The 57,671-nt window shown below is 66.7% G+C and carries 56 protein-coding genes (1 of these 56 only partly in view); 35 read left to right on the top strand and 21 right to left on the bottom strand.

The annotated features are described in order from the left end of the window. The first annotated feature begins 36 nt into the window (after positions 1-36). From R2733_22850 to R2733_22825, 6 genes are all read left to right on the top strand, one after another. Complete coding sequence (locus R2733_22850; protein MEZ5379357.1) at positions 37-693, top strand: ABC transporter permease; 657 nt, start codon at positions 37-39, stop codon at positions 691-693. Next, the gene (locus tag R2733_22845; protein ID MEZ5379356.1) at positions 690-1,883 is read left to right on the top strand and encodes a betaine/proline/choline family ABC transporter ATP-binding protein; all 1,194 of its coding nucleotides are present in this window, start codon (positions 690-692) and stop codon (positions 1,881-1,883) included. The genes R2733_22850 and R2733_22845 overlap by 4 nt, the downstream gene beginning before the upstream one ends. A 2-nt stretch (positions 1,884-1,885) precedes the next feature. Then, positions 1,886-2,695 (top strand): ABC transporter permease, encoded by an 810-nt coding sequence (locus R2733_22840; protein ID MEZ5379355.1) that lies wholly within the window; start codon positions 1,886-1,888, stop codon positions 2,693-2,695. Between the two features lie 309 nt (positions 2,696-3,004). After that, positions 3,005-4,030, top strand: a complete 1,026-nt coding sequence (locus R2733_22835) for a glycine betaine ABC transporter substrate-binding protein (protein MEZ5379354.1) — start codon at positions 3,005-3,007, stop codon at positions 4,028-4,030. A 173-nt stretch (positions 4,031-4,203) separates the two neighbouring features. Beyond that, a complete protein-coding gene (locus tag R2733_22830; GenBank protein ID MEZ5379353.1) occupies positions 4,204-6,105 on the top strand; it encodes a two-component regulator propeller domain-containing protein in 1,902 nt (633 codons plus the stop codon). Positions 6,106-6,146: 41 nt separating this feature from the next. Beyond that, on the top strand, positions 6,147-6,632 hold the full coding sequence (locus R2733_22825) for an RNA polymerase sigma factor (GenBank protein ID MEZ5379352.1): 486 nt from the start codon (positions 6,147-6,149) through the stop codon (positions 6,630-6,632). On the opposite strand, the gene R2733_22820 is transcribed toward R2733_22825, so the two are convergent. The 5 genes from R2733_22820 to R2733_22800 form a co-directional block, all read right to left on the bottom strand. Further along, a complete protein-coding gene (locus R2733_22820) occupies positions 6,561-7,640 on the bottom strand; it encodes a hypothetical protein (protein MEZ5379351.1) in 1,080 nt (359 codons plus the stop codon). The genes R2733_22825 and R2733_22820 overlap by 72 nt on opposite strands. Before the next feature lie 10 nt (positions 7,641-7,650). After that, positions 7,651-7,989 carry a hypothetical protein gene (locus R2733_22815; GenBank protein MEZ5379350.1) on the bottom strand — a complete coding sequence of 113 codons (339 nt, stop codon included), beginning with the start codon at positions 7,987-7,989 and terminating at the stop codon, positions 7,651-7,653. 74 nt (positions 7,990-8,063) lie between these two features. Continuing rightward, the gene (locus tag R2733_22810) at positions 8,064-8,675 is read right to left on the bottom strand and encodes an SCO family protein (protein MEZ5379349.1); all 612 of its coding nucleotides are present in this window, start codon (positions 8,673-8,675) and stop codon (positions 8,064-8,066) included. Continuing rightward, positions 8,672-9,064, bottom strand: a complete 393-nt coding sequence (locus tag R2733_22805) for a c-type cytochrome (GenBank protein ID MEZ5379348.1) — start codon at positions 9,062-9,064, stop codon at positions 8,672-8,674. Before R2733_22805 ends, R2733_22810 begins: the two co-directional genes overlap by 4 nt. Further along, entirely contained in the window at positions 9,061-9,717 is a 657-nt protein-coding gene (locus R2733_22800) for a copper chaperone PCu(A)C (protein ID MEZ5379347.1), read from the bottom strand. Before R2733_22800 ends, R2733_22805 begins: the two co-directional genes overlap by 4 nt. 124 nt (positions 9,718-9,841) lie before the next feature. On the opposite strand from R2733_22800, the gene R2733_22795 reads away from it, so the two are divergent. Further along, positions 9,842-11,026, top strand: coding sequence for a CoA transferase (locus R2733_22795; GenBank protein ID MEZ5379346.1), 1,185 nt, complete (start codon positions 9,842-9,844; stop codon positions 11,024-11,026). 43 nt (positions 11,027-11,069) lie between these two features. Beyond that, the gene (gene hrpA, locus R2733_22790; protein MEZ5379345.1) at positions 11,070-14,780 is read left to right on the top strand and encodes an ATP-dependent RNA helicase HrpA; all 3,711 of its coding nucleotides are present in this window, start codon (positions 11,070-11,072) and stop codon (positions 14,778-14,780) included. Here hrpA and R2733_22785 read toward each other — a convergent pair whose 3' ends face one another. Next, positions 14,781-15,836, bottom strand: a complete 1,056-nt coding sequence (locus tag R2733_22785) for a pirin family protein (protein ID MEZ5379344.1) — start codon at positions 15,834-15,836, stop codon at positions 14,781-14,783. A gap of 42 nt (positions 15,837-15,878) precedes the next feature. On the opposite strand from R2733_22785, the gene R2733_22780 reads away from it, so the two are divergent. Genes R2733_22780 through R2733_22770 form a run of 3 tightly spaced genes read left to right on the top strand, consistent with a single transcriptional unit; the run spans position 15,879 to position 19,414 of the window. Continuing rightward, positions 15,879-17,150: a multidrug effflux MFS transporter gene (locus R2733_22780; protein ID MEZ5379343.1), complete on the top strand. Its 1,272-nt coding sequence runs from the start codon at positions 15,879-15,881 to the stop codon at positions 17,148-17,150. A gap of 4 nt (positions 17,151-17,154) precedes the next feature. Further along, positions 17,155-17,880, top strand: a complete 726-nt coding sequence (locus R2733_22775; protein MEZ5379342.1) for an LppX_LprAFG lipoprotein — start codon at positions 17,155-17,157, stop codon at positions 17,878-17,880. 22 nt (positions 17,881-17,902) lie between these two features. Then, the gene (locus tag R2733_22770) at positions 17,903-19,414 is read left to right on the top strand and encodes an MFS transporter (protein MEZ5379341.1); all 1,512 of its coding nucleotides are present in this window, start codon (positions 17,903-17,905) and stop codon (positions 19,412-19,414) included. On the opposite strand, the gene R2733_22765 is transcribed toward R2733_22770, so the two are convergent. After that, entirely contained in the window at positions 19,399-20,610 is a 1,212-nt protein-coding gene (locus R2733_22765; protein MEZ5379340.1) for a RimK family alpha-L-glutamate ligase, read from the bottom strand. The genes R2733_22770 and R2733_22765 overlap by 16 nt on opposite strands. Positions 20,611-20,619: 9 nt before the next feature. After that, positions 20,620-21,291 (bottom strand): M15 family metallopeptidase, encoded by a 672-nt coding sequence (locus tag R2733_22760; GenBank protein ID MEZ5379339.1) that lies wholly within the window; start codon positions 21,289-21,291, stop codon positions 20,620-20,622. Between the two features lie 60 nt (positions 21,292-21,351). Here R2733_22760 and R2733_22755 point away from each other — a divergent pair, with 60 nt between their 5' ends. From R2733_22755 to R2733_22735, 5 genes are all read left to right on the top strand, one after another. Continuing rightward, positions 21,352-21,933 (top strand): signal peptidase II, encoded by a 582-nt coding sequence (locus R2733_22755; GenBank protein ID MEZ5379338.1) that lies wholly within the window; start codon positions 21,352-21,354, stop codon positions 21,931-21,933. 102 nt (positions 21,934-22,035) lie between these two features. Beyond that, the gene (locus R2733_22750; protein MEZ5379337.1) at positions 22,036-22,392 is read left to right on the top strand and encodes a YciI family protein; all 357 of its coding nucleotides are present in this window, start codon (positions 22,036-22,038) and stop codon (positions 22,390-22,392) included. After that, positions 22,392-23,657 carry a sigma-70 family RNA polymerase sigma factor gene (locus tag R2733_22745; protein ID MEZ5379336.1) on the top strand — a complete coding sequence of 422 codons (1,266 nt, stop codon included), beginning with the start codon at positions 22,392-22,394 and terminating at the stop codon, positions 23,655-23,657. Before R2733_22750 ends, R2733_22745 begins: the two co-directional genes overlap by 1 nt. Then, positions 23,654-24,100, top strand: coding sequence for a hypothetical protein (locus R2733_22740; GenBank protein ID MEZ5379335.1), 447 nt, complete (start codon positions 23,654-23,656; stop codon positions 24,098-24,100). The genes R2733_22745 and R2733_22740 overlap by 4 nt, the downstream gene beginning before the upstream one ends. 61 nt (positions 24,101-24,161) lie before the next feature. Further along, positions 24,162-25,091 carry a methyl-accepting chemotaxis protein gene (locus R2733_22735; GenBank protein MEZ5379334.1) on the top strand — a complete coding sequence of 310 codons (930 nt, stop codon included), beginning with the start codon at positions 24,162-24,164 and terminating at the stop codon, positions 25,089-25,091. Here the strand turns inward: R2733_22735 and R2733_22730 are convergent. Next, positions 25,076-26,167: a cupin domain-containing protein gene (locus tag R2733_22730; GenBank protein ID MEZ5379333.1), complete on the bottom strand. Its 1,092-nt coding sequence runs from the start codon at positions 26,165-26,167 to the stop codon at positions 25,076-25,078. The genes R2733_22735 and R2733_22730 overlap by 16 nt on opposite strands. Before the next feature lie 163 nt (positions 26,168-26,330). On the opposite strand from R2733_22730, the gene R2733_22725 reads away from it, so the two are divergent. The 3 genes from R2733_22725 (at position 26,331) to R2733_22715 (ending at position 28,768) form a co-directional block, all read left to right on the top strand. Then, positions 26,331-26,624 carry an HU family DNA-binding protein gene (locus R2733_22725; protein MEZ5379332.1) on the top strand — a complete coding sequence of 98 codons (294 nt, stop codon included), beginning with the start codon at positions 26,331-26,333 and terminating at the stop codon, positions 26,622-26,624. Between the two features lie 175 nt (positions 26,625-26,799). Further along, positions 26,800-27,840 carry a TIGR03857 family LLM class F420-dependent oxidoreductase gene (locus tag R2733_22720; protein MEZ5379331.1) on the top strand — a complete coding sequence of 347 codons (1,041 nt, stop codon included), beginning with the start codon at positions 26,800-26,802 and terminating at the stop codon, positions 27,838-27,840. Between the two features lie 25 nt (positions 27,841-27,865). Next, a complete protein-coding gene (locus R2733_22715; GenBank protein ID MEZ5379330.1) occupies positions 27,866-28,768 on the top strand; it encodes an SMP-30/gluconolactonase/LRE family protein in 903 nt (300 codons plus the stop codon). On the opposite strand, the gene R2733_22710 is transcribed toward R2733_22715, so the two are convergent. The 4 genes from R2733_22710 to R2733_22695 are packed head-to-tail and all read right to left on the bottom strand — an operon-like array spanning position 28,769 to position 32,077. Continuing rightward, complete coding sequence (locus R2733_22710) at positions 28,769-29,182, bottom strand: pyridoxamine 5'-phosphate oxidase family protein (GenBank protein ID MEZ5379329.1); 414 nt, start codon at positions 29,180-29,182, stop codon at positions 28,769-28,771. It abuts the gene before it with no gap. Then, the gene (locus tag R2733_22705; GenBank protein MEZ5379328.1) at positions 29,179-30,849 is read right to left on the bottom strand and encodes an acyl-CoA synthetase; all 1,671 of its coding nucleotides are present in this window, start codon (positions 30,847-30,849) and stop codon (positions 29,179-29,181) included. The genes R2733_22710 and R2733_22705 overlap by 4 nt, the downstream gene beginning before the upstream one ends. Continuing rightward, on the bottom strand, positions 30,846-31,799 hold the full coding sequence (locus R2733_22700) for a 2OG-Fe(II) oxygenase family protein (protein ID MEZ5379327.1): 954 nt from the start codon (positions 31,797-31,799) through the stop codon (positions 30,846-30,848). The genes R2733_22705 and R2733_22700 overlap by 4 nt, the downstream gene beginning before the upstream one ends. Next, positions 31,796-32,077, bottom strand: a complete 282-nt coding sequence (locus R2733_22695) for a hypothetical protein (GenBank protein ID MEZ5379326.1) — start codon at positions 32,075-32,077, stop codon at positions 31,796-31,798. Before R2733_22695 ends, R2733_22700 begins: the two co-directional genes overlap by 4 nt. A gap of 57 nt (positions 32,078-32,134) precedes the next feature. Between R2733_22695 and R2733_22690 the strand changes: the two genes are divergently transcribed. The 4 genes from R2733_22690 (at position 32,135) to R2733_22675 (ending at position 36,076) form a co-directional block, all read left to right on the top strand. Next, positions 32,135-33,763 carry a hypothetical protein gene (locus R2733_22690; GenBank protein MEZ5379325.1) on the top strand — a complete coding sequence of 543 codons (1,629 nt, stop codon included), beginning with the start codon at positions 32,135-32,137 and terminating at the stop codon, positions 33,761-33,763. Continuing rightward, positions 33,760-34,509: an ATP-binding domain-containing protein gene (locus R2733_22685; GenBank protein MEZ5379324.1), complete on the top strand. Its 750-nt coding sequence runs from the start codon at positions 33,760-33,762 to the stop codon at positions 34,507-34,509. The genes R2733_22690 and R2733_22685 overlap by 4 nt, the downstream gene beginning before the upstream one ends. Before the next feature lie 67 nt (positions 34,510-34,576). After that, a complete protein-coding gene (locus tag R2733_22680) occupies positions 34,577-35,623 on the top strand; it encodes an LLM class F420-dependent oxidoreductase (GenBank protein MEZ5379323.1) in 1,047 nt (348 codons plus the stop codon). A 6-nt stretch (positions 35,624-35,629) separates the two neighbouring features. Continuing rightward, entirely contained in the window at positions 35,630-36,076 is a 447-nt protein-coding gene (locus tag R2733_22675; protein MEZ5379322.1) for a MarR family transcriptional regulator, read from the top strand. Between the two features lie 19 nt (positions 36,077-36,095). On the opposite strand, the gene R2733_22670 is transcribed toward R2733_22675, so the two are convergent. After that, positions 36,096-36,719, bottom strand: coding sequence for a TetR/AcrR family transcriptional regulator (locus R2733_22670; protein MEZ5379321.1), 624 nt, complete (start codon positions 36,717-36,719; stop codon positions 36,096-36,098). 76 nt (positions 36,720-36,795) lie between these two features. On the opposite strand from R2733_22670, the gene R2733_22665 reads away from it, so the two are divergent. The 5 genes from R2733_22665 to R2733_22645 all read left to right on the top strand — a co-directional run bounded on the left by R2733_22665 (position 36,796) and on the right by R2733_22645 (position 42,267). Next, on the top strand, positions 36,796-38,367 hold the full coding sequence (locus R2733_22665; GenBank protein MEZ5379320.1) for an AMP-binding protein: 1,572 nt from the start codon (positions 36,796-36,798) through the stop codon (positions 38,365-38,367). Positions 38,368-38,386: 19 nt separating this feature from the next. Continuing rightward, positions 38,387-39,292 (top strand): oxaloacetate decarboxylase, encoded by a 906-nt coding sequence (locus tag R2733_22660; GenBank protein ID MEZ5379319.1) that lies wholly within the window; start codon positions 38,387-38,389, stop codon positions 39,290-39,292. 114 nt (positions 39,293-39,406) lie between these two features. After that, the gene (locus R2733_22655; GenBank protein ID MEZ5379318.1) at positions 39,407-40,582 is read left to right on the top strand and encodes an SPFH domain-containing protein; all 1,176 of its coding nucleotides are present in this window, start codon (positions 39,407-39,409) and stop codon (positions 40,580-40,582) included. Positions 40,583-40,591: 9 nt separating this feature from the next. Then, positions 40,592-41,740 carry a hypothetical protein gene (locus R2733_22650; GenBank protein ID MEZ5379317.1) on the top strand — a complete coding sequence of 383 codons (1,149 nt, stop codon included), beginning with the start codon at positions 40,592-40,594 and terminating at the stop codon, positions 41,738-41,740. 11 nt (positions 41,741-41,751) lie between these two features. Further along, on the top strand, positions 41,752-42,267 hold the full coding sequence (locus R2733_22645; protein MEZ5379316.1) for a hypothetical protein: 516 nt from the start codon (positions 41,752-41,754) through the stop codon (positions 42,265-42,267). Here R2733_22645 and R2733_22640 read toward each other — a convergent pair whose 3' ends face one another. Beyond that, positions 42,268-43,467, bottom strand: a complete 1,200-nt coding sequence (locus R2733_22640; GenBank protein ID MEZ5379315.1) for an alpha/beta hydrolase — start codon at positions 43,465-43,467, stop codon at positions 42,268-42,270. Then, positions 43,464-44,159, bottom strand: a complete 696-nt coding sequence (locus R2733_22635) for a VOC family protein (protein MEZ5379314.1) — start codon at positions 44,157-44,159, stop codon at positions 43,464-43,466. Before R2733_22635 ends, R2733_22640 begins: the two co-directional genes overlap by 4 nt. A gap of 182 nt (positions 44,160-44,341) precedes the next feature. On the opposite strand from R2733_22635, the gene R2733_22630 reads away from it, so the two are divergent. Further along, complete coding sequence (locus R2733_22630; protein MEZ5379313.1) at positions 44,342-45,841, top strand: SulP family inorganic anion transporter; 1,500 nt, start codon at positions 44,342-44,344, stop codon at positions 45,839-45,841. Positions 45,842-45,903: 62 nt separating this feature from the next. Here R2733_22630 and pyrC read toward each other — a convergent pair whose 3' ends face one another. The 3 genes from pyrC to R2733_22615 are packed head-to-tail and all read right to left on the bottom strand — an operon-like array spanning position 45,904 to position 49,033. Continuing rightward, positions 45,904-47,007: a dihydroorotase gene (gene pyrC / locus R2733_22625; GenBank protein ID MEZ5379312.1), complete on the bottom strand. Its 1,104-nt coding sequence runs from the start codon at positions 47,005-47,007 to the stop codon at positions 45,904-45,906. 26 nt (positions 47,008-47,033) lie between these two features. After that, the gene (locus R2733_22620; protein ID MEZ5379311.1) at positions 47,034-47,957 is read right to left on the bottom strand and encodes a DMT family transporter; all 924 of its coding nucleotides are present in this window, start codon (positions 47,955-47,957) and stop codon (positions 47,034-47,036) included. After that, a complete protein-coding gene (locus R2733_22615) occupies positions 47,954-49,033 on the bottom strand; it encodes a proline racemase family protein (GenBank protein MEZ5379310.1) in 1,080 nt (359 codons plus the stop codon). The genes R2733_22620 and R2733_22615 overlap by 4 nt, the downstream gene beginning before the upstream one ends. 82 nt (positions 49,034-49,115) lie before the next feature. On the opposite strand from R2733_22615, the gene R2733_22610 reads away from it, so the two are divergent. From R2733_22610 to R2733_22590, 5 genes are all read left to right on the top strand, one after another. Beyond that, positions 49,116-50,681: an MDR family MFS transporter gene (locus tag R2733_22610; protein ID MEZ5379309.1), complete on the top strand. Its 1,566-nt coding sequence runs from the start codon at positions 49,116-49,118 to the stop codon at positions 50,679-50,681. Continuing rightward, positions 50,668-51,570, top strand: a complete 903-nt coding sequence (locus R2733_22605) for a phytanoyl-CoA dioxygenase family protein (GenBank protein MEZ5379308.1) — start codon at positions 50,668-50,670, stop codon at positions 51,568-51,570. Before R2733_22610 ends, R2733_22605 begins: the two co-directional genes overlap by 14 nt. A gap of 1 nt (position 51,571) precedes the next feature. Then, positions 51,572-51,835, top strand: coding sequence for a hypothetical protein (locus R2733_22600; protein MEZ5379307.1), 264 nt, complete (start codon positions 51,572-51,574; stop codon positions 51,833-51,835). A 74-nt stretch (positions 51,836-51,909) separates the two neighbouring features. Beyond that, positions 51,910-53,307: a methyl-accepting chemotaxis protein gene (locus tag R2733_22595; GenBank protein ID MEZ5379306.1), complete on the top strand. Its 1,398-nt coding sequence runs from the start codon at positions 51,910-51,912 to the stop codon at positions 53,305-53,307. A 254-nt stretch (positions 53,308-53,561) separates the two neighbouring features. Then, positions 53,562-54,332 (top strand): RIO1 family regulatory kinase/ATPase, encoded by a 771-nt coding sequence (locus R2733_22590; protein ID MEZ5379305.1) that lies wholly within the window; start codon positions 53,562-53,564, stop codon positions 54,330-54,332. Here the strand turns inward: R2733_22590 and R2733_22585 are convergent. Together R2733_22585 and R2733_22580 are read right to left on the bottom strand one after the other, a co-directional pair. Continuing rightward, positions 54,307-55,020 carry a hypothetical protein gene (locus R2733_22585; protein ID MEZ5379304.1) on the bottom strand — a complete coding sequence of 238 codons (714 nt, stop codon included), beginning with the start codon at positions 55,018-55,020 and terminating at the stop codon, positions 54,307-54,309. The genes R2733_22590 and R2733_22585 overlap by 26 nt on opposite strands. 107 nt (positions 55,021-55,127) lie before the next feature. Continuing rightward, a complete protein-coding gene (locus R2733_22580; GenBank protein ID MEZ5379303.1) occupies positions 55,128-56,075 on the bottom strand; it encodes an SDR family oxidoreductase in 948 nt (315 codons plus the stop codon). A 272-nt stretch (positions 56,076-56,347) separates the two neighbouring features. Between R2733_22580 and R2733_22575 the strand changes: the two genes are divergently transcribed. Then, on the top strand, positions 56,348-57,671 hold the 5' portion of the coding sequence (locus tag R2733_22575; protein ID MEZ5379302.1) for an alkyl sulfatase dimerization domain-containing protein. It continues 5 nt past the right edge of the window; the window shows 1,324 of its 1,329 coding nt (coding positions 1-1,324); the start codon lies at positions 56,348-56,350; its stop codon lies off the right edge, out of view.

Genomic DNA, 57,671 nt, shown 5'->3' with positions numbered 1-57,671 from the left:
GCATCTCGATCTCACCACACCGAGCGGAGCGAACTGATGGACGGCATCTCGAGCTGGTTCGACTTCGTACAGCAACGCCGTGACGACATCGTCACGCTGACGCTCGAACACTTCCAATTGGTGGCCTCGGTCATCGTGGTGGCGACCGTGCTCTCCGTGAGCCTCGGTGTCGCCGTTCGCAACCACCCGACGGCGAAGTCGATCGCCATCGGCACCGCAGGGATCTTCCTCACGATTCCTTCGCTGGCGTTGTTCACCATCTTCATCCCGATCGTCGGACTGGGATTCTGGCCGTCGTTCATCGCCCTGCTGATGTATGCGATCCTGCCGATCCTGCGGAACACCGTGACCGGCCTCGACGAGGTCGACCCGGCGGTGATCGAGTCGGCGCGTGGCATGGGACTCAACGCCCGCCAGCGGCTCTTCGACGTCCAGCTTCCGCTGGCGTGGCCGGTCATCATGACCGGGATCCGGGTCTCGGCTCTGCTCACCACCGGCATCGCCGCCATCGCAACACTCGTCGGCTACGGCGGCCTTGGCGAGTTCATCAAGAACGGCCTCCGTCGCCTCGGCCTTCCCAACTCGCTCGAAGAGGTGTGGACCGGCGTGGTCTTCACCATCGTGCTCGCCCTGCTGATCGATCTTGCGTTCTCGCTGATCCAGCGCTTCACCACCTCGAAAGGCCTCCGATGACCATCAGCGACCCCGCCGCCCCGCCGCCCATGATCAAGCTGGATCGAGTGTCGAAGGTCTACCCGGGATCCGAGATCCCCGCAGTGAGCGAGCTGACCATGGACATCCCCAAGGGCGAGGTCCTCGTGCTCGTCGGCCCATCGGGCTGCGGCAAGTCGACCACGTTGCGCCTCATCAATCGAATGATCGAGCCGTCGTCGGGTCGGATCATCTTCGATGGCGAGGACGTCACCGACGTCAATCCCGACGAACTCCGGCGATCGATCGGCTACGTCATCCAGCAGATCGGCTTGTTCCCCCACATGACGATCGGGGAGAACGTCGCCACGGTCCCCAAGATGCTGGGCTGGGACAAGAACCGGATCTCGAAGCGCATCGACGAACTCCTCGAGGTCGTCGGTCTCCCACCCAACATCTACCGAAACCGGTATCCCAAGGAGCTGTCGGGCGGGCAGGCGCAGCGTGCCGGCGTGGCCCGGGCCCTCGGCGCCGACCCGGCCGTCATGCTCATGGATGAGCCGTTTGGTGCCATCGACCCGATCACCAGGGACCGCCTGCAGAACGAGTTCCTGCGACTGCAGGCCGAACTCCAGAAGACCATCGTGTTCGTCACCCACGACATCGACGAGGCGATCAAGATGGGTGACCGCATCGCCATCCTCGGCGAGCAGTCCACGATCCGCCAGCTCGACACGCCCGAGCGGATCCTCGCCTACCCGGTCGACGACTTCGTCGACGATTTCATCGGCTCCGGGTCCACGCTCAAGGGGCTGAACTTCGAGCGAGTGCGAGATCTCGATCTCAGCGGCTACCCCACCGTCACCACCTCGGCCAGTCACGACGAGGCCCGGCGAATCCTCGACAACAGCTACCAGCGTTTCCTGCTCATCACCGACGAGCAGGGCCGTCCGCTCCGATGGGCCAACGAACACGTCCTCGACAACACCTCGGTGCCACTGGGTGAAGCAGGCCCCCGGGTCGTGGCCAAGGTGGAACAGAACGCCACCCTGCACGACACCCTGGAGCAGATGCTGGTGTCGTCGGCCGGGGTCTGTTGCGTGGTCGACTCCAAGACCGAACAGCTGGTTGGCGTCGTCGAGATCGAGACGCTCAACGGCGTGATCTCCAACATGCGTCAGTCGGCGAAGAAGCACTACGACACGCTCGCCGAGCAGGGCGTCACCTCATGACGATGGTCGACACGTCCCCGGCGGTCGAAACACCGCACGAATCCGAGATCGAGCCGGACTCGGTACCGACGTCTTCCGACGGGCTGATCCGCTCCAACCTCGGGCTCGTGGTGATGCCCGTCATCATCGCGGCGCTGGCGGTTGCGCTTGCCCTCTTCGTCTCGTCGGTCGAGAAGGACTCGATCGAAGCGGAGTCGCTGGTGTGGGACACCCAGTTGTGGCCTCAGTTCCGTGACCACCTCGTGCTCACGTTCTGGTCGACCGTGCTCGTCCTCATCATCGCCATCCCGCTCGGGGTCATCCTCACCCGACCGGCACTTCGCTTCCTCGCCGGCCCCGTGCTGGCCGTGGCCAACAGTGGCCAATCGATTCCCGCCTACGGCCTCCTCGTCATCTTCGGCGCCTGGCTCGGCACCGAGACCTCGACCGTGATCTACGCCCTCGCGGTCTTCGCCGTCCTGCCGGTGTTGCGGAACACCATGGTCGGCCTCGACCAGGTCGACCGGGCCACCATCGAGGCCGGTCGCGGCATGGGCATGTCGAAGATGATGGCGCTGCGCAAGATCGAACTCCCACTGGCGGTCCCGGTGATCCTGGCCGGGGTGCGCACCGCCCTCATCATCAATGTCGGTATGGCGGCGCTGGCCTTCCTCATCGGCGGTGGTGGGCTGGGCGAGACCATCAATGCCGGTTTGAAGTTGGGACGCGACCTCGTCACGTTCACCGGGGCGAGCATGGTGGCGCTCCTTGCGCTCACGATCGATTGGCTGGCGTCGGTGGTGGAGAAGGCACTGCGCCCGAAGGGGCTCTAGGACCGCCTGGAGGCAAACGTCATTGTTTCGTCACAATCGCCGAATACCCCGGGATCAAGGGGGATTCGGTGCAATCCGGCGATCAACTGACACCAAATTCCGATGAATCCTGCAAGATCAGGGTCAAGCCGTGTCCTGACTCCTACCCTCGGAGGGGTTCCGCTCGTCACGCCGTGATGCCGGTCCCGGATGAGGCGCCCACATCGGGTGCTCGTCGTGCGGATCAGCGTTCGCCGTGTCGTGCCTTGGAGGGCGGCGGTTGCCGTCGTGCTCCTCGTAGGAGACATCCCCAATTAGGAGAAATGCAAGATGACCAACCGATCATCCAAGCTCTACCGCGCGTTCGCGTTGCCGTTTGCTCTCGGCCTCGCCGCCGCTGCGTGTGGCTCGGACTCAGCAGGCACCAGCGCCGGCAGCGACGACACCTCGACGTCCGAGGGCGCTGCAGAGACCGGTGGTGCGGCGTTCGCCGACCTGGATCTGTCCGGTGTCGAGCTGACCGTTGGCTCGAAGGACTTCACCGAGCAGCTGGTGCTGGGCGAGATGCTCGTCCAGTCGTTCGAGGCCGCCGGTGCCACGGTCGACAACAAGGTCGACCTCGGCGGCACCGTCGTCAACCGTGAGGCGCTGCTCTCGGGCGAGATCGACACCTACGCCGAGTACAACGGCACGGGCTGGACCGTCCACCTCGAGAAGGACTACGCCGACGTGACCGAAGCCGACGGCACGGTCGACCCGGCGAAGCTCACCGCCGCCGTTGCCGAGGCCGACCTGGCCGAGAACAACGTCGTGTGGCTCGGCCAGTCGCCGTTCAACGACACCTACGGATTCGCGTCGTCCCCCGACCTCCTCGATGACGGCAAGCCGTTCACGATGGACACCATGGCCGCCTACCTCGAGGCCAACGCCGACGCCAAGCTGTGCCTGGAGTCCGAGTTCCCCGTGCGTCCTGACGGCCTCGTGCTGTTCGAGCAGGGCACCGGCTACACCGTCCCGGAGAGCCAGATCGAGATCCTCGACACCGGCATCATCTACACCGAGACCCGCGACGGCAACTGCGACTTCGGCGAGGTGTTCACCACCGACGGACGCATCGGTGGTCTGGGCCTGAACCTCGTGGAGGACCCGGGCATGATGATCGTCTACAACGTGTCGATCACGATGCTCGACGACGTCTACCAGCAGAACCCGGCCGCCTTCGACGCAATCGCCGAGCAGCTGTTCGCCCCGCTCGATGCCGCCACGATGACCGAGCTGAACCGTCGTGTCGACATCGACGGCGAGACGCCGGCCGACGTGGCGAACTCGTTCCTCACCGAACAGGGTCTGATCTGAACAGGGTCTGATCTGAACCCGGTGTGAACTGAACCGGGTCTGAGTGAACCGAGACTGTTCGAGTCGAGTGCCCGATTCGCTGCCGGCAACGGTGGTGGATCGGGCACTTTCGCTCACGGCCGCAGCAATTCCGCCTGTTATCGCCCACCCGCCGACGTGGGAGCCTGTGCAGCATGGCCATCAGACGCACCGCCACCAAGCCAGTTGCCGCACTCACGGCGCTCCTCGTGCTACTCGGTGTCAGCGCGACGGCGCCGTCACCCAGTGGTGCCGTCCTCGGCAGCGAGATCTCGTCGGCGCCCGACATCATCTGGGATGTCACCACGCCGGATCCGAGTGTTCGTCACACCGGGCCGATCGCCGCTCTCGTCCGTGACCTCGTCGAGTACGACGGGATGATGTACGTCGCCGGTCGGTTCCTCGACGTGCTGGCACCCGACGGCACCACCTATTCCCAACCTCACCTGGCGAGGTTCGACCTCGAAACCGGCGTCTGGGACGACACGTTCCGGCCCGTCGTCGACGGCACGGTCTACGCCATGGAGATCACCGCCGACGGTCGGCTCTACGTGGGTGGCGAACTCACCGGCGGCGTGGCGCTCTACGACGCCCGAACCGGTGTCCGCAACACCACCTTCACACCCGGGATCGTCAACTCCTGGGGCCCACCCGCCGTGTTCGACATCGAGGTCGTCGGCAACCAGCTGTACGCCGGCGGCACCTTCTCGAACGCACAGGGCACCGCATTGGTCGACCTTGCCCGTGTCGACGCCACGACCGGTGTGCTCGACACCGGCTGGCTCCCCACCACGAACTTCGACACCGTGACCCCGCGCCTCGGCGGCCACAACATCTTCGGACTCGCCGTCGACGACGCCCGAGGCCGGGTCTATCTCACCGGCAAGTTCGGCGGCATCAACGACGACATGGACGCCGCCTACTTCGCCACCGTCTCGACCGCGGACGGCTCGCTTCGCACCGACGTCCCCCAGGGGCTGCCCGCCGGGATCACCAACCATCGCAACAGCTTCTCGATGTGGATGATGGACGTCCAATACCGGGGTGACCGCGTCTATGTGGGTGGCCAAGGCCACCAAACGATGATCCTCGACGTCGACACACTGCTCCCCGCTCACACCTTCTTCGCCAATCGCGGCGTGGGCGATCTCGGTACGGGCGGCGACACCCAGGTGATCTTCCTGGGCACCGACACGATCTGGTCGGGTTGCCATTGCTGGGGGTCGGTCGGTGAATACGAACTCTTCAGCTACAACAGCGCAGCGAACGGCGTGCAGACCTATGACGAATACGTCCAGTGGTTCACCCATTTTGCGACGATCGACCCGTTCGGTCAGCAGCCGGTCCGCGGCGGCTACGGGATCGACATCAACAGCGAGTCGCTGGTCCCACTGACCTTCGACGTGCTTGGCCAGACCGGGGCCTACGCGATCTACGAAGACAGCAACGGTCGGGTGTGGTTCGGCGGGCAGTACACCCGTGACACCGCCAACGATCGGGTCATCAATGGCATCGCCCGCTTCTCCCCCATCTCGGCCGCACCGTCCGGTCCTGCAAACTTCCGCTCGACGCTCCAGACTCGTGAGCGCATCGTTCTCACGTGGGACGCGGTGCCCGGTGCCACCAGCTACGAGGTCCGACGCGATGGCGTGGCCGTCTCCAGCCGCTCGTCACGCTGGTTCACCGACCTGAACCGGGACGCCGGCACCACCTACACGTACACGGTGCGCGCCCAGCTCGCTGACGGCAGCTTCACCGAATCGTCCGGTCCGCTCAGCGTGACCACGGTGGGTGATCCCGTCGTCCTCCCGCCACAGAACTTCCGCTCGACCCTGCAGACTCGGGAGCGCATCGTGCTCACGTGGGACCGGGTCGATGGTGCGACGTCGTACGAGGTCCGCCGCGGTGGGGTCGTGGTCTCGACCCAGACCTCTCGCTGGTTCACCGATCTGAATCGGGACGCCGGCACGACCTACACCTACACCGTGCGGGCCCAGCTCGCCGGCGGCGGCTTCACTGCATCGACCGCTCCCCTGGCGGTGTCCACACAACCCTGACAATCCAAGGGCGAGCAGGCGGACAGCGCTACGCTGGTGGCATGCGACGGTCACGGTTCGAGCGACTCGCGCGAGAGCACGTCGGCGCCGTCACGGCCTACGCCCGAGCACTCACGAACGATCGGTGGCTGGCCGACGACGCCGTCCAGGAGACCTTTCTCCGCGCCTGGAAGTACCAGGACTCCTTCCGAGGTGACGGTTCCTATCAGGGCTGGCTCCTGCGCATCTGCCGCAACGCGGTGGTGGACCAGGCCCGCCGTCCGGGCAGCGAGCGGTTCGACGTGCTCGATGAGGATCGCGCCGGTGTCGGCGATCACGAAGACGTGATCGATCTCGACCACCTCCTCCAGTCGCTACCCGTGGCCCAGCGAGAGGTGCTCACGCTGTGCGGCGTCCTCGGCTACGACTACGAGACGGCGGCCGACCTCCTCGACGTCCCGGTCGGCACCGTCCGCTCACGACTCAGTCGGGCTCGAGCCGGCCTCGCTGCCTGCCTCGAGGCTTCCCGCGCCGCCGGGGCTGCCTGAAGAAGGCGACAGCACCGCCACGAGCATCACACCGGTCACGACCGTCATGGCCAGCCCGAGTACGAGGCTGAACGTCGTGGCCCACCGGTCGAGCCAGAAGGGCAAGTCGGTCGGCAACACCGCCTTGGTGATGCCGCCCCTACGGGCAACCCCGGCGACCACGATCGCGACCGAACCCCCGAATGCCAGCGGCAACGCGGTCGCCGGGCGGCGCCAGGTCGCACCGGCGCCGAGCGCGGCCAGGCAGCCGATCAGCGGCAACAACCACAGCGCCTTCGATGGTTCGGTGGCAGCCGGGAGCGACAGGAACTGCGCGGCGCCGACCGCCAGGCCAGCCATTCCCGCGGCCAACACGCCCGGCCACACCCCGCGCCGCTGCCACCAGACGAAAGCGCCGATCGCCACGGCCAGGAGGCCCCCAGCGACGGCGGGGATCGGCGAGGGCGGCGCTTGCCAGTACGACGCAACGACGAGTTCGACGTCTTGACTGCCCACGACGAGTGGGATCACGTCGTCGACGATCTGATCGCCGGGGCCGAGGCCCAGCGGCGGCTCGGTCAACATCCAGTGGGCCCGGTGATCGTGCCATGCATAGGTGCCGTCGGTGGCCACGATCTCCCAGTCCGGCTCGGCATCGGCGGACGCCTCGGCGGGAAGGTCGGCGTTCGTCGCGTCGCCGTAGCGATCGTTGTTGAGAAACGTGGCCGGGGCATTCCGGTTCCGTTCGACCGTGCCGTCGGCCCGATACCGCAGGTAGGGCTCGCCGTTGTAGCCGGGTACCTCGATCGAGACCGGTTCGACCTGTTCGATCACCACGAAGCTGTCACCACCCACTACCGAGGCGGTGAACGCCGACGACGGTGGCTCGATCCGCACGATCTCGCTCTGGTAGTTGGTTGGCCCGGCCGGATCGGCAGCGGCCGGTGCGGCGGTCGTGAGAACGGTCAGCACGGCAACGCCGAGCGTGCGAAACGCCAGGTGACGCCGTCGCACGGTCCGGGTGCTCACGCGTCGAAGGTCACGTGACCACGATCATGAACTGACCCGAGGGGTGCACGGTGCACGCGTCGATGTACTCCGCCGGCGACGGGAACGTCTGACTGACGGTCTCACCCTCGCCAACGAAGAACGGACCGACGTTGTGGCCTTGCGAGTCGTTGTTGACGATCTCGATCGAGTCACCCACGTTGATGTCGAGTCGGGCCGGCACGATCTGAACCGGTTCGCCGGCTTCGATGCGTTCGCCGGTCCCGTTCGGGATGATGTACTTGTAGGTGACCGGTTCGGGCGCAGCCGACGCCGCTTCGCCACCAGAGGATCCGCATGCGGCCAGCAGCGCTGCCATCGCCATCAACATCCACAGCAGCGAACGGGCTTTTGGCCTGTGTCGACGGGTGGCGGGTGAGGGGGAAGTGGTGCGACGTTGGCTCATCAGGCGTCCTTCAGAAGGATGTCGAGGTCGTTGGTGAGGTCGGTGGGTGTGGTCCCGAACGGCCATGATGCCAACAGGGTCCCGGCATCGTCGACCCCGAACAGGGTGCCGGTGTGCAGGACCTCGATGACTCCGTCGTCGGTCGTGCTCACCTCGTAGAACACACCGAACAGATCGGCTGCGGCCTGGAGTTGGGTGTCGTCTTCGGTGCGCAGCGCAACCGCGCCGGGGACGAATCCGTTCACGTAGGCCGACAGCACCTCGTCGGTGTCACGCCCCGGGTCGACGGTGGCCATCGCCAGCTGCACCCGGTCACCGTCGTCGCCGAGGGAGGCCCGAGCCGCCGCAATGTCGGCCAACGTCGTCGGACAGACGTCGGGACACGAGGTGTAGCCGAAGTAGACCAGGAGCACACTGCCGTCGTCGGCGCGGAAGGAGAAGGACGACGGGTCCTGACCCGGAGCGACCGACGGCAGCGCCACGGCGTCGACCGTCGGGGCAGGGTCTCGTCGGCTGCCAGAGAACACCGCCTCGCTCGAGCCACCGCATCCGGCTGCCACAACGAGGGTGACGACCAATACGCCGAGCGTACGAATTCGACGTCGGATCATCCCAGCTCCTCGAGGTAGTCGACGATCGACGACACTTGGTCGGGGGACAGTCCGGCGACCGGCATCGCCACAGCGTAGCCCTCGACCTTCTCGGCACCGGGATCGCTGATCGCTCGCTCCAGATACGCCCGATCGGCCACGACCTCGGTGCCATCGGTGAGCGGCCTCATCGAGCCGGCAAGTCCCTGCCAGCTCGGCCCGACACCGCCTTCACCGCTGCCGCCGTGGCAGCTCATGCAGCCCGCGTCCTTGGCCACCTCGCGGCCGGCCTCGCCGGCCGGTGTCAGTGCCGGAGTGTCGGCCGACGAATCGGCACCCCCACACGCGGCGAGTGCCACGGCCGAGACCGCGGCACTCACGACGATGTGTCGAAGCGATCGTGGGATCACGAAGCCGGTGCGTCGTCACGCACCTCGACGGTCACGACCATGTCGTCAGCCGTCTCGAAATCGAGCGTGATCTCGAACGTCTGGCCGGTCTCGAGCGGCGCCGGGAGGTCGAGCATCATGATGTGGTAGCCGCCGGGTTCGAGGGCGACGGCCTCGCCGGCGGGCAGCGCAATCGTCCCTACTTCTCGCATCTGCATGACCCCCATGTCGGTCGAGGAGTCAGCGCTCGAGGAGTCATCACTCGAGGAGTCATCGCTCATCGACTCGTGGTCCATGGACTCCTCGTCCATCGAGTCATCGCTCATGGCGTCGTCGCTCATCGAGTCGTCCTCGAGCTCCGACGGGTCGACCATCGTGGTCTCGTGGATCTGCACATCGCCGGCGATGGTGGCATCGACCGACGCGCCAACCAGAGCGTCGTCGGTGGCCGAGGTGATGGTCATGTAGGCAGCGCCGGCCGTGGCCGACATCGGGCTGGTGCGTGCCCACTGACCCGTGACGGCGATGCCCTCGGCGGGAGTGGCCGCTCCTTCACTGGCGTCGGCCGAACCGGCGCTGTCGCTCGAACCGCACGCCGACAGGGCGAGGGCGGCAGCAACACCGGGGATCAACAGGGCTCGGAATGGGCGAGACGCGAAGGCGCGGACAGTCATGGTGGGATGCTCCATTGGGGGTCGAAGTGATCGTACGGGCGGTAGACCGAGCGACTAGGGCCAAAGTTCCATGGTGTGGCGAGCAACCGTGTGACATTCGCCATGTCGCGGTAGAACACCTGGCGTGACTGCCGATACCCGTTCCACCGACGCCGGCCCGCTGGCCGGCACCCTCGTCATCGACCTCACTCGCGTGTTGTCGGGTCCCTACTGCACGATGATGCTCGCCGATCTCGGCGCTCGGGTGATCAAGGTCGAGCGGCCCGAGGTGGGTGACGACGCTCGACACATCGGTCCGTTCACCGATCAGGGGTCGGCGTACTTCGAATCCATCAACCGAGGCAAGGAGTCGATCGAACTCGACTTGAGCGATGCCGACGACCGCGCGTTCTTCGACCAACTCCTCGATGCCGCCGACGTCGTGGTCGAGAACTTCCGGCCCGGCGCGTTCGATCGACTCGGCTACGACTGGGAGACGCTCCATCGACGCTGGCCCTCACTGATTCTTGCGTCCGTGTCGGGCTTCGGTCACAGCGGGCCCCTGAAGGAGCAGCCGGCCTACGACATGATCGTGCAGGCCATGGGCGGCGTCATGAGTATCACCGGTGAACCGGGCGGCAACCCCACGCGGGTCGGCACGTCGATCGGCGACATCTGCGCCGGCATGTTCACTGCCACCTCGATCATCGCTGCCCTCCATCAGCGCACCTCCACCGGTATCGGCGCTCGCGTCGACGTCGCCATGCTCGATGCCCAGGTGGCACTGCTCGAGAACGCCATCGCTCGGTACACCACCAGCGGCGTCGTGCCCGGTCCGATCGGTTCCCGGCATCCGTCCATCACACCCTTCGGAGCGTTCGCCACCAAGGAGGGATCGGTGGTGATCGCCGCCGGCAACGACGGGCTCTTCGCCACGTTGGCCGAGGCGATCGGCGCACCCGAGCTGGCAGCGGATCCCCGCTTTGCCACCAACGACGATCGGTGCACCAACGAACCCCTTCTCCGACCGCTGATCGAGCAGGCCTTGGCCTCCGCACCGGCCACCGAGTGGGTCGAGCGACTCTCGGCCGCCGGCCTCCCCACCTCGCTCGTCCACAACGTCGAGCAGGTGCTCCATCACCCGCAGACCGTCGCCCGCAACATGGCACTCGTCATCGACGGCACCGACGGCCAACTCGTCGCCGGCAATCCGATGAAGATCTCGACGTTGGCCGAACGCTCGGTCGCCCCCCGATCACCAGTCCTCGGCCAACACGGCGAGGCGATTCGGGCCGAGTTCGCGCCGACCGAGGAGCCCACCGCGGGGTGAAAATCGGCGCCGGATCGTGGCCGAGGGCTGGCAAGCTGGAGGCATGACATCCGGCCGTACCACTCCCGCGGCCATCGAGTACCCGCCGGAGCTACCAATCTCGCAGCGTCACGATGAGCTGCTCGAGATCATCGGGCAGCACCAGGTGGTGGTCATCGCCGGCGAGACCGGCTCGGGCAAGAGCACCCAGTTGCCAAAGCTGTGCCTCGAACTCGGGCGCGGCATCGACGGCCTGATCGGCCACACCCAACCCCGCCGCCTCGCCGCCCGGTCGATCGCCGAGCGGGTGGCGAGCGAGCTGGGCGAAACCGTCGGCCAGAGGGTGGGCTACACCGTCCGTTTCAACGACCAGGTCGGCCCGTCCACCATGGTCCGGCTGATGACCGACGGCATCCTGCTCGCCGAGATCCAGCGCGACCGCAGCCTCAGCCGATACGACACGATCATCATCGACGAGGCCCATGAGCGCAGCCTCAACATCGACTTCCTGCTCGGCTACCTTCGCCAACTGTTGCCGAAGCGACCCGACCTGAAGGTGATCATCACCTCGGCCACCATCGACACCCAGCGGTTCAGCGAACACTTCGACAACGCTCCCATCGTCGAGGTCTCGGGACGCACCTACCCGGTCGAGCTGCGCTACCGCCCCCTCGATCCCGAGACCGACGATGGCGAGGTACTCGACCAGCCCCAGGCGATCGGCGAGGCAGTCAAGGAACTCCAGGCCGCAGGCGACGGCGACATCCTCGTGTTCTGTTCGGGTGAGCGCGAGATTCGTGATGCCGCCGAGGCGTTGACCGAGTTGGAGTTGCGGAATACCGAGATCGTGCCCTTGTACGCTCGGCTCTCGGCCGCAGAGCAGCAGCGGGTCTTCCAACCGCACCGAGGGCGGCGTGTGGTGCTCGCCACCAATGTCGCCGAAACCTCACTCACCGTTCCCGGGATCCGCTACGTCGTCGATGCCGGCTTCGCCCGCATCTCCCGCTTCAACCGACGCACCAAGGTGCAACGTCTCCCCATCGAGGAGATCTCGCAGGCGTCGGCCAACCAACGCGCCGGCCGCTGCGGTCGTCTCGGGCCCGGTATCTGCATCCGGCTCTACTCCGAAGAGGACTTCGACGCACGCCCCGCCTTCACCGAACCCGAGATCCAGCGCACCAATCTTGCGTCGGTCATCTTGCAGATGGCGGCGATCGGTCTCGGTGACATCGAGGGGTTCCCGTTCGTCGATCCGCCCGACGCCCGCTCGATCCGCGACGGCATCGCCCTCCTCGAGGAACTCGATGCGGTCCGCCCCGGGCGGCAGCGCTCACGCAAGTGGCTGACTCCCACCGGCCGCAAGCTCGCACGCATCCCGCTCGATCCTCGCCTGGCCCGCATGATCCTGGAAGCCGATCGCAACGGGGCGCTGCACGAGGTGATGATCATCACCGCCGGCCTGTCGATCCAAGACCCTCGAGAACGGCCACGAGGCCCGCAGCAGCAAGCGGCCCTGGAGCTCCACAACCGGTTCAAGGATCCTTCCGGCGACTTCGTCTCTTACCTGCATCTTTGGGAATACCTGTCGCGCGAGCGCCGGGAACGATCGTCGAACCAGTTCCGCAAGATGTGTCGCGCCGAACACCTGCACTACATGCGGGTGCGGGAGTGGTCCGACGTCCTCAGCCAACTCCGGCGAGTTGCTCGCGACCTCGGACTGCACGTGAACCACACGGCCGCCGATACCGACCAGATCCATCGCTCACTCCTCGCCGGGCTGCTGTCGCAGGTGGCGATGAAGGACCCGACCGGTCCTGAATTCCGGGGCGCCCGCAACGCCAAGCTGATGATCGCCCCCGGCTCGGTCTTCTCCCGCAACTCCCCGAAGTGGATCATGGCCGGTGAGCTCGTCGAGACGAACCGGCTGTGGGCCCGGGTCGTCGCCCGGATCGAACCCGAGTGGTTGGAATCGGTCGGCGACCATCTCGTCAAGCGGACCTACGCCGACCCGTGGTGGGACGCCGAACGGGGTTCGGCCGTCTCGACCGAAACGGTGTCGCTCTACGGCCTCCCGCTGGTGGCCAACCGACGGGTCAACTGGGGTCGGATCGATCCGGTCGATGCTCGCGCCCGCCTGCTCCTCCATGCGCTGGTGCGCAACGAGTGGGACGCCGATCACGACTTCATCGAACACAACAACGATCAGATCGCCGAGGTCATCGACCTCGAGAATCGACACCGCCGCCACGACCTCCTGGTCGACGAGGCCGCACGCCTCGCGTTCTTCGACACCAGGGTGCCGGCCGACATCACCACTCGGCGCCAGTTCGACAAATGGTGGAAGCGGACGAGGCGGGAACAGCCGACGCTGCTCGACTACACACAGCGTGACCTGATCCGGCCCGAGGCAGCCGACCTCGACGACAGCGGCTTCCCGATGGTCTGGCACCACGGCGACATCGAGCTCAACCTCAGCTACGCGTTCGACACCGGCAGCGCCGAGGATGGCACGCTCGTCGACATCCCGGTCGGCCTTCTGCACCGCCTCGACCCTTCTGTCTTCGAGTGGAACGTGCCGGCGCTGCGGCGCGAGCTGGTGGTCAGCTTGTTGCGCACCCTGCCGCGAACGCTCCGCAAGGAACTGGTCCCTATTCCTGCGGCCGCCGACGAGCTCTTCGAACACCTCGACCCGACGGCGGGAGGGCTCGTCGACGAACTCGTGCGGGTGCTGGCCACACGACGCGGCCTCTCGGTGCGGGCCACCGACTTCGACTGGCAGCGGGTGCCCCACCATCTGCGACCGTGGTTCCGGGCCCACGATGACGAACTCGTGATTCTCGCCGAGGGCTACGACCTCGGGGCCGTCGCGTCGCTGCTCGAGCAGCGGGTCCGGGCCGAACTCGACGATCAGCGGCACCCCATCGAGTGCGACGGGGCCACCGACTGGATCTTCGGCGACCTTCCCACCGTGATCGACACCGTCGGTCTCGGCGTGAGCGTCGATGCCTTTCCCACGCTCGTCGACCAAGGCGACAGCGTGGGCGTGCGATTGGTCTCCTCAGCCGACGAACAAGCCGACGAGATGTGGTCCGGCACCCGCCGACTGCTCCGACTCCGCCTTCCCTCCCCCACCAAGGCGCTCGACCGTCTGCTCAGCAATGAAGCCAAACTGGCGCTCGTGGTCGGCCCCCATGGATCGATCAACGCCTGGGCCGACGACGTGGCAACCGCCGCCGTCGACCAACTCCTCCTCGGTGCCGGCGGACCGGCGTGGACCGAAGCCGGGTTTCGCTCCATCGAGGCATCGGCCCGAGCCGGCTACAGCGCAGCCCTCCACGCCGTGGCGTCGAGCGGGGCGGCGATCGCCGTGCTGGTCCGCGATGTCGAGCGCGCCCTCGCCGACCTCCACGGACCAGTCTATGAGGCCGGGCGAAACGACATCCGCCGCCAACTCGGTGGCCTCGTCTACCCGGACCACCTGACGGGCCTGGGCGCCGAGCGGCTCGACGACCTCGCCCGCTACCTTCGGGCCATCCTGGTCCGCATCGACCGCCTACGTGAGGATCCTCGGCGCGACCAATCCCTCGTCGCCCGCATTGCCCCGATCGAGCAACGAGCCGACCACTTGGCCGCCACCTCCGGGTGGTCACCCGAACTCGAAGCCGTCATCTGGGGCCTGCAGGAACTCCGGGTCTCGCTGTTCGCCCAGAGCATCGGCACCAACGGACCGGTGTCGGAGAAGCGGCTCAAAGCTCAGCTCGCCAACGTCGGCTGATCAGCCGGCGGTCTTCGTGGCCTGGATCCTCTCGACCCTGCCATCGGGGTGCTCGGCGAACCGGCGCCACTGGGGGCCGTGGTCGGGGTCATCGCTCGGCCACGGCCAGCCGCCGAACTGGGTCTGGCGATAGTCGGCGAACGCCTGCTGGATCTCGGTGTCGGTGTTCATGACGAACGGCCCATAGCGAGCCACCGGTTCACCGATCGGACGGCCTTGGAGCACCATCACCTCGGCGCCCGATGGCCCCGCCACCAGCGTGGCGTGCTGGGAAGCATCGAGCACGGCGCCGGTCGACCCGCCGATCAGCGTTCCGTGGTCGTCACCGTCGCCCCGCAGCGCCAGCTCCTCGCCCTCGAAGAGGTAGAGCACTCGCTGGGTCGAGGGTCCCGACGCCGGGCCGAGGACGAAATGGGCCTCGGGCTCCAGGACCAGGTGCCAGATGGCGACGTCGGAGTCGGCGGCGCTGGCCCAGGAATCGGGCGGCGTCGGTGGGCTGTCGACTTCTTCGAATGCCCCGGTGATCACGGTGACGGTGGTCAGCCGCCCGTGGTCATCGCGACGCTCGGCCCGCGGCGTCTGGTGATCCCACAGCATGGTGAAGTGCGGCTCCACCATCTTGTTTCGGGCCGGAAGGTTCAGCCAGATCTGGAACAGTTCGAGCGGGTTGGGCCGGTCCTGGTCGAGCAGGGGGAACATCTCGCAGTGCACGATGCCCTTCCCGGCCGTCAGCCACTGGGTGTCGCCTCGGCCGAAGCGAGCCCGGGCACCGAGTGAGTCGGAGTGGTCGATCACGCCGGAGCGCACGTACGTGACCGTCTCGAAGCCCCGGTGAGGATGTGCCGGAAAACCGGGCACGCCTCGCCCGTGGTACATGTTCCAGCCGTCGACGTTGGCGAAGTCCTGGCCGAGCTCGCGGCCGGCCAAGCTCGCCGCCGGACCGAGCGTGGCATTCCCGGGGGGATAGGCGTCGCGGTGGTGAGCGCAGAACAGGAACGGGTCAACGGTTGGCCATTGGTCCCCGAGGGGGACGGTCTGGTGAACGAGTTCACTCATCGCGGTCAGGGTAGACCGTTGCCTCCCCGGTAGCGTGATCGCTTGGAACCGACCACGACGTTCGACGACCAACCCACCCAGCGCGCTGCAGGCCAGGGGGCACAACGAGTCATTCCGACACCGGGTCGCGTCGAGTACGTCGTGCTGCTGTCGAGCCTCATGGCCACTGCGGCACTCGGCATCGACATGATGCTCCCGGCCTTCGACGAGATGCGCTCCACGTTCGGCCTTGCGCCCGGCTCGCCCGAGATCTCGGGAGCCCTCACCGCCTACTTCCTCGGCATGTCGACCGCCCTGCTGTTCTTCGGGCCGTTCTCCGACCGGTTCGGCCGACGCTCGGTCATCTTCGTCGGACTGGGGATCTACGTGGCTGGTGCCATCGGGTCGGCGCTCGCTCCCAGCATGGGCGTCCTCCTGATCAGCCGATTCATCTGGGGTGTCGGTGCCGCCGGCGGTCGTGTCGTGGTCACCGCCGTCGTTCGCGACACCTTCGTCGGCGACGCCATGGCAAAAACCATGTCGACCCTGATGGCGGTGTTTCTCCTGGTGCCGATCATCGCTCCCTCGCTGGGCGCCGCGATCGTCGCGTTCCTCCCCTGGCAGGGCATCTTCTGGCTGTGCGCCGCGCTCGGTACCGGACTCGCGTTGTGGGCCGGTACCCGGCTGCCCGAAACGCTCCCGATCGACCAACGCAAGCCGATTCGGATCTCGGTCCTCAAGAACTCGGCCGGCCGGGTCTTCGGCGAACCTGCCACGCTGCTCCCGATGCTCGGCATCACGGCGCTGATGGGTGTCTTCACCTCGTACCTCGGCAGCTCCGAGCTGATCATCAGCGAGATCTTCGGACGACGAGACCAGTTCCCGATCATCTTCGGTGGGACCGCCGCCGTCTTCGGGGCAGCATCGCTGCTCAACGGACGCCTGGTCGACCGCTTCGGCATGCGCCGGTTGTTCATCCCCGCCATCTCGGTCTACGTGATCGGTGCCGCGATCCTGCTGGCACAGGCCGTCGGTAGCGGCGGTCGGCCGTCCTTCTGGGCCTTCTACCCGATCCTGGCCGTCGTCTTCGGATCGTCCATGATCGTCAACCCCAATCTGAACGCCATGGCCTTGGCGCCGGTTGGCGACATCGCCGGTACCGCGTCGTCCATCGTCGGTGCCGTGTCGATGGCCGTCGGCACGCTCATCGGTGCCATGATCGATCGCCAGATCGACGACTCGGTGACCCCGTTTGCCACCGCCGTCCTGGTCTCCGGCATCGTCACTGCGGTCCTCGTCGTTCGTATGCTCGCGGTCGACCAACCCGAAGGCTGAACCCATGCGTCGTCACCTCCGTGCACACCTCGTGAGCCTCGCGCTCGCCGGCTTCGTTCTCGTGCTGAGTGCCTGTTCGGGTGGCGCATCCGAGCAAGCGGCAACGAGCTACACCGCAGCAGAGGTCCAAGACGCAGCCGCCACCGCCATGGCGGCGATCGAGTCCGTGCACTTCGACGTGACTCGCAGCGGCGCCGACGTCACGATCGACGACACCGGGCTCGTGGTGTTCGAGTCGGCCTCGGGCCGCTTCGCCGCACCCCGGTCCGCTGACGCCGTGGTGGCCGTCGACCTGATGGGCAACAGGGTCGAACTCGGGGCGGTGGCGCTCGACGGCGTCCTCTACCTCACCGATCCTCTCACCGGTGCCTGGCAGGACGCCACCGGCACCATCGACTTCGACCCGGCCACCATCTTCAGCGTCGACGAGGGCATTGCTGCGGTCCTCGCGTCGGGCATGGCCGACACCTCGCTGCGAACCGCCGAGCCCGACGACGACGGACTCCTACACCTCACCGGCACCGTGTCGCCCGACGACGTCGCCACGCTCACCAGCGGACTGGTGTCGGAGCCAGCGACGGCCGAGGTGAGCATCGACGCCGCCACCTCGCTCGTGCGCACGATCACCTTCGACACCCCGCTCGACAACGGCGTCGCCAGCTGGCTCGTCGAGTTGTCCGACTACGGCGCCGACGTCACCATCGAGCCTCCCGACCTCGGCGACGGTTGACCCGTGCCCGTCGACGATGACGATGACTGATCGCACCGCCCAGCGACCGCGATTCGCCCTGGCGACCGCCGCGTTCGGTGTCTTCGTCGCCGCCGACGACCTTCTCGTCGTGTCGACCATGCTCCGTCCGATCATCGGCGACCTCGGGCTCGTCCTCCCCGACGACCTCGACACGGCGGCCTGGATCGTCAACGTCTACCTCATCGCCTACCTCGCCGTCATGCCGCTGGCAGGGCGGCTGTCTGACGTGTTCGGACGCCGCCGTGTGTTCGAGGTCTCCCTCGCCATCTTCGCTGTCGGATCGCTCGTGGTCCCACTTGCGCCGAACCTGGGGGTCTTCCTGCTGGGTCGGGCGCTCACCGCCGTCGGGGGCGGCGCGCTCGTGCCCGTCGCACTGGGGATCGCCGGCGATCATTTCGAGGGACGAAACCGGGCGCAAGCCTTCGGCCTCCTCGGGGCGATCGAGACCCTGGGCTGGATCTGGGGACCGATCTATGGCGCGCTGTTGGTCCGTTTCCTGTCGTGGGAGTGGCAGTTCTACCTCAACCTGCCGTTGGCCGTGCTCGGCCTCGTGCTGGCCCGACGTCACCTCCCCCAGCAACGGGTGCACGGCACGCGGCTCGACCTTCTCGGGGCCGGCCTCTTGACCCTTGCCCTGACCGCCAGCAGCCTCGCCCTGCTCAGCCAGGCGAAGATCCAGTCGGCAGGTGGCCTCGACGAGTTGGCCGGGCGCGACTCGACCTCGATCCCTCTCTGGCTGTCGGTCTCGCTCGGCGTGGTCGGCGCTGCCGGGTTCGTCTGGCGCCAGCGGACCGCCGATCCGCCCCTGCTCGACCTGTCGTTCCCCGCTGCCCACCACCGCACCGCACCGACTGCGGCGTTGGCGAGCAACGTGGCCTTCGGTGCCGCACTCGTCACGGCGTTGGTCAACGTGCCGCTCCTGATCAACGTGTTGGAAAGCGATACGGGTGAGGCCGCGCTCCGATCGGGCTGGTCGCTCACCGCCCTGACGGCGGCCATGTCGGTCGCCGCCTACGTCGGTGGTGCGCTCACCGGCCGAGTCGGACCGAGGGTGCCCACCCTGGCCGGCTTCGCCATCGCTGCATTCGGGTTGAGCATCCTCGGCCAACGCTGGGAGCCCGACACCGGCTTGACCGAGCTCATGGTCTACCTGGCGATCCTCGGCGTCGGACTCGGATTGGCCATGACCCCGACCACCACCGCCCTCACCAACGCTGCGGGCGCCGCCAACACCGGCACCGCTGCCGGGCTCGTGGTCGTGTTCCGAATGATCGGCTTCAGCCTCGGCCTCAGCGCGCTCACGACCTACGGATTGCGGCGGTTCACCGAATTGCGATCCGAGGTCGAGCTCCCGCCGCTCACCGATCCCAGCTACACCGAAGCCGCCACCGCCGCCGTGCGCAGGATCACGACCGACGCGCTCTCCGAGACCTTCGTCGCCGCCGGAGTCGTCGCCATGGTGGCCATCGTGTTCGCCGTGGCGCTACCGGGTCGGGATCACGAATCGGCGTGATCGTCGTCGGTTGCGAGGTGTTCCGGTAGGGGCTGCACCACCGGCCGAGCACGACGACGACGCCGGGCCGGGACGAGGTCTCGCATCGACTCCAGCCGCCCGAAACAGAGGAGACGGTCGTCGGCCTCGAGCACCCGGCTCGTGCGCGGGTTCGGAATGACGGTGACACCCCGATGGAGCGTGAGCACGGTGATGTCCTGCTCGGCGAGCCCGGAATCGGCGATCGACTTGCCGAGGATGTGTGCGCCCTCACCGACATGGATCTCGGCAACCCCGTAGCCCGCACTCACCGTGAGCCGCTGGCGCACGTCGACCTCTGGGAAGGCGACCTGATTGGCGATGTAGTCGACGATCACGCCGGCGATGTCGAGTTCGGTGGCCGTCTCGATGCCCTCCAACCCCGGTGAGGAGTTGACCTCCATCACCAGCGGACCGAGGTCGGACTCGAGCATGTCGACCCCGGCCACCTTGAGCCCCATCACCTGGGCAGCCTGAACCGCTACCCGCTGGTATTCCTCGGGCAGGTCGACGACCTCGGCGATGCCTCCACGGTGCACGTTCGATCGGAACTCGTCGCCCTGGGCGACACGGCGCATGGCCGCGACCACCTGGTCACCGACGACGAACGCTCGTAGGTCCTTGCCCTTGGACTCCTTGATGAATCGCTGGATCAGCACGTTCTGCTTGGTGCTCTGCAGGGTCTCGATGACGGCCTCGGCCACCTTGGTGTCGGGAGCCAGGATCACGCCGATGCCCTGGGTGCCCTCGAGCAACTTGATCACGACCGGCGCGCCACCAACCCGTTCGATCGCCGGCAATACGTCGGCCCGGTCACGCACGAACGTGGTTGCCGGGATGCCGATGCGGTGGCGGGCGAGGATCTGCGCCGAACGCAACTTGTCGCGAGAGTTGGCGATGCCATTCGCCGGGCTCGGGGTGTAGACGTCCATCTGTTCGAACTGGCGAACGACGGCGAGCCCGAAGAAGGTGATCGAGGCGCCGATACGGGGCAGGATCGCGTCGTAGTCGGGCAACAACTTGCCTCGGTACTGCAGATCCGGCTCGTCACTCGCGAGATCGATCGCGAATCGCAGCGTGTTGAGCACCCGGACATCGTGACCACGGTCCTCGGCCGCCTGACGTAGGCGTTGCGTGCTGTACGACCGGGGGGCGCGGGAAAGGATGCCGAGCTTCATGGGTCGACTCTAGTAGGCGGGTCGATACGTCCAATGCCACGGTTCTCGCGGCACGTCTTCGACGAACCCGTAGTCGGGAGCGTGCGCTCGCATCCACGCCTGCGCCGAGTCATCGAGGTCGAGGTCGAGCGCCAGCCCCCAACCGTGATTGCTCGTGCCCGGTGTGGCCGCCAGACCACCCTGGGAGTACAGGCCCTTCTCCTTCGCGAGCCGCTCCTGGACCGCCAGCGGACGATAGGAGTCGGTCACCCCAATCGTGACGCCGTCGGCCTTGGCGGCCGCCACCATCTTCTCGAAGGCATTCGCCGCCGGCGCATACAACGAGTGGCCGGGCACCGACAGCGCCGTCAACGCCTCGGCCGGCACCTTCCCGTTGCCGTACGGCACGAGGTCCGCCGGGGGCGTGAGCGACGGGTACTGCCCCGGTTCGAGTCGGAGCGCCGGAGTCAGGCCGCTCGTTGCTACGGACGGCTGCGTGAGTCCGAGGTTGGCGTACGCCGAAGCCAAGCTGCCGCCGGGTGTCTCGCCGGTGGCGCTGTAGCCCAGGACGCCGTTGTTGTTCCGCGATGCGAGCTCGGCTCGAAGGAGGTCGCCGAACTGGCCACCACTCGGTGAGGGGCCGGCCTTCACCCGGGATTCGATCGCGCTGAGGCGCGCGGTGATACCGGAGATCGGGTCCATACCCCAGCGTCGGCCCAGGGCTGCCCCGGTATGAGGCGAACAGCCACTACCGTCGTCGTGGTGACCTCGACCCGTCGATCGCTGATCGCAGCGACCATCATCGTCTTCACCATCTTCACCGACTGGATCACGAAGCAGTGGGCACTCAGCGCGCTGAGTGACGGTCACCGGATCCCGCTCCTTCCGACCCTCGAGTTCGATCTCCTGTTCAACAACGGCTTCTCGTTCGGCACGGGCGAGGGTCGGGGTCGCCTGATCGGGATCGGCGTGATCGGGATGGTCGTCTATCTGGCCGTGCAGCTGCATCGGGCGACCATCGTGCATCGTGTTGTCTTCTTCTCGATCATCCTTGGGGGAGCCATCGGCAACCTCCTCGACCGGATCTTTCGCGCCGACGACGGCTTCCTGACCGGCTCTGTCGTCGACTTCATCGACGTGAGCTGGTTTGCGGTCTTCAACGTCGCCGACATCTACGTGGTGTGCGGGGCGATCGCGTTCGGCCTCTGGGAGACACTGATCAATCCTCAGCTCGATGCACCCGAGCAACCCGCCGACGAGCGCGATCCGACTGCTGCGACCGAGCTCGACACGACCCCCGACCCCATCCTCGACACCGACGACCATTCGGCATTGCAGGAGTAGCGAGAAAAACCTGCCGATGCTGTCCATCTCGGCGGTCCCGGCTCGTCGTCTGGGTGTCACGAAGCAACGGGCCGCACGGCCCGATCGATCAAAGGACCACCCATGAACTACATGCTCCTGCTCTACTCCGCCGCCGACGCCGGTCCCAAGCCCGGAAGTCCCGAACAGGCCGCCGAGATGCCACAGTGGCTCGCCTACTCCCAAGCCCTGGTCGACGCCGGCGTGATGGTGGCCGGCGAACCGCTCCATCCTGTGTCCACCGCAACGACCGTCCGCTTGCGTGGCGGTGAGGTGCTGACGACCGACGGCCCCTTCGCCGAGACCAAGGAACAGTTGGGCGGCTACTACATCATCGACGTGCCCGACCTGGACGCGGCGCTCGACTGGGCAGCCAAGACGCCCCTCACCGGCTACGGGTCGGTCGAGGTGCGTCCCATCATGGAGATCCCCTCGCTCTGATGTTCTCGCCCGTCGCCCAGGTCTTCGCCGAGGAGTGGCCACGTCTCGTGGCCACACTCATGCGAGACCTGGGCGACCTCGAACTGGCCGAGGATGCAGCACAGGATGCGTTCGTCGAAGCAGCCAAGCGGTGGGGTCCCGCCACCACCCCCGATCGGCCGGGCGCCTGGTTGCTCACGACCGCTCGGCGCAAGGCCATCGATCAGCTCCGGCGACGCCAGTCGATGGACGAGCGCCTCGCGGTTCTCGGGGCGATGCTCGACCAGGGGGACGACCAGGCCGAACCTCCCGCATCGGTGATCGAGGACTCCCAGCTGGCCATGATCTTCGGATGCTGCCACCCATCGCTCGCCACCGAGGCCCAGGTGGCACTGACGCTGCGCCACGTTGGCGGCCTCTCGACGGCGCAGATCGCTGCGGCCTTCGTCGTCGGCGAGGAGACCATGGCGAAGCGGCTCGTCCGAGCCAAACACAAGGTACGAGACGCCAACGTGCCGTTCGTGATCCCCGATCCCGAGCGGCTCAACGACCGGCTCGCTGCCGTCCTCCACGTCATCTACCTCATCTTCACCGAAGGCCACGCCCCGACCGACGGCCAGCGTGAACCGAGCGGCGTCGACCTCGTCCGAGGCAGCCTGTGCGACGAGGCCCGCTGGCTTTCTCGGATGGTCGCCGACCTCCTGCCCGACGAACCCGAGGCCAACGGTCTTGCAGCGCTGCTCTGCTTCACCGACGCCCGGCGACACGCCCGCATCGACGCCGACGGCGAGATGGTGCTGCTCGATGAACAGGACCGATCACGTTGGGACGCGGCAGCAAACGCCGAAGGCCACCACCGCCTCGCCCGGGCACTCGAACAACAGCGCATTGGTCCGTTCCAATTGCAGGCGGCAATCGCCGCCATTCACGCGCTGGCCCCGACGGCGGCCGAGACCGACTGGGCGCACATCGCCAACCTCTATCGACGACTCATGGAGGTGGCGCCGTCGGCCGTCGTGGCGCTCAATGCCGCCGTCGCCGAGTCGATGGTCCACGGACCCGAGCACGGACTGACGCTCCTCGACACACTCGAGGCAAGCGGTCGACTGGAGCGCTACCGGTTCCTGCCGGCCGCTCGAGCCGACCTCCTCCGCCAGCTCGGACGCTGGGACGACGCCGCCGAGCAGTACCGCCTCGCGCTCGACCTGACCACGAGTCCCGCCGAGCAGCGCTTCCTCACTCGACGACTCGAAGACGTCACCCGTCGCCGTAGCCTGGCTCGGTGATCGACCCGACCGTCCTTGCCCAGTCCGCGTCGCCACTCGGTGACGGCAAGATCGACAACTGGATCATCTCGTCGAGCGTCCACGTCGTCGTCGGATCGCTCGTGCTCCTCACGATGACCGTTGCCACCGGTTGGGTTGGCTGGCTCGCGATCAAGGGCCGATCGCTCGACCTCGGGGGCAAGATCCTCATCTCGGTCGCGCAGGTCGTGTTGGCTCTTCAGGTGCTCATCGGTATCAAACTGCTCGACCAGGGGCAGGGCATCGTCCAGCTCTACATCCACTACCTCGGCGGGTTGCTCCCCATGGGTGCCTTCTTGGCCGGCGGTTGGTGGGTCCGCGGGGAGACACCGACCTCGAATCGACTCCTGGCGGCGTTGATCGCCATCGGGTGGTTCTCGGCGGTGATGGCCTTCACCATCGGCCGCCAATACGCCAACGGCTGAACCCCGCAGTGCCCTGCGCGTCGGTCTCATGATCGAGCGACCGACGACGAAGCTGCCACCGATGAGCTTCTTGCGGCGATTGCTACATCGGGACAGTGCTCCCCCAACGGCCACCCTCGTTGCGCCCGGACGCAGCGAAGCGGCGAGGCACGATGACGCCCTCGCGCCGATGCTCGATCTCCTGCCGGAGATGATCTGCCGGTTCGAGCCCGACGGCACCCTGACCTGGGTCAACGAATCGTACGCCGCCTACCATCACACAACTCGTGAAGCGCTGATCGGCACGAACTTCATGGAGCTGGTCGATGAGAGTGTGCGGCAACTGGTGTCGCAGCACCTCGTCCAGCTCCGATCCCTGACGCCGAGCAACCCCGAGCAACGCAACGAACACCCGTCATCCGAGGTGTCGGGCAAGCTTCGGTGGCAGCTATGGACCGACCGAGCGCTGTTCGACTCCGCCGGTCGCCTGGTCTCGTTCGTCTCGATCGGGCGAGACATCACGGCCGAGCGGCACCGCCAGGAAGAGGTCGAATCACTGGCCACCCGGGTACACGACGAGGCGCAGGCCCTTGCGTCGATGACCGAGTACGAAACGGCAAGTGGACTCGGTGGTCGGCTCGACGAGGCGGTCTCGATCGTCGACGATCTGGTCGAGCGAGTCACCGACATCTCCCGAACGGCCGAGACCATCCGCAAGCTCGCAGAGCAGACCTCGTTGCTCGCACTCAACGCCACGATCGAGGCGGCACGAGCCGGCGAGCACGGCAAGGGATTCAGCGTCGTGGCGGGCGAGGTCAAGACGCTCGCAGGCTCGACCAAGGCGTCACTCGAATCGATCGACACGCTCGCCGACGAGCTGACGTCTGGAGTCAGCGCCGTGAGCGCGGTGCTGTCCGGCGTGACGGAGTCGTCGGGTTCGCTGTCCTCGTCGGTTGCCCAGCTCCGAGAGATTGCCTCGACGCTGCGCCACCTCTCTCAGGTGGACGGCTGACCGACGGACACGTCGAGCAGCTCGAGCCCGTCACTCGGCCGGAATCGGTAGGCGAGACCGGCCGGCACACTGACACTGTCGCCTTGCTCGAGCCGCAGCTCGTTGCGACCGTCGAGTTCGAGCACGGTCGACCCTTCGAGGACGAAGTGGAACCGGAACTCGCGGTCGTGCGCTCGGAGCGCATGGTGCGGCACGTCGTCCCCCGTCGCTCGCGCGACTCTGACGTCGGCGAGGCCATCAGTTGCGGTATCGATGCCGGTGTTCCGAGCCTCGAACCCCGGGTGATCCCACGGCTCGTAGCTCGCGCCCTCGGCCTGATGCCAGACGAAACGCTGGCCGCCGAAATCGCGCGTGGGGTCGATGTCGGTCGTCGGGAGGTCGAATCCCAGCTCGCCCAGGGTGTCGTGTTCGGCCGGGCAGCCGATCTCGACCACTTCGAGATGATCCGAGGCTTCGAGGACCCGATGTCGGATCTCGGGCGGCTGCAGCACGGCGTCGCCGGCACGCATGATGAACGGCTCGCCCTGGTCTTCGTAGACCAATCGGGCCCAGCCCCGTGCACAGAAGATCAGCTGGAAGCGAATGCGGTGATAGTGCACGTAGTCGGGCACCGGTCCGCCGTCGGGGATGTGAATGTGGGAGGCAATGAATCGTCCACCGTGTCGGGACGGGATCAGGTCTCGGTAGAGCATCCCGGCTCGACCCACTCCGAGCTCGGTGTCGGATCGGCGAGACACCACGAGCTCGGGGACCATTGGCGGTAGAACGAGCGGACGCTCGGCGTCGAAGGGAACGACCGTCCAGTTCGTCGGCCACGACACGCTGGTCGAAGCGGCAGCCGAGGTGTCGTCGGGTTCCGTCGTGGTCTGCACACCCAGGTGCAGCGTGGCCGGGACGAGCTCGCCCTCGGACACTCGACGAACACGGAACCGGGCCCCGTGACCGCTGAGGTCGGCCTCGATCGGATTGTCGGCTGGAGAGATGCGCTCGACACGAAATCCGACTGAACGCAGGGCGTCGATGGCCGCGCCGAGGTCACGGCACGTGAGGTCGGCGAGGGCGGTGGTGGTCGTCATCGATCGCAAGACTAGACACCCGATCTCGGGCCAGACACCTGTAGCTGCGCCGTCGCGCGGCGAACCGCAGAAGAAAACCCCGGAAATTCAAGGCACTATCCCACCGTTTCCGTCCAAACCCTGCTTTCCTATGGGCTTCGTTCCCCCATACGAAGGAGTTGCAGTGGCAACCAAGGCAGAAATGATCAGCGCCGTCGCCGAGCGTGGCGGTTCCGACAAGAAGACGGCTGAGGCCGTGCTCGGCGCGTTCTTCGACTACACCGCCGAAGAGGTCAAGAAGGGCAACAAGGTTGCGTGGCCGGGCTTCGGCACCTTCTCGATGACCGAGCGTGGTCCCCGCAAGGGCCGTAACCCGCAGACCGGCGAGCCGCTGAAGATCAAGAAGAGCCGTTCGATCAAGGTGTCGACCTCGGCCCCCATGAAGGAATGGCTCCTCGGCCGCAGCGCCAAGCGCTGATTTCAGAACAGCGCGAACCGCTGATCGAGCACAGCGCCAAGCGCTGATCAAGCACAGCGCCAAGCGCTGATCAGAACAGCACTTCCCACTCGAAACGAGTGCGTCGGACGACCCGGCTCAGGCCGGGTCGTCCGCCGTTTTCGAGCCGAGGCCGGGCGCGGGTCATACTGCGTCGGTGACCGAACACATCGACCGCAGCCGACTCGGGTTCTATGCGCTGGCCGGCGCACCCCGCTCTCCCCGTGACCTCATCGACGAGATCCGTAGTGCCGAGGCCATGCACCTCGGGCATGCCTTCATCTCCGAGCGATTCAACATCAAGGAAGCTGCCACCCTGTGCGGCGCCGCCGGGGCGGTGTCGGAGGCCATCCAGATCACCACGGCGGCCACCAACCACACGATCCGTCACCCCATGGTCACCGCATCGTTTGCGTCGACCATGTGGCGGCTGACCGACGGGCGCTTCAGCCTCGGACTCGGTCGGGGCATCGATCGAGCGATGCGAGCCTACGGCATGACCACCACGACCACCGCCGACCTCGAGGTCGCGGCGAACCTGTACCGGAGGCTCTGGCGGGGCGAAACCGTCATGGGCCACACCGACCGTGCCGGCTCCTATCCGGTGCTGCGACTCGACGCCGACTTCGACGAACCCATTCCCCTCAGCATCGTGGCGTTCGGACCGAACACGCTCGAGCTCGCCGGGAGGGCATTCGACCGTGTCGTCCTCCACACGTTCTTCACCGACGAGACCACGAGCCGAGCCGTGCGCACCGTGAAGGAGTCGGCCGAACGAGCGGGCCGCAACCCCGATGACGTCGAGGTCTGGTCATGCTTCGCCACGATTGGCGACCATCTCTCTCACGACGTTCGGATCAAGAAGACCGTCGGTCGCCTCGCCACGTACCTGCAGGCGTACGGCGACCTCATGGTGAGCACGAACGACTGGGATCCTGCCGTCCTCGCGGCGTTTCGGGCCGATCCGTTCGTGTCGTCCTTCGCCGGCGCGCTCGACGCCAAAGCCACCACCGACGAACTCGAGCACGTCGCCACGCTCATCCCCGACGAATGGCTCGCTCCGGCCGCCACCGGCTCGGTCGAGCAGTGCATCGCTGCGGTGTCCAACCAGTTCGACCTCGGTTGCGACGGGGTCATCCTCCACGGCGCGAATCCGACCGAACTGCAACCGATCGTCGACGCGCTGCCCGCGTCCTGATCGCGGCGCCGGTTACGCTCGACCGGTGCAACGATTCAGCGCCCAGTGCCTCGTTCCGGCCGGAGACGTACTCGGTGAGTGTCCGGTTTGGGATCCGAGGGCCAACGAGCTCCTCTGGACCGATATCCACGGCCGACGGCTCCACCGCCTGCCCGACGGCGCGACCGAACCGATCACGCTTCCCCTCGAAGGTCGCGTGTGTTCGTTCGCCGTCACCGATGTCGGACTGCTGATCGCGGCGTTCGATACCGGTCTGGGTCTGCTCGATCGTCACACGGGCGAAGTCGAGTGGCTCGGCGACGTCGAGCCGGACCGGCCCGAGACCCGCTGCAATGACGGGCGCCCCGACCGCAACGGCAGCTTCGTGTTCGGCACGATGGTCGAGACGCCCGCCGCCGAGGGTGAGCCCGATCCCGCTCCTGGCAACTTCTACCACTGGAACGCCGGTCGCGGCCTTACGCATCTGTACCGGAACGCCCGGATCGCCAACGGCCTGTGCTTCGGGGCCGACGGCCTGATCATCCACTACGCCGACTCGGTCAAGGGCACCCTGTGGCGTGCCCGCTACCACCCTCAGCACGCCCTGCTCATCGAAGACGAGGTCTTCATCGCCGCCAACACCCATCCGGGCGCCCCCGATGGCGCCGCAGTCGACACCGACGGCAACGTGTGGAACGCCCGCTGGGGAGCGTCGGGCGTCGCGTGCTTCGCTCCCGATGGCACGATGGTCGCGTTCGTCGACCTCGACGTGCCCCATGTGAGCGCTTGCGCCTTCGGTGGTCCCGATCTCGACCGGCTCTACATCACGACCGCTCGCGAACACCTGTCACCCGACGACCCGGTCTATGAACGTTCGGGTTCGCTGTACGTGGCCGACGTCGGCGCGACCGGCCTGGCGCCGGTGCCGGTCGTCACGGGCCGAGCCTGATCAAAGCCCCCGTTGCACGACCCGTTCGGGGTGGATACGCAGCAGCACATTGGGTTCGGGAAGCGGGTGTTCGCTGAGCCAGAGTTCGGCTTCGGAGCCGTGATAGGGGGCGGCGAGTGTGAGGCGATCGGCGTCGGTAACGCGCTCGTGCGTCGTTGCCCGGCCATGCACTCGCACGTAGGAACCGCCGTGGGGTGCGAGCACGAGCAACGACACCGCCGGGTTCTGGGCCACGTGACGGGCCTTGGCCGAGGTTGGCGCACAGCTGATCCACACGGTCATCTGATCGGGATTGGTGTCGTCGAGGTGGAACCACACCACGGACTGCGAGATCGAGCCGGACGAGTCGGTCGTGGCCAGCACGGCGTGCAGGGGACGCTGTAGGAATCCGGTGACCGCCTCGTCGAATCTCACGTCGCTGCTCCCTCGGCGGCTCCCACGGCGACGGCCTTCGCCCACCGGTAGTCGGCCTTGCCCGCCGGCGAGCGCACCACTTCCGGTGTGAAGATGATCGCCTTCGGCAGCTTGTAGCGCGCCAAGTGCTTGGCGGCTTCCTCGAGCAGGCCGTCCTCGTCGGCAGCGGCGCCGTCGCGGAGGCGCACGATGGCCACCACCTCGCTCCCCCAGCGGTCGCTGGGTCGCCCGGCCACCACCACGTCGTAGACCGACGGGTGGTGCATCAGGGCCGCTTCGACCTCTTCGACGAAGATCTTCTCGCCGCCCGAGTTCACGGTGACCGATTCACGTCCCAACAACTCGATGAGTCCGTCGGTTCGCAACCGGGCCCGGTCGCCAGGCACGGAGTATCGGCGTCCCTCGATCTCGGGGAAGGTGGCTGCCGTCTTGGCGGCGTCACCCAGGTAGCCGAGCGGGATGCGACCACGCTTGCCCAACCAACCGGGTTCGTCGTGGCCGGCTTCGAGCAGATGGGTCAGGTCGTCGCTCACGATCACCGAGTTCGGGTCGGGCTCGAACGTGCCAGTCGATGCCGCCCCACCCTTGACGGTGGACTGTCGCAACTGGCCACCGGCTTCGGACGACCCGACGCCGTCGACCACCGTGACCTGTGGGAGCAACTCCAGCAGCTTCGCCTTTCGGGGTGCCGACAGGGCGGCGCCACCCGAGAGCACGATCCGCAAGGACGACAGGTCGTAGCGGCCGGGATTGGCCTCGAGCTCGTCGAGCATCGGTTGGGCGTAGGCATCACCGACGATGAGCAGGAACGAGACCGCTTCCCTCTCGACGGTGGCGAAGACGTCGGCGGGGTCGAGCCGGTCGGTGATGTCTTGGATGATGACCGGATCCCCGCGACCCCAGGCGCTGAACGCGTTCCAGTGGCCGGCACCATGCATGAAGGGCGGAGCGGGGAGGAACCGCAGACCGGGCTTGTCACCCGTCGCCCAGTCGGCAATGGCCTCGATGGACTCGAATTCGGCGTCGGCCGGTGTGTTGCGGATTCCGAAGGCGGCGACGGCGGCGTCGGCCTGGCGCCAGAGCACGCCCTTTGGCATCCCGGTGGTGCCACCGGTGTAGAGGATGTAGAGATCGTCGGGTGACCACTCGACGTCGGGCCGAGCCGGTGATGCCGCGGCCAGTACGTCCTCGTACCACTCGGCGCCGGGCAGGAGGGCCCCGTTGGAGTCGTCGGGTACCTGGATGATCACCCGGAGGTCGGGCAGGTCGGCGAGAATCGATGCCAGCGTCGGCGCAAAGCGGGAATGCACCACGATGCCGGTGGCTTTCGCATCGGTGAGGAGATAGGTGAGTTCCTCGGCCACGTAGCGATAGTTGACGTTGAACGGCGCCACCCTGGCTTTGTAGGCGCCGAGCATCCCCTCGAGATACTCGTTGCCGTTGGTCAAGTAGAGCGCCAGATGATCCTGGCCGGACTCGTGGTTGGCCAACTCGCTCCGCTCCACGACGTTGCCGAGCCCCCGATCACGCAGGGCGTTGGCAAGGCGTCGGGTGCGGTCCGTCACCTGCGCCCAGCTGAAGCGGCGCTCACCCCATACCAAGCACTCACGGTCGGGGTCGCGTTCGGCGATCGCCTCGTGGAGTGCTGCCAGGTTGATCTCGCTCATGGGTCCGTTCTATCAGCTGGTTGGTGGCGGTCGTAACTCGCTTCGAGCTGTCGGCGTAGGAAGTCGGCGAACAGCAGCGGCTCGTACTTCGCCTGCCCACCGGCCCGCTCGACGCAGACGTCGAACGGCTCGATGACGGTGTCGACCGATGGGTCGAAGAAGAACGGCACCGAGTACCGCTCGCGGCCCGAGCGATTGTCGACCCGATGCGGGGTCGACAGCAGTTCCCCGTTTGTCCAGTGCGACAACATGTCGCCGACATTGAGCACGAAGGCTCGCTCGTCGGGCTCGACGGCGAGCCACGCGCCGTCAGTCGTTCGAACCTCGAGGCCTCCGACGTCGTCCTGGGCCAAGAAGGTGAGAGCTCCGAAGTCGCGATGAGGCGCCGATCCGAACAGCATCGGATCCTCGTCGGGAGCCACCGGCGGATAGTGGAGGAGGCGGAGCCAGGTCGTCGGCAGCTCGAACGCCGACAGCAGTTGTCCTGTCGCCAGCCCGAGGCTGATCTCGAACAGTCTCACCACACGACGGCCCAGGTCGACCATTCGATCGTGGTATTCCTCGAGCGTGGACCTGAACGCCGGTAGGCCCGTTGGCCACTGGTTGGGGCCGGCCAGGTACAGACCCCGCGCGACCGGTTCGCTGTCGGGGCCGTCTTCGCGCATCATCATGAACGAGGCGCTTCGATTGGGACGCTCGGCCGCCTCGACGGTCGAGGCTCGGTCGGTCGAGACGTCGGGCGCGATGTACCCCCGATGACGTCGATCCAGCGCGATCTTGGACTTCGCCTCGTTCGGGAGCGCGTGGAACGCCTTCGATTGGGCGAACACGGCTCGCCGAAGTTCGGGATCGATGCCGTGATCGACGATCGAGGCGAAGCCGTAGCGACGGAAGGCCGCCACCAATGCGTCGCCGGCCCCAGGATCGGCGAGCGAGACGGTGGGGATCATTCGACCGTGAGCAGTCGCAGTGTGGCGTAGGCGGTGTTCACCTTGCGTCGTTCGCCGGCGCCACCTTGGGCATGGCGGGCGCAGGCGGAGCGGAGCGTCGGCCAATCGGCCTCGGCCGTGACGCCGAGAATGGCGCGGGCCTCGTCGGCGGTGAGGGCCGGGCCGTCGCGTAGGTCGATGACGTCGCCGGAGGGCTCGGAGAACCGGAACGTGGGAATCGATGTTGCCGACGGCCGATCGGCTCGGGTTGCATCGAAGCGAACGTCTGGACGTGCCACGCCCCCATCATGCCAGTCGCCGGCGCCGATGGCGCCCCGTCCCTCTACGCTCGCAGCGTGGAACCGGCGACGTCACACGACCTCGAACTCCAACGGGAGCGGTCCGCCCTCGCCCACATGCAGGCACTCCATCGGGCACACCTCGATCGGGCTCGCGCGGCGGCAACTCGGCTCGCCGACGAAGCAGCCGAGGCGACCGAGGATGGCATTCGAGATCTCGTCGACGAAGACGGCGAGGTCGATGCCGCCATCCGAGCGGCACTGGTTCGCCAGAGTGCGGACCGAGCAATGCATGCCATCCGGCGGTCGAACGAACTCGAGGCAATGGGCGAGGCGCTCGCCTTCGGCTACACCCAGTCGGCCGACGACTCAAGACTCGACGTCGGCCGACTGACCGTCATCGACGACTCGACCGGGGAGCCGGTGTTGGTCGACTGGCGTGCCCCCGCCGCCGTTCCCTTCTACCGGGCGACCCCGATCGACCGGCTCGGCGTCGAGCGGCGCCGCCATTTCGTCTACGCCGGTGACGAGCTGGTCGGGTACTCCGACGAGCTGTTCGACATCGACGACCTGGTCGACGGGGTCGAGGCCCACGGTGGGTTACGGGGCGAGGCCGCAATTCTGGCGGCGCTCGACCTGCCGACGCGCGATCAGATGCGATCGGTCGTCGCAACGATCCAAGCCGAACAGGACGCCGTGGTGCGTGCCCCGAGCAACGGCGCACTCGTGGTGCAGGGCGGGCCCGGCACCGGCAAGACCGTGGTCGCCTTGCACCGTGCTGCGTACCTGCTCTACGAGCATCGGGCGGCACTTTCCGATACGGGCGTTTTGATCGTCGGTCCAAGTTCGGAGTTCCTTGCCTACATCAGTGGCGTGCTGCCGTCGCTCGGCGAGTCCGGGGTCATCTCCGTGACGGCGAGCGAACTCTTCGCCGGGATCTTGCGGGGGCGCGAGGAGCCGGACCATGTGGCCGCGATCAAGGGTGGTGAGATCATGGTCGAGCTGCTCGCCCATGCCGTGGCCGATCGCCAACGTCGACCTGGTGAGGCGCTGTCGACCTACTACGGCTCGCGTCGGGTGGTGCTCGATCTGGCGACGCTCGAGGGGATCTTCGACCGGGCCCAGCGACACGCCACCCACAACGACGGAGCGGCAGCCTTTCGGCGTGGCGTCATCGATGCCTTGGCACTCACGGTGCACGACCCAACCTTCGCCAGCATGTCCGACGCTGTCGATTCGTTCCGGTCCTCCGGGCGAGTCCGACACTTCATCATGCGACACTGGCCGACGCTCACGCCGGAGCAGGCGTTGAATGATCTACTCGGATCGAAGGCGCTGCTCCACTCCGCCAGTCGTGGTCTGCCGCTTGCGGTCCGTGAGCGGTCGGCGCTGTACCGCGACCGAGTGTCCGAGGCCGATCTCGATCGGGTGCGATGGAGCGACGCCGATGTGCCGCTGCTCGATGAGCTCTACGAACTGCTCGGCCCGGTGATGCCCGAAGCTCACGACGAGCAGCTCCGCCGGGATGCGCTCGACGAGTTCGAGCTCGCACAACGCGATGAGGAAGAGGCCGACGAGGACGACGAGTCGGTATTCGACCGTGAGGCGCTCGATCCCGAGGGCGTCGGCTTCGAGGTCCTCAGCCTCGAAGACCCCTACCTCGACACCCGGGCGGCCGACGGATGAGCGACCGCTACACACCGGACGACGACGATGACGACATCTCGTTCGACGAGCTCGATCTCGACGCCGCCGATGCGGTGTTCGATCGCGGCGCGGGCATCGCCGAACTCGCGGCGCAACAGCGGGCGTGGCGCTTCGGCCACGTCATCGTCGACGAGGCCCAAGACCTCACACCGATGCAGTGGCGGATGGTGGTGCGCCGGGCCCGCGGCAACTCGATGACCATCGTCGGGGATCTTGCCCAGCGATCGACCGGTGCACCCGGGGAGTGGCGAGAGCATCTCCCCTCCTCCATCACCGACTTCGGCTATCGCGAACTCACCACGAACTACCGCTCACCAGCCGAGGTCAACGAGCTCGCCGCCTCGATCCTCGCCGAGCTGGCGCCGAAACTGACTCGCTCGACGGCCATCCGCCGAACGGGGGTGGCACCTCGCTCCCTTCGTGTCCCCTCGATCGAAACGGCGCTCCCCGACCTCGTTGCCGAGGAGCAGAACAACGTCGGCGATGGCAAGGTCGCCGTCATCGCCCAGACCCCGCTCGATCCCGTGGCACCGGCGCAGCTGTTGACACCTCGAGCGGCGAAAGGACTCGAGTTCGACTCGGTCATCGTCGTCGAGCCATCGGCGATCGTGGCCGAACCACATGGGCTGAGCCTGTTGTACGTCGCCGTCACCCGCACCACGCGGCGCCTCACCATCATGCACACGGCCGACCTGCCACCGGTCCTCGCCCGTTCGCTGAGCTGAGCGACCGCCGGCGAAGAGCCCCCAGAAATTGCATCCGGAGCCTCCGCTGCCCCTATTGTCGGCGGCCATGAAGATCTCGATGTCACTCAACTATTCCGGCGGCTTCAAAGAGGGTGTTGAACGTGTTCAACAGCTCGAGAAGGCCGGCCTCGACGTGGTGTGGATCCCCGAGGCGTACAGCCACGATGCGATCAGCCAGGTCGGCTACCTCGCAGCCAAGACCGAGACCGTGCAGATCGGTACCGGCATCCTCAACGTGTTCTCCCGGACGGCGAGCTGCATCGGCCAGACGGCGTCGGGCTGCGACTTCGTGAGCGACGGTCGTTTCATCCTCGGCCTCGGCGCCTCCGGACCGCAGGTCATCGAAGGCTTCCACGGTGTGCCCTACGAAAAGCCGATGCCTCGCATCCGTGACTACATCGAGGTCACCCGCATGATGCTGCGCCGGGAGAAGATCGACTATCAGGGTGACACGGTCACGATTCCGCTGCCCGAGGGGCAGGGTACGGGTCTGGGTAAGCCGCTCAAGCTCATCAATCACCCCGTGCGCAGCGAGGTCCCGATCTACTGGGCCAGCCTGATGGGGCTGTCGGTCACCAACACCGCCCGCTACGCCGACGGCTGGTTGCCGATCTTCTTCATGCCCGAGAAGTTCCGCGATGTTTGGGGTGAAGAGCTCGACAAGGGTCTGGCCAAGCGTGATCCCTCACTTGGACCGCTCTCGATCAACGCCGGCGGCATGCTCGCCATCGACGACTCGCTCACCGGCGACGCCCAGAAGGCCGTGCTCGACCACGCTCGCCCGAACGCTGCGCTGTACATCGGTGGCATGGGTGCACGCGACAAGAACTTCTACAACACCATCGCCAAGCGCTACGGATTCGTCGACGAGGCAACAGAGGTCCAGAACCTCTACCTCGACGGCCAGAAGGACGCGGCCGCGGCCGCCGTCCCGGGCGAGTTGCTGGAGAAGTCCAACCTGGTGGGCCCGGCCGGCTACATCAAGGAGCGGCTCGCCGCCTACAAAGAGGCCGGGGTCAACATGCTGTCGGTCAACCCGGTCGGTCCTGATCCGGTCGGCACCATCGAGAAGCTCAAGTCGCTGATCGACTGAGTGCCGATGGTCGAAGGCGACGACGAGACACTCGAGCTGGTGGCGCGGCTACGCCTCGCCGTCGCTCGATTGAATCGACAACTCCGAGCCCAATCGGCCAATGACCTCACGCTGTCGATGCAGTCGGCGCTGTTCACCGTCAGTCGCGAGGGCCCGCTCACACTCGGGGCCCTCGCGCTGCGGGAGCAGGTCGCGCCGTCGATGGTGACCAAGCTGCTCGATCGTCTCGAGCGCGACGGGTTGGTCGAACGGACCGCCCATGCCACCGACAAGCGGGTCAAGTACGTGGCGGCCACCGATCTCGGCCACGAGCGCACCCAACAGATCCGGCGCCGTCGTGAGGCGTGGCTGGCCACGCGGGTGTCGAGCCTCGGCCCCGACGACGTCGCTCGGCTCGACGCCGCCATCGATGTCCTCGAAGCGCTGAGCGAGCCCGACGAACCGGGTAGCTGAACGCCGACCTGCGAACGGTTCAGCGGCCGACGACTCGCATGGCCAGATCGGCGTAGTGATACGCCACCTGGTCGGCGCTGAACTCGCCATCGTCTCGGAACCACAGCGACAGCCCGATCCCCATGTCGAGCATCGTGTAGGCCGCGAGCTTCGGCGAGCGGACCTCGAACACGCCGGTCTCGGCACCCCGGGTGATGAGGTCGCGGAACGAGTGCTCATAGGCCCGCCGCATCTGCTTGACCTCGAACGACATCTCGGGTGAGAGCGAGGCCAGTTCACGATTGCCGACTGCGACCTCGCGCCGGTAGCGCGAGTGGAAGCGCACATGCGCCTCGACCGCTCGACGGAGCTGCTGGGCGAGATCGTCGCTGGTCGCGACCGCCTGATCGTGGTCGCGCTGGAGTCGGGCCATGATGCCGACCATCAGCTGGCTCAACATGTCGTGCTTCGACGCCACGTGCTTGTAGAGGCTCGGGCCGCGCACATCGAGCGCCGCGCCGATGTCTTCCATTGTCGTCGCCGTGTAGCCCTGGGCCGCGAACAGCGTGAGCGCCGCATCGAGAATCCGGGCGATCCTCGGGCTCAGATCATCGACGAGGATCCCGAGATCGGGGGCGGCATCGATGGGGACCGTTTGCGACATCGTTCGCAACCTAATGACCCGGCACGCGCAGCACCAACTTGGGACAGAACCGGGGTGAGGGACTAACTTCGCCGCCATGTACCCAGGAGCCGCTGCCATCAACCATCCGGACCGCCCGTGCTTCGTCATGGCCTCGACCGGCACCGCCGTCACCTACGGCGAGTTCGAGGCCCGTGCCAACGCGCTGGCCCACGTCTTGCGGTCCGAGGGGCTGCAGCGTCTCGATCACTACTCGATCCTCATGGAGAACAACGATCGCTACCTCGAGGCGTGTTCCGCCGGTGAACGATCGGGCCTTTACTACACGTGCATCAACTCCTACCTGACCGGCGAGGAAGTGGCGTACATCCTGGGCAACTCCGAATCACAGGTGCTGATCACCTCGGCGTCGCGGCTCGACGTCGCCGTCGACGCCGTGGCCCAGAGCCCGAACGTCCGCCTGGTGCTCGTCACCGGCGTCGACGCAGCGACGCTGGAAGCCATCGACAGCCACGCCCGCTTCGAGCCTTACGAAACGGCGATTGCTGCCCAACCCACCGAGCCGATCGCCGATGAGTGGGCGGGCACCTCCATGCTCTACTCCTCGGGCACCACCGGCCGTCCCAAGGGCATCATCCGACCGCTACCGGAGCAGAAGCCGGGTGAGCAGATGCCACTGTTCACGTTCCTCGACCAGATGTGGCACTACCGCGACGGCATGACCTATCTCTCGCCGGCGCCGCTGTACCACTCGGCGCCGCAGGCGGCAGTCGGTCTGACCCTGCGCCGCGGCGGCACGGTCATCATCATGGAACGTTTCGATCCTGAGCGGTATCTCCAGCTGGTCGAGGAGTACTCGGTCACTCACAGCCAGCTCGTGCCCACCATGTTCAGCCGGATGCTGAAGCTCCCCGAGGACGTGCGCAGCCGCTACGACCTGTCGTCGCTCGAGTTCGTCGTGCACGCTGCCGCCCCGTGCCCGGTGCAGGTCAAGCACGACATGATCGAGTGGTGGGGCCCCATCATCCACGAGTATTACGGCGCCACCGAAGGCCTTGGCTTCACCGCCTGCAACACCGAGGAATGGCTGGCGCACCCCGGCACCGTCGGCAAGGTGATCCTCGGCAACCTGCACGTGCTCGACGACGACGGCAATCCGTCGCCCAAGGGCGAGCCGGGCACGCTGTGGTTCGAGACCGCCACCGAGTTCGAGTACTTCAACGATCCGGCGAAGACCGCCGAGGCGACCTCGTCGGACGGCACCATGACCAGTGTCGGCGACGTCGGCTACGTCGACGACGACGGCTTCCTCTACCTCACCGACCGGGCCACCTTCATGATCATCTCGGGCGGGGTCAACATCTACCCGCAGGAGACCGAGAACCTGCTGATCACCCATCCTCTGGTCGCCGACGCTGCGGTCTTCGGGGTCCCGAACGCCGACCTGGGCGAAGAGGTCAAGGCCGTCGTCCAGCTCATGCCCGACGTGCCCGACACCGACGAGACCCGGGCCGAGTTGTTGGCGTTCTGCGCCGAGCACCTGTCACGACAGAAGATCCCTCGCTCGATCGACTTCGAAGCCGAGCTCCCTCGCCTCCCCACCGGCAAGCTCTACAAGCGGACGCTGCGCGATCGGTACTGGGGCGAAGGCAAGAGCCGGATCCTGTAGTCGGGCGGAGGACGAACTCATGGGTGATCTCCTCGGCTCCCGCAGTCGCGGGCCACGTCGGTTGCGTGAATTGCTCGCTCAACCTGCACCGCTGCTCCTGCCGGGCTGCTACGACGCGCTGGGTGCCCGTCTGATCGAGCAGGCCGGCTTCGACGCCGCGTACATGACCGGCTTCGGCACCTCGGCCGGGCTCCTCGGCCGACCCGATGTCGGCCTGCTGGGTCTGGCCGAGATGGTCGACAACGCTCGACGCATCACGCAGGCGACATCGCTGCCAGTGTTCGCCGACGCCGACACCGGCTACGGCAACCCGATCAACGTGATCCGCACCGTCCGGGAGTACGAACAGGCCGGCGTGGCGGGGATCCACATCGAGGATCAGGTCATGCCGAAGAAGTGCGGGCACATGGAGAACAAGTCCGTGGTGCCCCAAGGCGAAATGGTGGCCAAGATCGAGGCGGCGGTCGCCGCCCGCCATGACGACGACTTCGTCATCATTGCCCGCACCGACGCCCGGGCTCCCCTCGGGCTCGACGCCGCCATCGAGCGAGCCATTGCCTGCCGTGCCGCGGGTGCCGACGTCCTCTTCGTGGAGGCCCTCCAGGGCACCGACGAGATGGAACAGGTGGCAGCTGCGCTCCCCGGCGTCCCCCTCCTGTTCAACTGGGTCGAGGGCGGCAAGACCCCGCCGCTCGAACTCGATGACATCGCCGCACTCGGTTTCGCTGCCGTCATCATGCCGATCTCGACCCTGTTCGCTGCCACCAAGGCCATGGTCGACGTGCTGGCCGACATCCGCGACCGGGGCACCCCTGTCGGTGCGCTCGGTCGCATGCCGACCTTTGCCGAGTTCACCGATCTCATCGGGCTGCCCGAGATCACTGAACTCGAACAACGCTTCGCCGACAGGAACGCAACGACATAGCGCGGCGTTGACGCAACGGTCGCACCGAACAGGTGCCACCGAGCCGAGTCGACCGACACCGTCGTCACCGGAGGTGCACTAGCATCGCCGACGAACACACCGGAGGGTAAGAGAATGGGTTTGATCAACAAACTTCGCAACGAGCTCGTCGACATCATCGAGTACTTCGATGATTCGAGGACCACGATGGCGTGGCGGTTCCCCCGCTATCAGAACGAGATCAAGAACGGCGCACAGCTGATCGTGCGAGAGGGCCAGCGTGCGGTCTTCGTCTACCGAGGCGCACTCGCCGATCAGTTCGAGCCCGGGCACTACGAGCTCACCACCGAGAACCTGCCGATCATGAGCACCCTGCAGGGGTGGAAGCACGGCTTCGACAGCCCGTTCCGTAGCGAGGTGTACTTCATCAACACTCGCATGACCGAGGTCCGCTGGGGTACCCCCAGCCCGGTCGTGGTGCGCGATCCCGACTTCAAGATGGTCGAGGTCCGCGCCAACGGCATGTGCCAGGTCAAGGTCGAAGACACCGCCATCTTCCTGCGCGAGATCATCGGCACCGACTCCCAGGTCGACGCCGAGGAGATCACCGAGCTGCTGCGTCAGGTCATCGTCGGGGCGTTCTCCGACATGGTGCTCGAGACCGGTCTGGGCGTCATCGATCTCCAGGGCAAGCAGCGGGAATTGTCGGCCAAGCTCCGTGAGTACGTTGCCGAGCGTGTCGACGACGAGTTCGGACTCGCCATCCCGGCGATCGACATGAAGGTGTCGCTCCCCGACGAGATCCGCGAGGCGATCACCCGAGGCACGGCCCGAGGTGCAGAAGAAGGCCAGTTCCTCGACCAGGTCGGCGACCTCAACCGCTACACCCAGGCCAAGCAGGCCGACGCCATGCTCGCCGCAGCGCAGAACCCTGGTGGCGGTGGCGCCATGGGCGACATGTTGGGCATGGGCATGGGCATGGCCATGGCCACCCAGATGGCCAACCAGATGAACCCGCAGGCGCAGCAGGCCGCCGCCCAACCGGCGGCCATGGCGCCACCGCCACTGCCGGGAGCAGTCTCGTATCACGTGGCACTCAACGGCCAACAGGCCGGTCCGTTCACGGTCGAGCAGATGCAGGCCGGCCTCGCCGCCGGCCAGATGCAGGCCACCGACATGGTGTGGACCGCAGGGATGGCGGGCTGGGCCCCGGCCAACACCGTGCCGGCGCTGGCGCCCCTGTTCGCCGCTCCACCTCCGCTCCCTCAGGATCCGCCCACCCCTCCCCCGGCACCTCCGGCCGGAATGTAGGGGTACGACGTGACCGAGGGAATCACGCCACCCCAGCCGCCCGATCGTCCGGCACCCGCCACCTACAACGACCGCCAAGACGTCGGCGTGCGGCCCTGTGCCGCGTGCGGCGGCCAGCTCGAGTTCGACATCGCTCGCCAGCAGTTGACCTGCACCCACTGTGGTGCCGGTGAAGCCATCGTCGACACGCCGGGGGCCGTCGTCGCCGAACAGAGCTTCGCCAAGGCCGCAGCGGTGACGAACAACGCCCATCAGATCCAAGGGCTCGTCGAGGGCGAGAAGGAGATCATCTGCCAGAACTGTGGCGGACACACCACCTTCGTCGGCACCTGGACCGCCACCCGCTGCCCGTACTGCGCCACCGATCTGCAGCGCACCAACATCCACGATGCGCCCGAGCGCCTCGCCGTCGATGGAGTGCTGCCGTTCCAGGTGTCCGACAAGCAGGCCGCCGAGCTGCTCGATCAGTGGATCAACAAACGCTGGTTCGCTCCCAACGAGTTCAAGAAGTACTCCAACGCCGGGTCGTTCGAGAGCGTGTACTCGGCGTACTTCACCTTCGACGCCGACACCATGACCGACTACCAGGGCGAGCGGGGTCAGAACCGCACGCGCACCTATCGCGACGGCAACGAGACCAAGACCGTGGTCGAGACCGACTGGTATCGCGTGTCAGGCCGAGTGCTGAACTCGTTCGACGACATCACGGTCCAGGGCAACACCGGGTTCGACGCCCGCTTCGTCGACAAGCTCGAGCCGTGGCCCACCCAGTTCCTCAAACCGTTCAACCCCGACTACCTCGTCGGGCACCTGTCACGGACGTACGACAAAGACGTCGAAACCTGCTTTGGTGAGGCTCGCCAACGCATGGAGTCGACGATCGATCGCACGATTCGCCAAGACATCGGTGGAGACCAGCAGCGGATCCACCACAAGAACACCCACGTCGCCAGTCGGTCCTACAAGCATGTGCTCCTGCCCATCTGGCTGCTCACCGTGATCTACGCCGGCCAGCCGTGGCAGGTCTTCATCAACGGCGCCACCGGTGAGATCCACGGCGAACGCCCGTGGAGCAAGGTCAAGATCATCGCCACCGTGGTGGCGGTCATCACCCTGATCGTGCTCATCCTGGTCATCCGATCGATTGCGACGGGCTGACGATGTCGGTGGTGATCTTGCTGATCCTCGCGGTCGTCGCTCTCGTGGCGATCGTCGGCGGCATCGTCGCCGTCGCCGCCGGTGGGGCGGTGAAACGAAATGCCACGAAGTCGACCGAGACCGTGCCGGGCATCGCTGCGGTGGTGCCCGAGCACTGGTTTGGATCGCACGAGCCCGAGGCGGTACTGCACCGGCGAGTGCAGAAGGCCTACCTCGGCATCAAGGCGAGTGCCGACGACGACCTCACGCTGCTCGATGCCACCACCACGGCCGAGACCCAGGCCATCAAGCTGGCGAAGCAGTTGGTGGCCTGCTCCCATCTCGCCGACCGTCTCAAGCCGCCGGTGCTGGCCGATCTGGAACGGTCGGTCGAGCGCTACGAGGAGATCGCCGCCCAGGTGATCGGGCGTAGCTCGGGGTTGTCCTCACCTCAACTGTCGAGCGAGCTGCACGAACTGGGTCACCAGCTCGACATCCTCGAAGCGGCCCGGGCCGAGGTCGAAGAGGCCGACGGGTCGACCGGTTGATCAGCCGATCGCACCGGCCAGGAACTCGGTCACCACACCCACTGCCTCGTTGAGGTGGTCGCGGCCCTGCGGACCGGTGTAGTAGTGGGTTGCGCCCTGCACCTCGTAGAGCTGCTTGCGATCGTGTGGCACGGCGTCGAACAACCGATGGGTGTGCTCTGGGGTGCAGGCGTCGTCGGCGGTGTTGCCGACAACGAGCACGGGGACATCGACGTGGGCGGCCGAGGTGAGCGCGTCGCCGCGGGCGTGGTCATAGCTCCACTGACTGAGCCAACTGCGCAAGGTCGAGAACCGGGCGAGACCGACCGGCCCGTCGTTGACGATGCGGGGATCGCCCAGGTAGGTGGTGCCGGGCACTCGGTCGCTGGGGTCGACGTTGGGATCGAGCCAGCGGGGGTCGGCCATCGTGCCGTACACGACGAACGCCCGCTCTTCGTTGTTGGCGCCCGCGGCCCGCAGCGCTGCCAATTCGCTCTGGACCCAGCGGGTGATGCGCCGGTTTCGCTCGATCTGCTGTGTGCGGTAGTGCTCGAGAAAGTCGGCCGAGTAGGGCGGCTGATTCGGATTGGCCGGATCGTAGAGGTTGAGGAGCGGATCGCGCTCGAACGGGCGGGACTCGTCGGTGATGGAGGCGTCCATCCACTCGGTGAGGGTGCCGTGGCGGGAGATGTGGGCGGCCATGACGAGCATGGCATCGGCCTTGGGGAGTGCTTCGGGCAGCACCTCGTAAGGATCACCGGCCGCCGTGTCGGAGATGCCGGTGCCGAGCGTGGCGAGCGACTGGTAGTACATCGACAGTGATCCGCCGCCCGACCACCCGCAGAGGACCACCTTGTCGTAGCCGAGCCGCTCCTTGGCGTCGCTGATCGCGGCGCCGAGGTCGGCGACCACCTTCTCCATGATGAGGGCCGAGTCGGTGCCGCGGTAACGCGAGTTCGCCCAGATGACGTGGTGCCCGGCGCGAGCCAGGGCACCCATGATCGGCAGGTACATGCCACCGCCGATCGGGTGCATCAAGATGACGACGGTGTCGGACGGCGTGTCGATCGGTCGGACCAGGTGGCAGTCGAGACCGATGATGTTGCCTCCCCCGCCGTACGTGTCGCTGAAGGCGGCATCTTCACGATGCACCACCACGTACGCGATGCGCTCGCACCCCGCCGGCGTGCCCGGAACAGAGAGGCTCGCACTCGACGTCACTGCGCCACCTTGACCGGCGGCTCGGCGTAGCTGGCGCTCGCTGTGAGCACGTCGTCGGGAACACTCATCAGCTTGGCGTAGCGGTCGGGCGGGTAGGCCATGTGCGGCTTCGACGGATCGATCGGCGGTTGCGCAACGGTGCCGCCTCGCCCCTCGAACGGCTCCGGATTCTTGTAGCGGTGGAGTTCCTCGGCGCTGATACCCGCCTTCTCGACCACGTCAGGATCGATCCAGGCCTCGGCATCGATGGCCACCGCCGAGGTGGCGACCTCGAGGGTCAGGCCCTCGGGCCCGGCGAAGTAGATCGAGTGGCAGAGACCGTGGTCGATCTCGCCCATCACGTTGATGCCGCGGGAACGGATCCGATCACGCATGGCGAGGAGTTCCTCGTGGGTGTCGACGTTGAAGGCCAGGTGCTGCATCGTGCCCGGGGCGGACGGACCGGCGCCGGTGCCGGCGTGGGTGACGCCGAGTTGGGCCTCGATGCCGTGGTTGGCAGGGATCTCGACGAACGACATCGAGCAGTGATCGTTCAGTCGACAGAAGGCGTGCCACGCCCCCTCGACACCGTGCATCCAAAAGAGACCGACGAGTTCGGCTCCGAGCACGTCGGTGAAGAACTCGATCTGCTCCTTGATGTTGGCGGTGTTGACTGCCAGGTGGTGCACGCCGTTGATACGCGAGTTGGTCATGGCGCGATCCTGTCACAGGCGACGGATGTCACGCACAACGGCTTCAGATCACTGGTCGGCGGCCGATAGGTTCAACGACTTCCGTGATGTTGCGAATACGTCGGCGCGCCGACGCTCTGGTTCGTGACTCAGCCCTGCGGTCGCCACGACGCGTGCGAGCCAGACAGCCAAGAGGCAACACCATGATGACAACGACTCCACCGGACACCGACTCGTTCGCGGCGCGACTGGCCACCACGTGGCTGTTCAACCTCCGCGCCGACGTGCTGGCGGGTCTGGTCGTCGCACTGGCGCTCATTCCCGAGGCCATCTCGTTCTCGATCATTGCCGGGGTCGATCCGAAGGTCGGCCTCTACGCCTCGTTCTCGATCGCCGTCATCACCGCCATCGCCGGCGGCCGACCGGCCATGATCTCCGCTGCCACCGGCGCCATGGCGCTGGTGATCGTGTCGCTCGTTGCCGACCACGGGCTGCAGTACCTGTTCGCCGCCACGATCCTCGCCGGTGCACTGCAGGTGGTCCTGGGGCTCCTCGGCGTCGGTCGGCTCATGCGGTTCATCCCCCGACCGGTGATGACCGGCTTCGTCAATGCCCTCGCGATCCTCATCTTCATGGCGCAGATCGAACACTTCGTCGGCATCAGCACCGAGGTGTACGTGATGGTGGCTCTGGGGATCGCCATGATCGTCGGTATCCCCCGCCTCACCACCGCCATCCCCTCCCCGCTCATCGCCATCGCCGTGCTCGGCTTCGGCGGAGCGCTCCTCGGCGTCGAGGTACCGACGGTCGGCGACATGGGTGAACTCCCGACGGCACTCCCCTCATTCGCCCTTCCCGATGTCCCCTTCGACCTCGAGACCCTCCGGATCATCGCCCCCTACGCCATCACGTTGGCCTTCGTCGGGCTGCTCGAGTCGTTGCTCACGGCCCAGTTGATCGACGACATCACCGACACCCGATCCGACAAGGACCGAGAGTCGCGGGGTCAGGGCATCGCGAACGTCATCACCGGCTTCTTCGGCGGGATGGGCGGCTGCGCCATGATCGGCCAGTCGATGATCAACGTGAAGAACGGTGGGCGGGGCCGCCTCTCGACGCTGTGCGCTGGTGTGTTCCTGATGACCGGCATCCTCGCTGCGGGCGACCTCATCGCGTCGATCCCGATGGCAGCGCTGGTCGCCGTCATGATCCTGGTGTCGGTCGGCACGTTCGACTGGAGCAGCATCGGCATCGATCACCTGCGTCGAGCGCCGCGCACCGAGTCGGCGGTCATGGTCGTCACCGTGGCGATCGTCGTGGCCAGCCACAATCTCGCGCTCGGTGTGGCGGGCGGTGTGCTGCTGTCGGCCATCTTCTTCGCCCGACAGGTCGCCCATCTCGCCGATGTCACCAGCGTCATCGACCCCAGCGACGGCCGCACCCGCATCTACCACGTCACCGGCGAGCTGTTCTTCGCCTCGACCAACGAGTTGCTTCATCTCTTCGACTACACCGAGGACATCGATCGAGCGATCGTCGATCTGACCGATGCCCACATCTGGGACACCTCGGCCGTGTCGGCACTCGACGCCGTGGTCGCCAAGTTCGAAGCGCACGGGATCGAGCCCCAGATCATCGGACTCAACGAGGGCAGCGCCGAACTGCACGGTCGCATGTCCGGCTCGATGACCTCGGCCCACTGATCCTCTGCTGACCATCCACGCCTGACAACGCCTCCGCAAGCGTCCCCAGGGACGTTCGAGGGCTACGGCAGGAGCTCGTGGCGCCAGCGGGCGGCTTCTTCGACGCCGAAGAAGACGACCTCGTCGCCGGTGGACGTCTGCAGGTGGTCGACCGGCGCATCGGTGAGGCCCTCGCCGTCGGCGACACGGGTGAGGCGAACCCGGTGATTCGGCGGTTCGACGCCGTAGATGGAACAGCCGTTGCTCGAGACGAACCCGGCGAACCGGTCGAGTGCACCAGCCTGATAGAAGACTTCTGCCACCACCTCGATGCCGTACGGTGCGTTGAACACACCGGCAGCGGCCTTCGGCCCGTACTTCGCCGTGGTGGGGTGGGGCGCCGAGTCGGTTCCGAGCATGAGATCGCTCCGTCCGCTGGTGACGGCGGCGACCAGTGCCGCCCGATCATCGGGTGAGTTGATGATCGGTTTGCAGTACAGGTCGGGCCGCAGACCATCGGCCAGCAGGTGTCCGCGGTCGCGACTCAGGTGGTGAGGAGTGACCGTGGCGGCGACCTGGGGATAGGCGTCGACGAACTCGATCCCCGCTCCCGTCGAGACATGCTCGAGCGTGATGGCGAGTCCAGGCCGCTGCTCGACCAACGGCACCAACTCATCGTGGAGAAAGGCCGCCTCTCGGTCGAAGACATCGACATCGGCCCGGGTCGATTCGGCGTGCACGAGGAGCCGCATACCGGTGTCCTCGAGGACGTCGTAGATCGCATGGAACGATGACAACCCCCCGACGGCCTGGTCGGCGTTGGTGGTCGCCCCCGCCGGATAGAACTTGACCGCCTTCACCAACCCCTCGGCGTGAGCGGCGCGAAGCTCGTCGACGTCGAGGTCGGCAGAGGCGAAGAACGTGAGCACGGGCCGGAAGTCCGGTGCATCGTGTGGCACATGCCGCAAGATCTCGGCGCGATAGCGCCGAGCCTGATCCAGCGACGTGATCGGTGGGCGGAGATTCGGCATCACCATCGCAAAGCGGTACCGCCGGGCGCTGTATGCCACCACCGACGCCAGCATGGCGTCGTCGCGCAGATGCACATGCCAGTCGTCGGGCAGCGGAATGATGAGCTCGGTGGTGGCTTCGGTCAAGGTGTCGTCGCTTGCTGCGGGATCGGTCATCGTGGACTCGTTCCTACCGGGCAACCTCACGGCACCGCTACCTCGAGCTGGTCGATCTTGCGGCGGTGTTGTCCCACCACGATGGCCGCCAGCGAACCGATCACGACCGCCATGCCGATGCCCTGGCCCCAGCTGAGCGACTCGTCGAGGAAGGCCCACGCCAACAGCGACGAGGCCACCGGGATGAGCAGCGTGAAGGTTGAGCCGATCCACAACGGAATGCGGACCAGCGACCAGTTCATCAGGCTGTGGCCGATCACCCCGGCGACGACGGCGAGGATCACCACCTTGACCAGATCGCCATTCGACGGACGGCCGAGGTCCTGGCCGAACGCGATGGCCAGCGGCAGGTTGATGACGAACGCCCAGAACGCCGTGCCGGCGGTGAACTCGGTGGGTGTGATCGATCCCTTCGACTGCTTGGACGCAATGAAGTAGGCGCTCCATGAGAACAGAGCGCCGATGGCCAGCAGATCACCGGTGACGCTCGACTCCGCAGTGCTGGAGGACGACAGCACCACGGCGGTGACGCCGGCCAACGCAACGAGCGACCACACGGCGTCGATCGCCTTGATCTTCTCGCCGAAGAACCGAACACCCACCACGCCGACGAGAATCGGCTGCAACGACCCGATGATCGTGGCGTTGACCACGGTTGTGAGCTTGACGGCCGAGAAGAACAGCGCAATGTCGAGCCCCAAGGCGATGCCACCGAGCACCGAGCGCCGGATGGCGGTGACGCTGAACGGCGCCTTTCGGTACGCCATCCAGCCGACGAGAACGGCGAAATAGAGGGCGAAGCGGTACACCGCAATCGCCATGCCTCCCATGTCCATCGCCTTCGGGATGATCGACGCGGCGCCCCAGGCGGTGACCGCCAGCGCGGCACCGAGCAAGCCCTGCGTGGTGCTCTCGTCGGCGACGGAGGCGGAGGTGACGGTGTCGGTCATGGGCGATCTCGTTCGGTGTCAGGAGCGTGCTGGCGGTTGGGCCAGGTGTCGGCCAGGCGGTAGCCCAGCGGCCAGGGGTCGTCGGGGTCGAGGAGATGCTGATGGATCCCCGTGATCCACGCTCGACCGGTGATGGTGGGAATGATGGCGTCGGTCCGGCGGCCGTCGGCGTCGACGAGCACCGTGTCGGCGGCGATCTGGCCGACGAACGCCGAATCGATCACCGATCGCATGCGCAGTCGAGCGCCGACCGCCATGACGCCACGGGCTCGCAGCACGGCCATGCGGGCCGACACACCGGTGCCGGTCGGCGATCGGTCGAGCTTGCCGGGATCGATCACCACGGTGTTGCGCATGGTGAGGTCGCCGGTGTCGTCGGTCGTCAGCGGACCGGCGATCTGGCAGAACGAGAAGTGTCGCCAGTCGGCGTTGGTGGGGTGCACGAACGACAGCTGTTCGTTGGCGGCAGCCGTGATCCGCGCACCGATCGCCGCCAGGTCGCCGGCCTCGCCCGGCAGCAGGTCGAAGCCGAGATCCGCAGCGTCGACCATCACGAAGCTGTCGCCGCCGAACGCGGTGTCGACGCGGATCGACCCGATGCCATCGACCTCGAGCATGGCGTCGAGATCGCCGGCAAACGACGCGACATTGGTGACCGTGATGCGCTCGGCCTTTCCACCACGGCACTCGGCACTGACCTCCACCAGCCCACCGGGTGCCTCGAGGACCAGCGTGGTGATCGGCTCCGTCATCTCGACGATGCCGGAATCGAGTAGCACCGTGGCGACACAGATCGAGTTCGAACCCGACATGGGTGGCGTGTGCTCGGGCTCCATGATGATGAAGCCGTGCGAGGCCCGCGGGTCGACCGGCGGCACCAGCAGGTTGACGTGACGAAACACGCCTCCACGAGGTTCGTTCAGCACGAACCGACGCAGCCGATCGTCGTCGGCGACGTGGCGCGACTGCTCCCAGAGCGTGGCGCCCGGCGGTGGGGCCACGCCGCCGACGATCACATCGCCCACTTCACCCTCGGCATGACAGCTGATGACATGGATCGTCTTGCACGAGCGCACAGCAAAGCCTGCCACATCTCACTCGCGAACCCGCAGTTTCGTTTGTTTGCCGAACCACTTCGCCGTGAGGCAAGGTGAGCGCGTGACGATCACCACCAGCTCCCCCACCGGACTCACGAAGGAGCAGCTGCGGTGGTTGATGGGCGGGCTCATGGTCGGGCTGTTCCTGTCGTCGACCGAACAGAGCGTGATCGCCACCGCCCTGCCGACCCTCGCCGGTGAGCTCGGAGGTGCGAACCAGATCGCCTGGGTGGTGTCGGCCTACCTCCTCACCTCGACCATCGTCACCCCGCTCTACGGCAAGATGTCCGACCTGTTCGGACGGCGCATCGTCTACCAGATCTCGATCACCGTCTTCATGCTCGGGTCGATCCTGTGCGCAATCGCTCAGTCCATGAACCAACTCGTGGGGGCCCGAGCGATCCAGGGCATGGGCGGCGGTGGCCTGATGTCCCTGGCCTTCGTGATCGTCGGCGACGTCGTCTCACCTCGCCAGCGCGGCCGCTACATCGGGATCTTCACCGGCGTCTTCACCATCTCGGCCCTCACCGGTCCCCTGTGGGGTGGGTTGCTGGTCGATGGTCCGGGCTGGCGTTGGGTCTTCTGGGCCGTCGTGCCGATCTCGGCGCTTGCGCTCGCCGTCACCAATCGCGGCCTCCGCCTCCCCTTCGCCACCCGCCGGCGTCCGATCGACTGGATCGGTATCGGCCTGCTGGTCGTCGCGTCGACCGGACTCATCCTCGTCCCCGTGTGGGGCGGCGAAACCTATCCATGGGGGTCGTGGCAGCTGCTGACCACCCTGGCCGTCGGCCTCGCCGCGAGCGCCGTGTTCCTGATGCAGGAAGCCCGAGCCGAGGAACCGATCATTCCGCTTCGTCTGTTCACCGATCGGACCGTGGTCCTCGTCTTCGGGATGGGCTTCATCCTCATGGGCGCGCTGTTGTCGGTGACCACCTTCCTTCCGCTCTTCCTCCAGGTGTCGACCGGGGCATCGGCCACGAAGAGCGGACTGATGGTCACGCCTCAGTCGGTGGGTGTGAGTCTGGTTGCGGCCGTGAGCGGCCTGCTCGTGTCGAAGTCGGGCCGATACAAATGGGCCATGGTCGCCGGGCCGATCATCACCATCGCTGCGATGTACGGCCTCACGCGGATCACCCCCGACACCAGCGCGCTCGACCTCGCTCCCCTGCTCTTTGCTCTCGGCATGGGCCTTGGTTTGATCTTCCCCAACCTCACCCTCGCCGTTCAGAACGCAGCCCCCATCGAGGATCTCGGTATCGCCACCTCGACGTCGAACTTCTTCCGCAGCATGGGCGGTGCCTTCGGTGCTGCCGTCGCCGGCGCCTTCTTCACCACACGCCTCACCGACGAGCTCGCGGATCGCCTCGGTGCCGAACGACTCGATGAACTTGGCGGGGTGCAGGAGCTGATCCGCACGCCAAAGATCGTTCATGACTTCCCCGAGGAACTCCGCAGCGCTGTGGTCGGTGCCGTCAGCGACTCGGTGGCCGGGATGTTCCTGCAAGCGATCCCGCTCATGGCGTGCGTGTTGGCCATGGCGCTCGCCCTGCGGGAGATTCCCCTTCGAACCTCATCGGCCGTCGGCGGCCAAGACGATGCTCCGGTGGTGCCCGATGCCGGCCGCTGATCATCGCCTCACCACGAGGGAGATGGCGCAGTTCGTCGCCAACGGCTACCTCCGGTTCGACGCGATCGTTCCGCCTGAGATCAACGAGGCGGTACTCGGCGAGCTCCCCGCCATCGAGGCCGCCAAGCTCGCAGCGTTCGGGATCGGCGAACGAAGTGACAGCATCGCCCTGCCCCACACGCTCGACCCGCTGTCTCGCTGCTATGTCGATCGTCCTGGCCTCGGCGCCTACCTGCGCCTCCCCCAGATCCAGGGCATCATCTCGTCGCTGGTGGGAGACGATCCGATCTTCGACCACGACTTCGTGCACCATCTCCCTGCCGGACACGCCAACCGCCAGCATCTCCACGCCGACGCCATCAGCGACACGGCCACCCCGGACTTCGACATCCAGCTCTTCTACTTTCCTCACGAGATCGCTCCGGGAGCAGGTGGCACCCGGTTCGTCCCGGGTTCGCACCTACGCCGCGTGCCGTCGTCGAGCACCGCCCGCTACCAGCAATTGGTCGGCGAGGAGTTCTACGCCGGACCCGCGGGCACGGTGATGGTCTTCCATCACGGCTTGTGGCACGCAGGCCAGGACAACCCGAGCGGCCAGGATCGCTGGATGTACAAGCTTCGCGTCGGCCCCGACCGTCCCCAGCAGCGGCTGTGGAATCTGGCCGACTTCGAGGCGATGCACAACGACGCCAGCGACCACATCTTCGCCAACAGCCGCACCGACTCGGTCGCCGCCATCCTCCGCTCCACGCCAACCTGGATGGGGACCGACGAGTCACGGCGGGAGCTCACCGAGCGGGCGCGCCTGTGGCGCTACCTCTCCGACGACGACACCTTCGACGTCGACTACTACCTGGTGCGTACCGAGCGGCGAGCCCCCGGAGCCTGAGGTGTTCGACGACCGCCAGCAGGTCCTCCAGCTCTGGCTGAGCGCTGCCGCGCTCGACACCACCGTCATCGGGTGGGCGTTCTACGACGGCACCGACGGCGAAGCACCCGGCCTGCCCGACGAACGGCCGCCCTATGCCACCGGCGTCGACGCCCTGCGCGACGGATGGTCGCTGCTGCAGGCGCCGGGTCCAATCGACGCCGATCGGGTGCTGGCCGAAGCCGGCACCGAGTTCGTCTTCACTCGCACCATGCGTCGGAGCTGACCTACCGCTCATACCGCCTCGGCCCGATCCGAGACTCCCATGATTCGACAGGGACCGAGGAACGGAGTCGACGTATGCAGTGGAACGTACCGAAAGCGCTTGCGAGCCTCGGTGGCATCAGCGTGGCGCTCGTCGTCGGCGTCGGCGCCTTCGGAGCCGCCAACATCAAGGACGCCACCTCGCTCGACCGCTATCGCGAGGCGACCGTCTCGGCCGGTGTCACCGACATGATGCACGACGCCATTCGTTCCGACGTGCTGGACGGACTCCTCACCGCAGACACCGAGGCGGCGCTGGCCAACGTCGATGAGCACAAGTCGACGATGCTCGGCGAACTCGACGCCATCGAGGTATCACTGGCCGACAGCCCCGAGGTCCAGCAGTACGTGAGCAACACCCGTCCCGTGCTCGAGGAGTACGTGGCCGCGGCGTCGGCCACGATCGAGGCCGTCGTCACCGGCCCCGGCACGGTCGATGCCCGCCTGTCGGTCTTCACCAAGCAGTTCGAGGCACTGGAAACCGAGCTCGCCGGCCTGTCGGAGGCCGTCGTCGTTGCCGGCCAGGTTGCCGAAGCCGACAATCATGCCGCCACGGAGAGCACTCGCCAGCTGTTGATCGTCGCCACGCTGATCGCGGCCGCCGTGATGGCGGGCGCGGCCGCGCTGATCGCTCGCTCGATCCGGCGGCCGCTCGTCCGCTTCGGATCCGACGTGGCCGCCTCGGCCACGCAGATCCAGGCCAGCGGGACCGCACTCCGTGACGTCGTTGGCAGCAACTCGGCCAACGCCGAGGAGAGCCGGATGTCGGCCACCGAAGTCGATGAGAACATCCAGGCCATTGCCTTCGCCACCAGCGAGTTGACGGCGTCGATCACCGAGATCTCCCGGGCAACAATGGATGCGACGTCGGTCGCCGGCAGCGCCGTGAACACCGTCAGCGAGACGGTCGAGAACATCCACCGGCTGGGCGCCTCGACGGCGGAGATCGCCACCGTGCTCGACCTCATCACCAGCATCGCCGAACAGACGAACCTGCTGGCGCTCAACGCGACCATCGAGGCCGCTCGCGCCGGCGACGCAGGCAAAGGCTTCGCCGTGGTCGCCAACGAGGTCAAGCAGCTCGCGACCGCCACCTCAGAGGCCACCACGACCATCACCGACCGTATCTCCCGCATCCAGAACGATGCCGAGGTGGCCGCTGGTCAAGTCGAGGATGTGCGCACGATCATCGGTCAGATCAGCGACGCCCAGACGTCGATCTCGGCCGCGATCGAGGAACAGAACGTGACCACGGCGGAGATTGCCAGCCGAGCCTCGGTGGCCGCCGCCGGAGCGAGCGAGATCAGTCATCGCATCGATGATGTGGCGAACGGCGCGCACGAGAACCTCGAACAGGTCAGCAGCACGATCCAGGCTGCCGACCTGCTCGGCGGTGTGGCCCGCCAATTGGCCGCCCTCGTCGGCTCGCGCTGAATATTCGGTCGACGCTGCGGCACGGGCGTTCTAGCCTCGGACGCGTCGAGGCGGCACTGCCGCACACCCGATGGACAGGAGACAGCTCATGACGGTCCTCAACGTGTTCTCATCCACCGGTTGTCCATTCGCCTCCCACTGAGACCGTCCACCTGAGACCCTCCCGCCCCGGATCCCGCTCGTAGCGGTCGATCCCCGGCTCCACGGCGCAGCGCAACCGGTTCGTCCCAGCGGCATCGAACCAGGAGTGAGCGTTGTCTCGCGAACCAGCATCGCACCACCACCAGCCGACCTGGCTGGTGTCCGAACCATTCACCGACGAGGACCTCGGCGTCCTCCGTACCGGCAAAGAAGCCCAGATCAACATCATCGAGCGGCGGGGTCACGACGGCCGAACCTTGCTGCTCGCAAAGAAGCGATACCTGCCGCGCTCGGTCGCATCCAAGGGCCAACTCGAAGCCATGGGTGTGCAGCGGGCCTCGACCTTCCGGCACGACGTGGCCTACCGAGAGGGGCGCCAGTTCCGCAAGTCCCGAGACCGCCGAGCGGTCGAGCGGATGTCGGCCCATGGCAAACAGCTACTCCAGGCACGATGGACCAATCATGAGTCCGACGTGATGCGGGTGCTGTGGGACGCCGGCGTACGGGTGCCCTACCCGGTGTCGTTCGGCGACGACGAGTTCATCATGGAGTACGTCGGCGATCGCCGCGGGGCAGCACCCCAGCTCGGTCGTGCTCGGCTCGATGACGACGATGTGCAGTCGGCTTTCGAGCAGCTCGTCGATGGGCTCCACCGCATGGTGCACGCCGGTTTTGCCCACGGGGACCTCTCGGCGTTCAACCTGCTGTGGTGGAACGGCGAACTCTGGTTCATCGACTTCCCTCAGGCCGTCGACGTTGCCGCCAACCCGCAGGGGCTGAACTTCTTGCACCGTGATGTGAACAATCTCTGCGGCTGGTTCGAGCGACGAGGCATCGAGGTCGATGCCGAGGTGTTGTTCAGTGAGCTGCTCGTCGAGTTGTGATCACCCCGACCGCTCCCAGACCGACCAGCGCGAGACCGGTGGCCAGCAGCGGCTGACTCCGGTTCCCCCCGGTGATCGGCAGGACCGGCCCCGCCGGCTCGATGTCGACGGTGGTCGTCGGGGCGCTGGTCGTGGGAGCGGCAGTGGACGGTGTCGCCGGCGCCGTGTCGGGCGGAGCGGTCGTGACCGTCGGTCCCAGCGGTTCGAGGTCGCCTTCGGTCGTGGTCGGCGCCGGTGGTGCCGTCGTCGGCGGCGCCGTGGTCGTGGTCGTGCACTGGTCGTAGCGGATCGTGAGGTCGAGACCTCCGCTGAAGACGCCGTCGGGTCCCATTCGCAGGGTCACGACCACCTCGTCGACGAGGTAGGCGGACCCGGTGTTGGTGGTGACCTTGCCCTCGGTCGCCTCGACGTCGGCCAGCACGAGCTCGGACTCGCCGCTCGTGATGACGATGTCGTTGCCGGGATGGGCCGAGTTCTGGTTGGTGACGCTGGCCTGCCACGTGCAGAGCGGGCCGGCCCGCTCGGTGTCGACGGGGACTCGCCCTAACTCGATCATGGATCCCGGCTCGGCGTACACCACCGTGTCGGTCGGCAGGGTCAGGTCGGCCGCCGCCACCATCGCAGGCTGCAGCATCACCAGTGCCATGCCCAACAGCGCCACGCCCGCTCGTACCCCAACTGCTCGCATCACCGAAATCCTTCCCGCGGGCGCGTCCACAACGCCTCGCCTTCGCCGAGCATCGCGCCACAACGCGCTGGCCATCAGGGCCGAAAGACCCCCGTGGCGGTATGCGCTCAGATGGTCTTGCCCGGACGACCGGGACCCTCGGCGTACTCCCCCTGCATGTCGGCGTTGAGGTTCGCTCGCGCCATCAAGTCGGCGACCACCTCACGCATCTGTAGCGGATCGTCGACATTGGTGGCCCGAGGACCCTTGTGGAACGACTCGGCGATCGCAATCTCCTGACCAGCGACCTGGAAGACCCGACCGGTGACGTTCGCCGATTGTGAGCTGGCAAGCCACGTGCAAATGGGCGCGATCCACATCGGTGAACGAGCCTCGCGCTGTTCGTCGGTGATGGGCTCGGTGCGCAACGGCTCGGTCAGTCGGGTCAGGGCTCCCGGGGAGATGGCGTTGACCGTGATGCCGTAGCGGGCCAGCTCCTGCGCGGCGATGATCGTGAAGCCGGCAATGCCCATCTTGGCGGCGCCGTAGTTGGTCTGGCCCGGGTTGCCGTAGATGCCCGACACCGACGTGGTGTTGATGATGCGAGCGTCGTTGGTCTCGCCGGCCTTGGCCCGTTCCCGCCAATAGGCCGCAGCCCAGCGAGCCGGGGCAAAGGTGCCCTTGAGATGCACCTTGATCACGGCGTCCCACTCGGCTTCGGTCATGTTGACCAGCATCCGGTCACGCAGGATGCCGGCATTGTTGACCAGGACGTCGAGCCCGCCGAAGTTCTCGACCGCCATGTTGATCATCCGTTGGGCGCCTTCCCAATCGGACACGTCGTCACCGTTGGCCACCGCCTGACCACCCATCGCCTCGATCTCGGCGACCACTTGCTGCGCTGGAGTCTGATCGGCACCCGTGCCGTCGAACTCGCCGCCGAGGTCGTTCACCACCACCTTGGCCCCGTGGTGGGCGAGCATCAACGCGTGCTCGCGTCCGATCCCTCGGCCAGCGCCGGTGACGATGGCGACCCGCCCTTCACACAAACGTGCTCCGCTCTCCGGCTGCGACATTGAGGTGCTCCCTTGGTTCGATGGTCCCGTGGCGGCATCCTGGCACAGCGCCGCACGGCGCTCCAAGGACACAGTGCGGCACGGCGCTCCAAGGACACAGCGCCGCACGGCGCTCCAAGGACACAGCGCCGCACGGCGCTCCAAGGACACAGTGCGGCACGGCGCTCCAAGGACACAGTGCGGCACGCCGCGCTCCAAGGACACAGTGCGGCACGCCGCGCTCGAATGGCGATGCGCTGGACATGGTGGACCCCGCCAGCGAGACTCGACCGATGAGCGAACATCCTCTCGATCTGTCCTCTCGCCTGATCGACACCGGCGTCGTTGACACGCCGCCGAATCGGATCACGCAGGAGATCAGCCAACTGGCCGACGGGGTGATGCTCATCGAGTCGTTCAGTCACGTCGTGGTCGTCGACACCGGTGATGGCGTGGTCACCTTCGACACCAGTGCCGCCGCCTCCGGCCCCGCCGTGGTCGAGTCGCTCCGTACCTGGAGTGACGCGCCGGTGCACTCGATCGTCTACACCCACGGGCATCTCGACCATGTCGGAGGGAGCCGGGCGTTCGCCGCCGACGCCGAAGCACATGCACGACCGCTGCCACGCGTCATCGGCCACGACAACGTCAACCCCCGCTTCGATCGCTACGAGGACACCGCCGGGTACAACAAGGTCATCAATCAGCGCCAGTTCGGCGGGGCGCCCAAGGTCACCTCACAGGCTGGCCCCAACGCGGCGCGATTCCTGCCACGGGGCACGTTGCGCCCCGACACCACCTACGGCGAGCAACTCACCGACACGATCGGCGGTGTCGACTTCACCTTCCATCACTGCCTCGGAGAGACCGACGATCACACCTGGACCTGGATCCCGCAGCACCGCATGATCGCGGCCGGCGACCAATTCATCTGGAACTTTCCCAACTGCGGCAACCCCCAGAAGGTCCAGCGCTACCCGCTGGAGTGGGCGCAGTCGCTGCGGGCGATGGCCGCCATGGATCCCGAACTCTTCGTGCCGGCGCACGGTTTGCCCATCGCCGGGCGCGACCGGATTGTCTCCTGTCTCGACACCGTCGCCCAGACACTCGAAACCCTCGTCGCCGAGGTCGTCGATGCCATGAACAGCGGCGCTGTGCTCGACGAGATCGTCGACTCGGTCTCCGTCCCCGCCGCCACGCTGGAGCTTCCCTACCTCCGGCCGCTCTACGACGAGCCCGAGTTCGTGATCCGCAATATCTGGCGACTCTACGGCGGCTGGTGGGACGGCAACCCCGCTCGTCTCAAGCCGGCGTCGGACGCAGCGATCGGGCGCGAGGTCGCCGCACTTGCGGGCGGAGTCGATGCCCTCATCGAGCGGGCGTCGCAGTTGTCCGAAGCCGGCGACCATCGTCTGGCATGCCAGCTGATCGAGTTCGCGGCCGCCGCCGAACCTGAGTCGCATGCCGTCCATTCGGCCCGATCGGTGATCTACTCGGCCCGACGAGCAACCGAGTCATCGCTCATGTCGAAGGGCATCTTCCGTAGTGCCGCCGCCGAATCCGACTACGCCGTCACCGGCGAGGCGCCACCGCTGTCGATGGTGTTGTCGATCGGCG

It is taken from the genome of Acidimicrobiales bacterium (assembly GCA_041394265.1).
Taxonomy (GTDB): Bacteria; Actinomycetota; Acidimicrobiia; order Acidimicrobiales; family SZUA-35; genus JBBQUN01.
The sequence above is the reverse complement of the archived record's forward strand: the minus strand, read 5'-3'. Positions and strand labels throughout refer to the sequence as shown.

Bases quoted from the DNA above. Each gene is read 5' to 3' on its own strand.
- R2733_22635 (MEZ5379314.1), bottom strand. From the start codon at position 44,159: ATGACCAACTCGCGTATCAACGGCGTGCACCACCTGGCAGTCAACACC.
- R2733_22700 (MEZ5379327.1), bottom strand. From the start codon at position 31,799: ATGATCCCCACCGTCTCGCTCGCCGATCCTGGGGCCGGCGACGCATTG.
- R2733_22800 (MEZ5379347.1), bottom strand. From the start codon at position 9,717: ATGACTGTCCGCGCCTTCGCGTCTCGCCCATTCCGAGCCCTGTTGATC.
- R2733_22655 (MEZ5379318.1), top strand. From the start codon at position 39,407: ATGGGTTTGATCAACAAACTTCGCAACGAGCTCGTCGACATCATCGAG.
- R2733_22670 (MEZ5379321.1), bottom strand. From the start codon at position 36,719: ATGTCGCAAACGGTCCCCATCGATGCCGCCCCCGATCTCGGGATCCTC.
- R2733_22825 (MEZ5379352.1), top strand. From the start codon at position 6,147: ATGCGACGGTCACGGTTCGAGCGACTCGCGCGAGAGCACGTCGGCGCC.
- R2733_22660 (MEZ5379319.1), top strand. From the start codon at position 38,387: ATGGGTGATCTCCTCGGCTCCCGCAGTCGCGGGCCACGTCGGTTGCGT.
- R2733_22605 (MEZ5379308.1), top strand. From the start codon at position 50,668: ATGCCGGCCGCTGATCATCGCCTCACCACGAGGGAGATGGCGCAGTTC.
- R2733_22835 (MEZ5379354.1), top strand. From the start codon at position 3,005: ATGACCAACCGATCATCCAAGCTCTACCGCGCGTTCGCGTTGCCGTTT.
- R2733_22750 (MEZ5379337.1), top strand. From the start codon at position 22,036: ATGAACTACATGCTCCTGCTCTACTCCGCCGCCGACGCCGGTCCCAAG.
- R2733_22810 (MEZ5379349.1), bottom strand. From the start codon at position 8,675: ATGATCCGACGTCGAATTCGTACGCTCGGCGTATTGGTCGTCACCCTC.
- R2733_22745 (MEZ5379336.1), top strand. From the start codon at position 22,392: ATGTTCTCGCCCGTCGCCCAGGTCTTCGCCGAGGAGTGGCCACGTCTC.
- R2733_22675 (MEZ5379322.1), top strand. From the start codon at position 35,630: ATGGTCGAAGGCGACGACGAGACACTCGAGCTGGTGGCGCGGCTACGC.
- R2733_22580 (MEZ5379303.1), bottom strand. From the start codon at position 56,075: ATGTCGCAGCCGGAGAGCGGAGCACGTTTGTGTGAAGGGCGGGTCGCC.
- R2733_22630 (MEZ5379313.1), top strand. From the start codon at position 44,342: ATGATGACAACGACTCCACCGGACACCGACTCGTTCGCGGCGCGACTG.
- R2733_22595 (MEZ5379306.1), top strand. From the start codon at position 51,910: ATGCAGTGGAACGTACCGAAAGCGCTTGCGAGCCTCGGTGGCATCAGC.
- R2733_22735 (MEZ5379334.1), top strand. From the start codon at position 24,162: ATGAGCTTCTTGCGGCGATTGCTACATCGGGACAGTGCTCCCCCAACG.
- R2733_22850 (MEZ5379357.1), top strand. From the start codon at position 37: ATGGACGGCATCTCGAGCTGGTTCGACTTCGTACAGCAACGCCGTGAC.
- R2733_22765 (MEZ5379340.1), bottom strand. From the start codon at position 20,610: ATGAAGCTCGGCATCCTTTCCCGCGCCCCCCGGTCGTACAGCACGCAA.
- R2733_22760 (MEZ5379339.1), bottom strand. From the start codon at position 21,291: ATGGACCCGATCTCCGGTATCACCGCGCGCCTCAGCGCGATCGAATCC.
- hrpA (MEZ5379345.1), top strand. From the start codon at position 11,070: ATGACATCCGGCCGTACCACTCCCGCGGCCATCGAGTACCCGCCGGAG.
- R2733_22815 (MEZ5379350.1), bottom strand. From the start codon at position 7,989: ATGTTGATGGCGATGGCAGCGCTGCTGGCCGCATGCGGATCCTCTGGT.
- R2733_22830 (MEZ5379353.1), top strand. From the start codon at position 4,204: ATGGCCATCAGACGCACCGCCACCAAGCCAGTTGCCGCACTCACGGCG.
- R2733_22620 (MEZ5379311.1), bottom strand. From the start codon at position 47,957: ATGACCGACACCGTCACCTCCGCCTCCGTCGCCGACGAGAGCACCACG.
- R2733_22775 (MEZ5379342.1), top strand. From the start codon at position 17,155: ATGCGTCGTCACCTCCGTGCACACCTCGTGAGCCTCGCGCTCGCCGGC.
- R2733_22685 (MEZ5379324.1), top strand. From the start codon at position 33,760: ATGAGCGACCGCTACACACCGGACGACGACGATGACGACATCTCGTTC.
- R2733_22840 (MEZ5379355.1), top strand. From the start codon at position 1,886: ATGGTCGACACGTCCCCGGCGGTCGAAACACCGCACGAATCCGAGATC.
- R2733_22665 (MEZ5379320.1), top strand. From the start codon at position 36,796: ATGTACCCAGGAGCCGCTGCCATCAACCATCCGGACCGCCCGTGCTTC.
- R2733_22730 (MEZ5379333.1), bottom strand. From the start codon at position 26,167: ATGACGACCACCACCGCCCTCGCCGACCTCACGTGCCGTGACCTCGGC.
- R2733_22705 (MEZ5379328.1), bottom strand. From the start codon at position 30,849: ATGAGCGAGATCAACCTGGCAGCACTCCACGAGGCGATCGCCGAACGC.
- R2733_22785 (MEZ5379344.1), bottom strand. From the start codon at position 15,836: ATGAGTGAACTCGTTCACCAGACCGTCCCCCTCGGGGACCAATGGCCA.
- R2733_22770 (MEZ5379341.1), top strand. From the start codon at position 17,903: ATGACTGATCGCACCGCCCAGCGACCGCGATTCGCCCTGGCGACCGCC.
- R2733_22585 (MEZ5379304.1), bottom strand. From the start codon at position 55,020: ATGCGAGCAGTTGGGGTACGAGCGGGCGTGGCGCTGTTGGGCATGGCA.
- pyrC (MEZ5379312.1), bottom strand. From the start codon at position 47,007: ATGACCGATCCCGCAGCAAGCGACGACACCTTGACCGAAGCCACCACC.
- R2733_22845 (MEZ5379356.1), top strand. From the start codon at position 690: ATGACCATCAGCGACCCCGCCGCCCCGCCGCCCATGATCAAGCTGGAT.
- R2733_22680 (MEZ5379323.1), top strand. From the start codon at position 34,577: ATGAAGATCTCGATGTCACTCAACTATTCCGGCGGCTTCAAAGAGGGT.